Origin of the sequence: Janthinobacterium sp. UMAB-56 (assembly GCF_900095265.1) — a bacterium.
GTDB lineage: Bacteria > Pseudomonadota > Gammaproteobacteria > Burkholderiales > Burkholderiaceae_D > Janthinobacterium.
In genome coordinates, this window is the sequence record NZ_LT607653.1 from 483563 (window position 1) to 540242 (window position 56680).

The 56680-nt window shown below is 63.3% G+C and carries 57 protein-coding genes (1 of these 57 only partly in view); 26 read left to right on the forward strand and 31 right to left on the reverse strand.

From position 1 onward, the window contains the following. Positions 1-281, reverse strand: a 281-nt coding sequence (locus K0F85_RS08115; RefSeq protein ID WP_219115524.1) for a hypothetical protein, incomplete at its 3' end; no start/stop codon positions are given. 253 nt (positions 282-534) lie between these two features. Between K0F85_RS08115 and K0F85_RS08120 the strand changes: the two genes are divergently transcribed. Then, a complete protein-coding gene (locus K0F85_RS08120; protein WP_257572609.1) occupies positions 535-1068 on the forward strand; it encodes a YggT family protein in 534 nt (177 codons plus the stop codon). Between the two features lie 49 nt (positions 1069-1117). Here K0F85_RS08120 and K0F85_RS08125 read toward each other — a convergent pair whose 3' ends face one another. From K0F85_RS08125 to K0F85_RS08160, 8 genes are all read right to left on the reverse strand, one after another. Then, entirely contained in the window at positions 1118-2056 is a 939-nt protein-coding gene (locus tag K0F85_RS08125; RefSeq protein ID WP_219115525.1) for a carbohydrate kinase family protein, read from the reverse strand. Between the two features lie 11 nt (positions 2057-2067). Further along, on the reverse strand, positions 2068-3342 hold the full coding sequence (locus K0F85_RS08130; RefSeq protein WP_219115526.1) for a DUF3426 domain-containing protein: 1275 nt from the start codon (positions 3340-3342) through the stop codon (positions 2068-2070). 8 nt (positions 3343-3350) lie between these two features. Then, a complete protein-coding gene (gene prmA, locus K0F85_RS08135) occupies positions 3351-4295 on the reverse strand; it encodes a 50S ribosomal protein L11 methyltransferase (RefSeq protein WP_219115527.1) in 945 nt (314 codons plus the stop codon). Next, on the reverse strand, positions 4292-5707 hold the full coding sequence (gene accC / locus K0F85_RS08140) for an acetyl-CoA carboxylase biotin carboxylase subunit (protein WP_034746622.1): 1416 nt from the start codon (positions 5705-5707) through the stop codon (positions 4292-4294). Before accC ends, prmA begins: the two co-directional genes overlap by 4 nt. Before the next feature lie 101 nt (positions 5708-5808). Continuing rightward, positions 5809-6273 carry an acetyl-CoA carboxylase biotin carboxyl carrier protein gene (gene accB, locus K0F85_RS08145; RefSeq protein WP_046684231.1) on the reverse strand — a complete coding sequence of 155 codons (465 nt, stop codon included), beginning with the start codon at positions 6271-6273 and terminating at the stop codon, positions 5809-5811. A gap of 90 nt (positions 6274-6363) precedes the next feature. Then, positions 6364-6801, reverse strand: coding sequence for a type II 3-dehydroquinate dehydratase (gene aroQ, locus K0F85_RS08150; protein WP_219115528.1), 438 nt, complete (start codon positions 6799-6801; stop codon positions 6364-6366). Positions 6802-6883: 82 nt separating this feature from the next. After that, the gene (locus tag K0F85_RS08155; RefSeq protein WP_219115529.1) at positions 6884-7435 is read right to left on the reverse strand and encodes a TlpA disulfide reductase family protein; all 552 of its coding nucleotides are present in this window, start codon (positions 7433-7435) and stop codon (positions 6884-6886) included. 19 nt (positions 7436-7454) lie between these two features. Then, positions 7455-8093 carry a hypothetical protein gene (locus K0F85_RS08160; protein ID WP_219115530.1) on the reverse strand — a complete coding sequence of 213 codons (639 nt, stop codon included), beginning with the start codon at positions 8091-8093 and terminating at the stop codon, positions 7455-7457. Positions 8094-8208: 115 nt separating this feature from the next. Here K0F85_RS08160 and mpl point away from each other — a divergent pair, with 115 nt between their 5' ends. The 7 genes from mpl (at position 8209) to mtgA (ending at position 15430) form a co-directional block, all read left to right on the forward strand. Beyond that, a complete protein-coding gene (gene mpl / locus K0F85_RS08165) occupies positions 8209-9585 on the forward strand; it encodes a UDP-N-acetylmuramate:L-alanyl-gamma-D-glutamyl-meso-diaminopimelate ligase (protein ID WP_219115531.1) in 1377 nt (458 codons plus the stop codon). Then, a complete protein-coding gene (locus K0F85_RS08170) occupies positions 9582-10166 on the forward strand; it encodes a YqiA/YcfP family alpha/beta fold hydrolase (protein WP_219115532.1) in 585 nt (194 codons plus the stop codon). Before mpl ends, K0F85_RS08170 begins: the two co-directional genes overlap by 4 nt. Next, positions 10163-10777, forward strand: coding sequence for a chorismate lyase (locus K0F85_RS08175; RefSeq protein WP_219115533.1), 615 nt, complete (start codon positions 10163-10165; stop codon positions 10775-10777). Before K0F85_RS08170 ends, K0F85_RS08175 begins: the two co-directional genes overlap by 4 nt. A gap of 2 nt (positions 10778-10779) precedes the next feature. Further along, positions 10780-12867: a ribonuclease catalytic domain-containing protein gene (locus K0F85_RS08180; RefSeq protein ID WP_219115534.1), complete on the forward strand. Its 2088-nt coding sequence runs from the start codon at positions 10780-10782 to the stop codon at positions 12865-12867. A gap of 138 nt (positions 12868-13005) precedes the next feature. Then, on the forward strand, positions 13006-13863 hold the full coding sequence (locus K0F85_RS08185; protein ID WP_219115627.1) for an energy transducer TonB: 858 nt from the start codon (positions 13006-13008) through the stop codon (positions 13861-13863). 11 nt (positions 13864-13874) lie between these two features. Then, positions 13875-14702, forward strand: coding sequence for a shikimate dehydrogenase (gene aroE / locus K0F85_RS08190; protein WP_219115628.1), 828 nt, complete (start codon positions 13875-13877; stop codon positions 14700-14702). Continuing rightward, positions 14684-15430, forward strand: a complete 747-nt coding sequence (gene mtgA / locus K0F85_RS08195) for a monofunctional biosynthetic peptidoglycan transglycosylase (RefSeq protein WP_374198655.1) — start codon at positions 14684-14686, stop codon at positions 15428-15430. Before aroE ends, mtgA begins: the two co-directional genes overlap by 19 nt. A gap of 64 nt (positions 15431-15494) precedes the next feature. On the opposite strand, the gene K0F85_RS08200 is transcribed toward mtgA, so the two are convergent. Then, complete coding sequence (locus tag K0F85_RS08200; protein ID WP_219115536.1) at positions 15495-15653, reverse strand: hypothetical protein; 159 nt, start codon at positions 15651-15653, stop codon at positions 15495-15497. Between K0F85_RS08200 and corA the strand changes: the two genes are divergently transcribed. Then, on the forward strand, positions 15652-16617 hold the full coding sequence (corA, locus tag K0F85_RS08205) for a magnesium/cobalt transporter CorA (RefSeq protein ID WP_034746658.1): 966 nt from the start codon (positions 15652-15654) through the stop codon (positions 16615-16617). The two genes, K0F85_RS08200 and corA, sit on opposite strands and share 2 nt — an antisense overlap. Positions 16618-16645: 28 nt before the next feature. Here corA and K0F85_RS08210 read toward each other — a convergent pair whose 3' ends face one another. Continuing rightward, positions 16646-17128, reverse strand: a complete 483-nt coding sequence (locus K0F85_RS08210; RefSeq protein ID WP_219115537.1) for a nuclear transport factor 2 family protein — start codon at positions 17126-17128, stop codon at positions 16646-16648. Positions 17129-17331: 203 nt separating this feature from the next. On the opposite strand from K0F85_RS08210, the gene K0F85_RS08215 reads away from it, so the two are divergent. Further along, on the forward strand, positions 17332-18048 hold the full coding sequence (locus tag K0F85_RS08215; protein ID WP_219115538.1) for an HAD family phosphatase: 717 nt from the start codon (positions 17332-17334) through the stop codon (positions 18046-18048). Between the two features lie 139 nt (positions 18049-18187). Here K0F85_RS08215 and hemL read toward each other — a convergent pair whose 3' ends face one another. Both hemL and K0F85_RS08225 read right to left on the reverse strand, forming a co-directional pair. Beyond that, positions 18188-19477 (reverse strand): glutamate-1-semialdehyde 2,1-aminomutase, encoded by a 1290-nt coding sequence (gene hemL, locus K0F85_RS08220; protein WP_219115539.1) that lies wholly within the window; start codon positions 19475-19477, stop codon positions 18188-18190. Positions 19478-19527: 50 nt separating this feature from the next. Then, positions 19528-20385 carry a hydroxymethylpyrimidine/phosphomethylpyrimidine kinase gene (locus K0F85_RS08225; protein ID WP_219115540.1) on the reverse strand — a complete coding sequence of 286 codons (858 nt, stop codon included), beginning with the start codon at positions 20383-20385 and terminating at the stop codon, positions 19528-19530. Between the two features lie 96 nt (positions 20386-20481). On the opposite strand from K0F85_RS08225, the gene K0F85_RS08230 reads away from it, so the two are divergent. The 6 genes from K0F85_RS08230 to K0F85_RS08255 all read left to right on the forward strand — a co-directional run bounded on the left by K0F85_RS08230 (position 20482) and on the right by K0F85_RS08255 (position 29734). After that, a complete protein-coding gene (locus K0F85_RS08230) occupies positions 20482-20634 on the forward strand; it encodes a rubredoxin (RefSeq protein WP_010401308.1) in 153 nt (50 codons plus the stop codon). An 86-nt stretch (positions 20635-20720) separates the two neighbouring features. Further along, a complete protein-coding gene (locus K0F85_RS08235) occupies positions 20721-21143 on the forward strand; it encodes a response regulator (RefSeq protein ID WP_219115541.1) in 423 nt (140 codons plus the stop codon). Positions 21144-21179: 36 nt separating this feature from the next. After that, positions 21180-21545, forward strand: coding sequence for a PleD family two-component system response regulator (locus tag K0F85_RS08240; protein ID WP_077408483.1), 366 nt, complete (start codon positions 21180-21182; stop codon positions 21543-21545). A gap of 26 nt (positions 21546-21571) precedes the next feature. Continuing rightward, positions 21572-22171 carry a chemotaxis protein CheW gene (locus tag K0F85_RS08245; RefSeq protein ID WP_306983649.1) on the forward strand — a complete coding sequence of 200 codons (600 nt, stop codon included), beginning with the start codon at positions 21572-21574 and terminating at the stop codon, positions 22169-22171. Then, positions 22171-24408 carry a methyl-accepting chemotaxis protein gene (locus tag K0F85_RS08250; RefSeq protein ID WP_219115543.1) on the forward strand — a complete coding sequence of 746 codons (2238 nt, stop codon included), beginning with the start codon at positions 22171-22173 and terminating at the stop codon, positions 24406-24408. The genes K0F85_RS08245 and K0F85_RS08250 overlap by 1 nt, the downstream gene beginning before the upstream one ends. Before the next feature lie 40 nt (positions 24409-24448). After that, on the forward strand, positions 24449-29734 hold the full coding sequence (locus K0F85_RS08255) for an Hpt domain-containing protein (protein ID WP_219115544.1): 5286 nt from the start codon (positions 24449-24451) through the stop codon (positions 29732-29734). 15 nt (positions 29735-29749) lie between these two features. Here K0F85_RS08255 and K0F85_RS08260 read toward each other — a convergent pair whose 3' ends face one another. Beyond that, positions 29750-31213 carry a deoxyribodipyrimidine photo-lyase gene (locus tag K0F85_RS08260; protein WP_219115545.1) on the reverse strand — a complete coding sequence of 488 codons (1464 nt, stop codon included), beginning with the start codon at positions 31211-31213 and terminating at the stop codon, positions 29750-29752. 386 nt (positions 31214-31599) lie between these two features. On the opposite strand from K0F85_RS08260, the gene K0F85_RS08265 reads away from it, so the two are divergent. The 6 genes from K0F85_RS08265 (at position 31600) to K0F85_RS08290 (ending at position 36436) form a co-directional block, all read left to right on the forward strand. Then, positions 31600-32202, forward strand: a complete 603-nt coding sequence (locus tag K0F85_RS08265) for a YqgE/AlgH family protein (protein ID WP_101484723.1) — start codon at positions 31600-31602, stop codon at positions 32200-32202. Positions 32203-32367: 165 nt separating this feature from the next. After that, a complete protein-coding gene (ruvX, locus tag K0F85_RS08270) occupies positions 32368-32751 on the forward strand; it encodes a Holliday junction resolvase RuvX (RefSeq protein ID WP_070256114.1) in 384 nt (127 codons plus the stop codon). A 39-nt stretch (positions 32752-32790) separates the two neighbouring features. After that, positions 32791-33315 (forward strand): bifunctional pyr operon transcriptional regulator/uracil phosphoribosyltransferase PyrR, encoded by a 525-nt coding sequence (gene pyrR, locus K0F85_RS08275; protein ID WP_034780225.1) that lies wholly within the window; start codon positions 32791-32793, stop codon positions 33313-33315. Then, the gene (locus K0F85_RS08280) at positions 33308-34273 is read left to right on the forward strand and encodes an aspartate carbamoyltransferase catalytic subunit (protein ID WP_034746695.1); all 966 of its coding nucleotides are present in this window, start codon (positions 33308-33310) and stop codon (positions 34271-34273) included. Before pyrR ends, K0F85_RS08280 begins: the two co-directional genes overlap by 8 nt. 24 nt (positions 34274-34297) lie before the next feature. Further along, positions 34298-35599, forward strand: a complete 1302-nt coding sequence (locus K0F85_RS08285) for a dihydroorotase (protein ID WP_219115546.1) — start codon at positions 34298-34300, stop codon at positions 35597-35599. Between the two features lie 87 nt (positions 35600-35686). Continuing rightward, a complete protein-coding gene (locus K0F85_RS08290; RefSeq protein ID WP_219115547.1) occupies positions 35687-36436 on the forward strand; it encodes a 1-acyl-sn-glycerol-3-phosphate acyltransferase in 750 nt (249 codons plus the stop codon). Here the strand turns inward: K0F85_RS08290 and K0F85_RS08295 are convergent. From K0F85_RS08295 to K0F85_RS08325, 7 genes are all read right to left on the reverse strand, one after another. After that, a complete protein-coding gene (locus tag K0F85_RS08295; RefSeq protein ID WP_219115548.1) occupies positions 36426-37190 on the reverse strand; it encodes an ABC transporter permease in 765 nt (254 codons plus the stop codon). The genes K0F85_RS08290 and K0F85_RS08295 overlap by 11 nt on opposite strands. 2 nt (positions 37191-37192) lie before the next feature. Then, positions 37193-38437, reverse strand: coding sequence for an ABC transporter substrate-binding protein (locus K0F85_RS08300; protein WP_219115549.1), 1245 nt, complete (start codon positions 38435-38437; stop codon positions 37193-37195). Between the two features lie 17 nt (positions 38438-38454). Then, positions 38455-39261 (reverse strand): ABC transporter ATP-binding protein, encoded by an 807-nt coding sequence (locus K0F85_RS08305; RefSeq protein ID WP_219115550.1) that lies wholly within the window; start codon positions 39259-39261, stop codon positions 38455-38457. Continuing rightward, positions 39258-40337: an acyl-CoA dehydrogenase family protein gene (locus K0F85_RS08310; RefSeq protein WP_219115551.1), complete on the reverse strand. Its 1080-nt coding sequence runs from the start codon at positions 40335-40337 to the stop codon at positions 39258-39260. The genes K0F85_RS08305 and K0F85_RS08310 overlap by 4 nt, the downstream gene beginning before the upstream one ends. 1 nt (position 40338) lies before the next feature. Continuing rightward, on the reverse strand, positions 40339-40893 hold the full coding sequence (locus K0F85_RS08315; RefSeq protein ID WP_219115552.1) for a carboxymuconolactone decarboxylase family protein: 555 nt from the start codon (positions 40891-40893) through the stop codon (positions 40339-40341). 118 nt (positions 40894-41011) lie between these two features. Beyond that, positions 41012-41932 carry an AraC family transcriptional regulator gene (locus K0F85_RS08320; RefSeq protein ID WP_219115553.1) on the reverse strand — a complete coding sequence of 307 codons (921 nt, stop codon included), beginning with the start codon at positions 41930-41932 and terminating at the stop codon, positions 41012-41014. A gap of 93 nt (positions 41933-42025) precedes the next feature. Next, positions 42026-42865, reverse strand: coding sequence for a symmetrical bis(5'-nucleosyl)-tetraphosphatase (locus K0F85_RS08325; protein WP_219115554.1), 840 nt, complete (start codon positions 42863-42865; stop codon positions 42026-42028). A gap of 455 nt (positions 42866-43320) precedes the next feature. Here K0F85_RS08325 and K0F85_RS08330 point away from each other — a divergent pair, with 455 nt between their 5' ends. The 4 genes from K0F85_RS08330 (at position 43321) to waaA (ending at position 47428) form a co-directional block, all read left to right on the forward strand. Continuing rightward, positions 43321-43629: an H-NS family nucleoid-associated regulatory protein gene (locus K0F85_RS08330; protein ID WP_102293931.1), complete on the forward strand. Its 309-nt coding sequence runs from the start codon at positions 43321-43323 to the stop codon at positions 43627-43629. Between the two features lie 93 nt (positions 43630-43722). Beyond that, a complete protein-coding gene (locus K0F85_RS08335; protein WP_219115555.1) occupies positions 43723-45105 on the forward strand; it encodes a phosphomannomutase/phosphoglucomutase in 1383 nt (460 codons plus the stop codon). A 4-nt stretch (positions 45106-45109) separates the two neighbouring features. Then, entirely contained in the window at positions 45110-46132 is a 1023-nt protein-coding gene (gene waaC, locus K0F85_RS08340; protein ID WP_219115556.1) for a lipopolysaccharide heptosyltransferase I, read from the forward strand. Positions 46133-46150: 18 nt separating this feature from the next. Next, complete coding sequence (gene waaA, locus K0F85_RS08345) at positions 46151-47428, forward strand: lipid IV(A) 3-deoxy-D-manno-octulosonic acid transferase (RefSeq protein ID WP_219115557.1); 1278 nt, start codon at positions 46151-46153, stop codon at positions 47426-47428. Here waaA and K0F85_RS08350 read toward each other — a convergent pair. The 10 genes from K0F85_RS08350 to K0F85_RS08395 form a co-directional block, all read right to left on the reverse strand. Beyond that, on the reverse strand, positions 47425-48348 hold the full coding sequence (locus K0F85_RS08350) for a M48 family metallopeptidase (RefSeq protein WP_219115629.1): 924 nt from the start codon (positions 48346-48348) through the stop codon (positions 47425-47427). The genes waaA and K0F85_RS08350 overlap by 4 nt on opposite strands. A gap of 44 nt (positions 48349-48392) precedes the next feature. Further along, complete coding sequence (locus tag K0F85_RS08355) at positions 48393-49133, reverse strand: 1-acyl-sn-glycerol-3-phosphate acyltransferase (RefSeq protein ID WP_034746739.1); 741 nt, start codon at positions 49131-49133, stop codon at positions 48393-48395. 16 nt (positions 49134-49149) lie between these two features. Further along, complete coding sequence (gmhB, locus tag K0F85_RS08360; protein WP_219115558.1) at positions 49150-49728, reverse strand: D-glycero-beta-D-manno-heptose 1,7-bisphosphate 7-phosphatase; 579 nt, start codon at positions 49726-49728, stop codon at positions 49150-49152. After that, positions 49728-51830: a glycine--tRNA ligase subunit beta gene (gene glyS / locus K0F85_RS08365; RefSeq protein ID WP_219115559.1), complete on the reverse strand. Its 2103-nt coding sequence runs from the start codon at positions 51828-51830 to the stop codon at positions 49728-49730. The genes gmhB and glyS overlap by 1 nt, the downstream gene beginning before the upstream one ends. 53 nt (positions 51831-51883) lie before the next feature. Then, a complete protein-coding gene (glyQ, locus tag K0F85_RS08370) occupies positions 51884-52801 on the reverse strand; it encodes a glycine--tRNA ligase subunit alpha (RefSeq protein WP_219115560.1) in 918 nt (305 codons plus the stop codon). A 145-nt stretch (positions 52802-52946) separates the two neighbouring features. Continuing rightward, on the reverse strand, positions 52947-54464 hold the full coding sequence (lnt, locus tag K0F85_RS08375) for an apolipoprotein N-acyltransferase (protein WP_219115561.1): 1518 nt from the start codon (positions 54462-54464) through the stop codon (positions 52947-52949). Positions 54465-54543: 79 nt separating this feature from the next. After that, positions 54544-55422, reverse strand: a complete 879-nt coding sequence (locus tag K0F85_RS08380) for an HlyC/CorC family transporter (protein ID WP_219115562.1) — start codon at positions 55420-55422, stop codon at positions 54544-54546. 117 nt (positions 55423-55539) lie between these two features. After that, entirely contained in the window at positions 55540-55959 is a 420-nt protein-coding gene (locus K0F85_RS08385) for a DUF4259 domain-containing protein (protein ID WP_219115563.1), read from the reverse strand. A 4-nt stretch (positions 55960-55963) separates the two neighbouring features. After that, a complete protein-coding gene (gene ybeY / locus K0F85_RS08390; protein WP_219115564.1) occupies positions 55964-56428 on the reverse strand; it encodes an rRNA maturation RNase YbeY in 465 nt (154 codons plus the stop codon). Next, positions 56412-56680, reverse strand: the final stretch of a protein-coding gene (locus K0F85_RS08395; RefSeq protein WP_219115565.1) for a PhoH family protein. The gene runs 796 nt beyond the window's last position; the window shows 269 of its 1065 coding nt (coding positions 797-1065); the start codon falls outside the window, past its right edge; it ends in the stop codon at positions 56412-56414. Before K0F85_RS08395 ends, ybeY begins: the two co-directional genes overlap by 17 nt.

The following is a 56680-nucleotide window of genomic DNA, read 5'->3' on the forward strand; positions in this document are numbered from 1 at the left end:
GCCAGCAGCGAAAGTCGCAGCCAAGCCGGCAGCCAAAGCAATAGCGAAACCTGCAGCCAAGCCAGCGGCCAAGGTAGCGGCGAAGCCAGCAGCCAAAGCAGCAGCAAAACCTGCGGCCAAAGCAGCAGCGAAACCTGCAGCCAAGCCAGCGGCCAAGGTAGTCGCGAAGCCAGCAGCAAAAGCGGCAGCCAAGCCAGCAGCGAAAGCAGCAGCGAAACCCGCCGCCAAGCCAGCCGCAGCGCCAGTCGTGGCAGCCGCACCGGCAGCAGCCCCAGCGGCACCAGCCGCCGTGGCCGCCAAGCCAGCAGCCAAGAAGGCCGCGCCTAAAAAGGCCGCACCGAAGAAGGCAGCTCCTGTCGCCAAACCATCGGCACCTATCGCACCTGTAGCAAAAACCGTGTTGGCACCGGCTGCAGCCTGGCCATTCCCAACCAGCACCCGCCCATCGTAATTGCAACGATACGGGTGCCTGGATGAGGCAACACGCCGCTGTGTGACTCAATCACACAGCGGTTTTTTTTTGGAGAATTAGTCGTGCTGATCGTTATCCTTACATTGATCGTTGATACCATCGCCACCCTGCTGGGCGGCGTGTTGCTGCTGCGCTTCTGGATGCAGGCGGTGCGCGTGCGGCCGCCCTCGTCGGTGGCGCAATTCACGTTTCAATTGTCCGACTGGCTGGTGCGCCCCCTGCGCCGCGTGGTGCCGGGCGTGGGCGGGTATGACTGGGCCAGCCTGATCGGCGCCTTCCTGATCGTGCTGCTGGCCAGTTCGCTCCTGTTTATTTCCGGCGCTCCCGTCGAAGTAGTGCTGCTCAAGTCGCTGCAACGCTTCCTGCAATGGATACTCTACGGTTTCATGGCCTTGCTGATCATCGAAGCTATCTTCAGCTGGGTCAACCCGCATGCGCCGCTGGCGCCGTTTGTACGGGCCCTGAACGAGCCGCTGCTGCGTCCGATCCGCAAGGTCGTACCGCTGGTCGGCAGCCTGGACCTGTCGCTGCTGGTGGCGCTGATCCTGCTGCAGATCGCGCAGGTGCTGGTGGGGATGATTATTGTGCTGAGGTAAAGCGGGAAGGTCGGCCTGGCGCTGGCGCGCGAGCCGACCGGACTACCTGTTAATAGCGGTAGCCGAACGCCGCTTCGAACTGATCGGCGATGCTTTCTGGCGTAAACACATGGTTTTGCGCGCCCTGGGTGGCGATCTTGATGGCGCCCAGCAGGCTGGCCAGGCGGCCGCTGGTTTCCCAGCCCAGGTCGTTGGTGATGCCGAACAGCAAGCCTGCACGGTAGGCGTCGCCGCAGCCGGTCGGGTCCAGCACTTCCTTTGCGGCCACGACAGGAATGTCGATGCGCTTGCTGTCCGTATAAATTTCCGAGCCCTTTTCACCACGCGTGACGATCAGCGCTTCCAGGCGGCTGGCGATGTCAGGCAGGCTCAAGCCCGTGCGCTCCATTAACATTTCCATTTCATAGTCGTTGGCCGACACATACGTGGCTTTGTTGATGAAGTCGATCAACTGTTCGCCATTGAAACGTGGCAACTGTTGACCCGGGTCGAACATGAAGGGGATGCCCAGCTCGGCCAGGTCCGCAGCGTGCTTGAGCATGCCCTGGTCGCCATCCGGCGAGATGATGGCGACCCTGGCCGGGCCTGCATTGGCGATCGGGTTTTCATGCGCAAACGACATGGCGCCCGGGTGGAAGGCATTAATCTGGTTGTTGTCCGCATCGGCCGTGACGAAGCACTGCGCGTTGTAGCTGTCGGCCTTGATCAGAATGTTGGCGGTGGAAATGCCCAGCTTTTGCAGGCGCTCCAGGTAGGCGGCGCTATCTTGCCCCATGACGCCGACGATGCGCGGGTCGCCGCCCAGCATTTTCAGGCTGTAGGCGATGTTGCCCGAGCAACCGCCGAACTCGGTACGCATGGTGGGCACGAGGAAGGAGACATTCACCTTGTGCAACTGGTCGGCCAGCAGGGATTCGCCGAAGCGGCCGGGAAATTGCATGATGGTGTCGGTGGCAAGCGAGCCGCAGATCAGCGATGTTTTGGTCATGATAGTGTCGGTTAAGGGTAAAAGATGGCGATATGGTAGCCAGACGCCGTGAGCTGGTCTAATGCAAAATACAGTTTGATGGTTTGTTCCGAGCGCGGCGCAAACCCCTTGCTCACGTCGATAGTGACCGGCAGGTAGTCGCGCGGCGCGATTACGCGGCGCAACAGCGGCTTGTCGTTGGCGTCGTTGAGTATCAGTTCAATGCTGGGCCAGGCTTGCACGCTGCGGCTCTGGTTGCGCAGCAGCGAGACGTAGGAAAAGGTCTGTTCCTTGAGGGTTTGCAATTCCCCCTGTTCGATGGCCAGCGCCTCGATCTGCGCCGGCAAGTCGACCTGGCAGCCACTGACCTTGCACAGCGCGACCAGGGTCGGCTTCCACTGCGGAAACTGCGCCGCCAGCGGGTTGCGGAAGGTAGTCATCACTTGCAGCAATAATAAAAGCAGCAGCACCACCGAGCCGGCGGCCATGGCCGCGCGCAAGGCCTTGCCACTCTGTTCGCGGCGCCGGCCCTGGGTGACGAAGGCCGGCTCATCATCGGCTGGCGGCAGGACGGGGTTTTCCTGATCCTCGGCGGGATCCGGCGCAATGGGGGCGGCGGGCAGCGGCGTGAACGCATGCTCGGCCAGCGTGGGTTCGCGGCGCGCGGGCGCACGCTTGTCCAGGCTGACTTTTTCCATCGCAGGCAATGCCGGCGCTACCCCGGCTGCCACCGCTTCCAGGCTCGGTTCGCGGCGGCTATCGCGCAAATACGTGGCGAAGGCGGGCGCCTCTTCGACCTGGCGCCGCCTGAAGGGCGCCATCGGCTGGGGCAAGGGCGGTTCGGGCGATTCTACCGGTGTTTCTTCAGTTGGTTCAGTTGGTTCAGTTGGTTCAGTTGGTTCGGGCGCTGCGGCAGCAGGCGCGGCGGCCAGCGCCTCGTCGGGCAGGACCACGTCGAGGTCCAGCTCGATGTGCTCGCCATCGTCTTCGTCATCCTTGAGCTGCGCCGTTTCCGGCAAGATGCCGAACGGATCGAACGAGGTGTCGAAGTCGAGGGAATAGATGGGTTCGTCGTCCGTGGCGGACGGCAGGCTGTTGTCGGCCGGGTAACTGGTCGACTGGGGGGCGGCAGCGCCGGGGGCGGATGTTAAAAACGGCGATGCCGCAGCCGGATCGACCAGCGCGGCATTGCCGTCAAACACTTCCCTGCACGTGCCACAGCGCACGATGCCCCCACGTAACTTCAACTGGTCAGCAGCGACCCGAAATATCGTGTTGCAATGGGGGCATTTGGTGGCGAGGGCCATTGCTGTGCTTATGCACCTTCCGCGCGGGGCGCAGGCGCTTGCGTGCTGCCCAGGCGGCCATGCAGGGCCACCCAGCCATCTTGCTCGGCCCAGACACCCAGTTCGATGAACGGTGCGTAGGCAGCAGCGACTTCTTCCGCCTGGCGTGCCAGCACGCCGGACAGGATCAGGGCGCCGCCGTCGGCGACGCGACCCGACAACATCGGCGCCATCAGCTTCAATGGGCTCGACAGGATGTTGGCGACGACGATGTCAAATTTCGCCGTGGCGTGTGCCGAAGTGGCAAACGTGTCTGGCAAGAAATATTCGATGTCGCACTGGTTGCGTGCGGCATTGTCGCCAGCCGATTCGATGGCTTGCGGGTCGATATCGACGCCGGCGACTGTTTGCGCGCCGAGTTTCTTGGCCACCATGGCCAGGATGCCGGAGCCGCAACCGTAGTCGAGCACGGTCTTGCCGGGGGCGGGATTGGCTTCCAGCCATTCCATGCACAGGCGCGTGGTCGGATGGCTGCCCGTGCCGAAGGCCAGGCCCGGGTCCAGTTCCAGGATCAGGCCAGCAGGATCTGGTGCCTCGTGCCAGCTGGGCACGACCCAGATATTCTTGCCGATGTGAATCGGCGCGAATTGCGACTGGGTCAAACGCACCCAATCCTGTTCTTCCACGGGGCGCATGGTAAAGGCAGGAACTTCCGCCATGCCGACCGCTTGAGCAGCGGCGGCCACGATGGCGGCCTGGTCGGCGTCGACGTCGGTCAGCGCCACCACGCGGCTGCGTTCCCACGCCGCTTCCTTCGGTTCCATGCCGGGTTCGCCAAACAAGGGCTGCTCGGCATCCGTGCCTTCATCGGCGTCTTCCACCGAGACCGACAGGGCGCCCGCTTCCATCAACGCGTCGGACATGGCCTCGGCGTTGTCACGGGCGATTTCGATGACGATTTCCGTCCAGCTCATGCGCCCGCCTTGATTTCGGATTTCTTGGCGATGCTGGGGCTGCCGCCATTCAGGTTCTTGCCCAGGTCCGGCATGTCGGCCAGTTTCTGTTCCAGATAGTGAATGTTGGTGCCGCCTTCGATGAAGCGCGCGTCGATCATCAGTTCGCGGTGCAGGGCGATATTCGTGTTGATGCCTTCGACCACCATTTCGGACAGGGCGATCTGCATGCGGCGTATGGCTTGCTCGCGCGTAGCGCCGTAAGCGATCACTTTGCCGATCATCGAGTCATAGTGGGGCGGCACGTAATAGCCGGCGTAGGCGTGCGAGTCGACGCGGATGCCAGGGCCGCCCGGCGCATGCCAGGACACGATCTTGCCTGGCGATGGCGTGAACTTGAAAGGATCTTCGGCATTGATGCGGCACTCGATGGCGTGGCCCGACAGCAAGACGTCGCGCTGGCGGAAACGCAGTTTCTCGCCAGCGGCGATGCGGATCTGTTCTTGCACGATGTCGATGCCGGTGATCATCTCGGTAACCGGATGTTCCACTTGCACGCGGGTATTCATTTCAATGAAATAGAACTCGCCGTTTTCGTACAGGAATTCAAACGTGCCGGCGCCGCGGTAACCGATCTTGCGGCACGCTTCGGCGCAACGGTCGCCAATTTTCTCGATCAGTTTGCGCGGGATGCCGGGCGCTGGTGCTTCTTCGATGACTTTCTGGTGGCGGCGCTGCATGGAGCAGTCGCGCTCGCCCAGCCAGACGGCGTTCTTGTGTTCGTCGGCGAGGATCTGGATTTCCACGTGGCGCGGATTTTCCAGGTACTTCTCCATATACACTTCAGGGTTGCCGAAGGCCGTGCCGGCTTCCGTCTTGGTCATCGCCACGGCGTTGATCAGGGCCGCTTCCGTGTGCACCACGCGCATGCCGCGTCCGCCACCGCCACCGGCAGCCTTGATGATGACCGGATAGCCGATCTTGCGGGCAATTTGCACGATCGCTTTCGGATCGTCCGGCAATGCACCTTCCGAGCCGGGCACGCACGGTACGCCAGCCTTGATCATGGTTTGCTTGGCCGACACTTTGTCGCCCATCAAACGGATCGATTCGGAGCGGGGGCCGATGAAGACGAAGCCCGATTTTTCGACGCGTTCGGCAAAGTCGGCGTTTTCCGACAGGAAGCCATAGCCTGGGTGAATCGCTTGCGCGTCCGTCACTTCAGCGGCGCTAATGATGGCCGGCATGTTCAGGTAGCTCAGGGACGACTGGGCCGGGCCGATACAAACGGATTCGTCGGCCAGCTTGACGTATTTCGCGTCCTTGTCGGCTTCGGAGTGGACTACAACCGTTTTAATGCCCATTTCGCGGCAGGCGCGCTGAATACGGAGGGCAATTTCACCACGGTTGGCAATCAGGATTTTTTCAAACATGGTAGGTTCGCGTATGTCTGTGAGAGCCGGCGAGCCGGCGAAACAACAAGTGTGAGGGGCTAAAACTGCAAACGGCCGTTGCCGGCCGTGTGGACTGGGTTTTAGCCGATCACAAACAAGGGTTGACCGAATTCGACCGGTTGGCCGTTTTCGACCAGGATCTGGGTCACGACACCGGCTTTATCGGAGTCGATTTCATTGAGCAGCTTCATCGCTTCGATGATGCACAGGGTATCACCTTCCTTGACGGTAGAGCCCACTTCTACATAGGCGGCGCTGCCGGGAGCGGAGGAACGGTAGAAGGTGCCGACCATGGGCGACTTGACCACATAGCCCGTTGGCTCTGCGGCGACCACGACGGCAGCTGCCGCAGCGGGGGCGGCGGCTGGCGCGGCTGGCTGGTATTGGGCTTGCATGCCTTGCGGCTGCATCATGACCATCTGGTTTTGCGGCATGGCCGACGATTTGACGATGCGAACCTTGCTTTCGCCTTCGGTAACTTCCAGCTCTGCGATATCCGATTCGGCGACCAGGTCGATCAAGGTCTTGAGTTTTCGTAGATCCATGTAAAACCCCTAGGAATGTAGTTTGTTTTATGAGTGATGCGGTGATGTCCAGAACCTATCGCCGCGCTAAATGCGTGCAGATCGCGTAGATTAACGTTTTTTAAGCGCGAAGTCGATGGCAAACCGATATCCATCGAGTCCCAGGCCGCAGATCGTCCCCTGCGCGATCGCGCTGAGAAATGAGTGATGTCGAAACGTTTCGCGTTGATAAATATTCGAGATATGGACTTCCACGAACGGGATGGCGACCCCGGCCAGCGCATCGCGCAAGGCAACGCTGGTATGGGTCAGGCCGCCCGGATTGATGACGATGGCATCGATCCCTTCCGCTCGCGCGGCATGGATGCGGTCGATCAGCGCGCCTTCATGGTTGCTTTGAAAGCAGACCAGGTCGGCACCGGCCGCCATGGCTTGCGCCATTGCTGCCTGCTCGATATCGGCCAAGGTGCTGGCGCCGTAGACCTCAGGCTCGCGCGTTCCCAGCAAATTCAGGTTGGGACCGTTGAGCAGAAGGAGGTTTTTTGCCATGTATGGAAGACCGTTTTAGCGAAAGTTCCGCATTTTGCCGCCAAAGATACGCATTGGCAAGAGAAAAAAGCACGCTCCGAATTTACAATTTATCCAGGTCGGCGCGCAACTGATCAAATTTCAAGCGACCCAGATAGGTCTTTTTGACTTCGCCATCGGCACCGATCAGCACCGTGAAGGGCAAACCGCCCGTGGCATTGCCAAAATGGCGCGACAGGTCGGTGCCGCTCATGCCCGAGACATACACGGGATAGGCGATCTTGAACTTGCTGGCAAAAGTGGAAATATTGCTGGCCGAATCGATGCCGATGCCGATCACCTGCAGGTTTTTCGCCGCATACTGGCCTTGTACTTCGGATAACTCCGGCATTTCTTCCACGCAAGGCGGGCACCACGGCGCCCAGAAATTGACCAGCAAATTCTTGCCTTTCCATTGCGACAAAGCTTGCGTGGCACCCGCCGCGTCCGGCAGCGACAGTGCATATAGTTCGTTGACGGGACCCGTCGCGCCTGGCGCGATGGTGGTCGTCAGCGGCCCCGCTTTTTCCTTCTCTTTATGCATGCCCACGTAGGCGCCCATGCCGCCAAACATCAGGGCGACTACGGCACAGGCGATCCAATTCTTTTTTGTCATAACTTTATCTATATCAATGTTAGTCGGCAGCCGGTGCGCCATCGGCGAGGCTGGCGGCCAGCAGGCTGCGCAGCCCGGCGATGTCGGTGCGCAGCACTTTCCCGTCCGCCTTGGCTTTCAGCGCGCCGCGCCTGTCGTCGAGCTCATACATGGCCGCGTGCACGCCTTCGTTTTTCCACAAGAAACTGGCTGTCTCGACCGCATCATAACGCGCTCCCTTGAAATGCGGGCTTTCCGACATGTCGAGCACGACATTTTTATTCAGCAGGAAGATGTGGATCTCCTTGGCGCTCTCGGCAAACAACTGCAAATAGATTTCGTCGTGGGTGCCGGCCGTGCCATTGAGCACGGGCCCGCTGAGCAGGGGCTGAAATTGTTGCAACGCTTCCATGACCTGCAGCGCAATCGTGCGCAGCTGGAACAGCCGTGCCGGCTGGCTGTCTGCCAGGAACAGGGCATGGTATTGCCGCACCTGCTCTTCGATCATGTCGTTGTCAGGCAGTATGTTGGGCCGCTGCGGCGCGTCGCCCAGCACCTGCCGCGCCGCCTTGCGCTTGGCGCTGCCATAGTCGGCGCCATCCTGCGCCACCAGGCGCGCGGCAGTTACGGCGATTTCCAGGCGCCACTGCGCGCTATCGTCAAATGCATCGTTTGTCATGAGCGAGATGATACTCCGAAGCGGAAAAAGTCATGGCGTCAGGTAAAATCCTGCACTTGCTCTTTTTTATCTCACCGTCTTACTTACTTAAGCGTGCACCTTTCGCACTGATCACATGCATATTCATATTCTCGGCATTTGCGGTACCTTCATGGGCGGCCTGGCTGTCCTGGCCAAGGAAGCCGGCCATAAAGTCACCGGTTGCGATAGCAACGTCTATCCGCCGATGAGCACCCAGCTGGAATCGCAAGGCATCGAACTGATACAGGGGTTTGATCCTGAACAGACCAAGCTGAACCCGGATTTGTATGTGATTGGCAATGTGGTCTCGCGCGGCAACCCCCTGGTGGAAGAAATCCTCAATCGCAGCCTGCCGTATGTCTCCGGCCCGCAGTGGATCGGTGAACATATCTTGCGCAATCGGTGGGTACTGGCCGTGGCCGGCACGCATGGCAAAACGACCACGTCGGCCATGCTGGCCTGGATACTCGAAGACGCAGGCTATGCGCCGGGCTTCCTGATCGGCGGCGTGCCGATGAACTTTGGTATTTCCGCGCGCCTGTCCGGCATGATCGATGGCAAGAGCGTCGATTCGGACTTCTTCATCATCGAAGCCGACGAATACGACACGGCCTTCTTCGACAAGCGCAGCAAGTTCGTGCACTACCACGCGAAGACGGCCATCATGAATAACCTGGAATACGATCACGCCGACATCTTCCCCGATCTGCATGCGATCGAGACGCAATTCCACCATCTGGTGCGTACCGTGCCCGGCATTGGTCGCCTGGTGTTCAATGGCGATGAAGCGTCGCTGCAGCGCGTGCTGGCGCGCGGTTGCTGGAGTGAAAAGGAAAGTTTTGGCCAGGATGCCGACTGGCAACTCCAAGAGCAGGTCGATGGCAACTTCGACGTGTTCTTCAATGGAAAGCAGGAAGGCCATGTGGCGTGGGCGCTCACGGGCAAGCACAACCGCAGCAATGCGCTGGCGGCCATCGCCGCCGCGCGCCACGTGGGCGTGCCCATTGCCCAGGCCTGCGCCGCGCTGGCCACGTTCGAGAGCGTCAAGCGCCGCATGGAAGTGCGCGGCGTGGTCAACAACATTACCGTGTACGACGATTTCGCGCATCACCCGACGGCCATTGCCACCACGGTGGGCGGGCTGCGTCAAAAAATCGGCAGCAGCGCCCGCATCCTGGCCGTGCTGGAACCGCGTTCGAACACCATGAAGCTGGGCGCCATGAAAGATGCGCTGCCGGGCAGCCTCAAGGATGCCGACCTGGTCTTCGGTTTCGGCAGCCATGCCGCGCTGGGCTGGAGCCTGGGTGACGCGCTGGCGCCGCTGGGCAAGATGGCCAGCGCCTATGAAGACATCGATGCCTTGGTAGCGGCCGTGGCAGCAAGCGCCCGTCCCGGCGACCAGATCGTGGTCATGAGCAACGGCGGCTTTGGCGGCGTGCACCAGAAATTGCTGGAGGCGCTGGGCCGATGATTCTGTACCTGCACGGATTCCGCTCGTCGCCGCTGTCGATGAAGTCGCGCCTGCTGGCCGCGCAGATGCAGGCGCTGGGCCGCGAAGCACAGTGGCTGTGCCCGCAATTGCCGGCCTCGCCCAAGCTGGCCATCGCGCTGGCCCTGTCGCTGGTCAAGGACGTGGCGCCCGCCGAACTGACGATTATCGGCTCGTCCTTGGGCGGCTATTACGCCACCTGGCTGGCCGAGCAGCTCGGTTGCCGCGCCGTGCTGCTCAATCCCGCCATCGTGCCCCTGATCGACCTGGAACAGCATGTGGGCGTGACGACCGCGTTCCATTCGGACCAGCCATTCGAGTTCAAGCGCGAATACATAGCCGAGCTGGGAACCTTTGCTGTAGAGAAAATTACTGAACCGCAACGTTACTTCCTGATCGCCGCCACCGGCGACGAAGTGCTCGACTACCGCGACATGGTGGCGCATTATCAGGGGGCGCAACAGTGCGTCATCGATGGCAGCGACCATGGCATCAGCGAATTTGCCGCCTACCTGGCGCCCGTGCTGGCCTTTTGCGGCATCCCTGCGGACGCCGCACGGTGAGGCCGGGTTCGCTGCGCCAGGCGCAATGGCATGCGCACGTGAATGCCGTCAATGCGCCGCCGGCCTTGCGCCACTGGCTCACGGGCGGCGGTTCGCTGACGGCCAAGCTGAAAGCGCATAGCCAGGCATTTCGCGTGCAATGTTTGCACCAGGAAACGGCACGCTGTTTGAGCGACGAGGCCGCCATCATTGGTTTGCACCGTGCAGGCCGGGTGTGGGAACGCGAAGTGTTGTTGCGTTGTGATGACAGGCCGGCCGTATTTGGCCATACCGTCGTGCCCATGCAGGCGACGGCCACGGACTGGCCCCTGTTTTCCGCGCTGGGCGAGCGTTCGCTGGGCACGACCCTGTTTGGCGACCGCATGGTACGCCGCGGTACACTGGAATTCGCCCGCTTGCGCGCCGGCCACCCGCTGGTGCAGCGGGCGCAGGCGGCGCTGGCACTGGAAGGGCAGCGCGTCGATGACAAGTCGCCATTTTTCGCCCGCCGCTGCCTGTACCAGCGTCATCAGGGATTGCTGCTGGTAACAGAAGTATTTTTGCCGGCGGTGCTAGAGTTGACGTCCGTCACTCGCACCGTTGCAACCGACACCTTAATAAATAAAGCATAACAATGAATCTATTTTTTGAAGAATCCGGCGATTTCAAGGTCGGCACGGTCCTGTCGCAAGCGGGGGAAGCGTACCAGGTCGAAATGGCCAGCGGCAAGCGCACCAAGGTCAAGGTCAAGGATGTGCTGCTGCAGTATGAAAAGCCGGCCCCGGCCGAGCTGCTCGAGCAAGCCAAGGCTGTTGCGGCCGAGATCGACCTCGATTTCCTGTGGGAAGTGGCGGGCGAAGACGAGTTCGGCTTTGCCGAGCTGGGCGCCGAATATTTCGGCCACGCAGCGTTGCCGCCGGAAGCGGCCGGCCTGATACTGGCCCTGCATTCGGCGCCCGTGTATTTCTACAAGAAAGGCCGTGGCCGCTACAAGGCGGCGCCGGAAGCGTCGCTGAAGGCTGCCCTGGCCGGCATCGAAAAGAAAAAACAGCAGGCGCTGGTGCAGGCAAGTTATGTGGAAGAACTGAAGCAGAACCGCTTGCCTGCCTCGATGCAGCCCATGGTGCTGCAACTGCTGTTCAAGCCCGACAAGAACACCATCGAATACAAGGCGCTGGAAGCGGCTTGCACGGAATTGCACACGACGCCGCCGCGCCTGATGCTGGCTGCCGGTGGCATTGCTTCGCCGAAAGACTTGCACCTGTCGAAGTTCCTCTTTGAAAATTTCCCCAAGGGAGCCGGCTTCCCGAGCGTGCCCGTGCCTTCCGTGACAGCCAAGCTGCCGCTGGCCGACGTGGCCGCCTTCTCGATCGACGACGTGACCACGACCGAGATCGACGATGCCTTCTCCGTGCAGCCGTTGTCCGATGGCACCGTGAAAGTGGGTATTCACATCGCCGCACCGGGCCTGGGCATCCGCCCGGAAGACGTGATCGACAAGATGGCGCGCCAGCGCATGTCGACCGTCTACATGCCGGGCGACAAGATCACCATGCTGCCCGATGAAATCGTGAATGCTTTCACACTCGCGGAAGGCACGACATGCCCGGCCCTGTCGCTGTATGCCACCCTGGACCCGAAAGCGGACTGGGCCGTGGTCAGCACGCAGACGCGCGCCGAACTGGTGCCGATCGCCAGCAACTTGCGCCATAACCAGCTGGACGACCTGGTCAACGAGGAAACCCTGGCCAGCGGCGAAGGCGAGTATCCGCACAAGGCCGACTTCGCCGTGTTGTGGCAATGGGCGCAGCAGCTGGAGCAGGGCCGCATGAAGAAGCGTGAAGCGTTTGGCCTGAAGCCGGAACAGAATAACCGCGTCGATTTCAATTTCTATGTGGAAAATGACATCGTCACCGTGGCGCGCCGCAAGCGTGGCGCACCGCTGGACAAGATCGTCGCTGAACTGATGATCTTTGCCAACAGTACCTGGGGCAAGATGCTGCACGACCATGGCGTGCCGGGCATCTACCGCAGCCAGGGTGGCGGCAGCGGCAATAGCTGGGCGGCAAAGATGCAGGTGCGTATGGTCACCCATGCGGCGCCGCACCAGGGCCTGGGCGTGGATCAGTACGCGTGGAGCACCTCGCCCTTGCGCCGCTACACGGACCTCGTGAACCAGTGGCAAATCATCGCCTGCGCCGAGCATGGCGTGACGGCGCCGCTGGTGGCGCCATTCAAGCCACGCGACGCCAACCTGTTCGCCATCGTTTCGGCGTTTGACGCCGCGTATGCCGCGTATGGCGATTTCCAGTCGAACATGGAACGCTACTGGTGCTTGCGCTGGCTGCACCAGGAAAATGCACGCCAGGTCGATGCCGTGGTCTTGAAAGATGAAATCCTGCGCCTGGTCGACATTCCGCTGGTCATCAAGCTGCCGGGCATGCCATCGGTGGCGCGTGGCGCCCAGGTGAAACTGGACTTGCTGCGCTGGGATGAAGTCGACCTGAGCATCGAAGCGCGCCTGCTGGAAATCGCTGCCGCGCCGGATGTGGCGGCCGACGCCGAGCTCGGCTACGAAGAAGATGCTGGCGACGAAGGCGACGACGAGGGCGACGTGACGCCGGAAGCATCGCCGGAGGCAGCGAACCAGCTCAGCGACGCCGATGCGGAAGTGGCGGAACTGGCCAGCGAAGACGTGGTCAGCGAACCCGAGGTCAAGTAAGGCGCCCGTCAGGCCATACAGGCGGTGCTGAAAACTGTTGCCGGCACCGCCCTTTGACGTAGAATTCAGCCATCTTGTATCTTGTGCCTGTTGCGAACTGGGTTGCGCGTGAAGTCTTTCCGAGAGTATCGTTTCCTGATAATTGCCGTGGCGGTATCGTTGCTGGCGCATGGCGCCTTGCTGGCGATGCATTTTGTCGCCCCGGCCCCGCAGCGTGCCATCGCTACCGATCCCGGCCTGGAAGTGATCCTGGTCAACGCCAAGCATGCGAATAAACCGCTGAAGGCCGATGCCCTGGCGCAAGCCAACCTCGATGGCGGCGGGCAGGCAGACAAGGGTCGCGCCAAGTCGCCGCTGCCCGACATGCGCAAGGTGGAAGAGGGCGACAGCGTCAAGGCCAGCGCCCGGCGCATCGCCGAACTGGAGCAGAAACAGCAGGAATTGCTGACGCAGGCGGCCAGGGTAACGCCCTACAGCGCCGCGCCCGTCACGGAAAAGGACAAGCCCAACCCCCTGGCCAGCGGCTCGGACTTGATGGAAAGCAGCAAGGCCATCGCACGCATGGCGGCCGAGATCAGCCAGACCGTGGAAGACCAGAACAAGCGTCCCCGCAAGACCTTCATTACACCCAGCACGCAGGAGGTCGGCTATGCCATGTATTACAAGACCCTGCAAAAGCGCATCGAGGAAATCGGCACCCTGAATTTCCCGCAAAAGAATGGCCGCAAGATGTATGGCGAACTGGTGGTCTACATCCCCATCTTCCAGGACGGCACGATTTACCAGAAAGAGGGCGGTGCGCGCGTCGAGAAAAGCTCGGGCAATCCGGCGCTGGATGCGGCTGCCCTGGCCATCGTGCGCCGCGCGGCGCCGTTCGGCCGTTTTCCACCGAATATGTTGTCGAGTGACAAGGACGACCTGTGGGTGGTGATCACCCGCTTCAAATTTACGCGTGAAGAAAAAATGGAAGCTAACCTGACTGGCGGCAGCAATTGAACAAGCAAGAAATGAATCCCGATCAATATTGTGTCTTCGGCAATCCCATCGCCCACAGCAAGTCCCCCCTGATCCACGCCGCGTTTGCCCTGCAGACGGGCCAGCACATCGTCTACGAACGCCGGCTGGCGCCGCTCGATGGCTTTGCCCTGGCGGCCCGTACCTTTGCCGCCGAGGGCGGCAAGGGCGCGAACGTGACAGTGCCCTTTAAACTCGATGCGTGTGCGCTGGCCACCGTCCTGACGCCGCGCGCGCAGGCGGCTGGCGCCGTCAATACCCTGCGTTTCGATGGCGACATCATTCTTGGCGACAATACCGATGGCGCGGGCCTGGTGGCGGACATCGTGCGCAACGCGGGCGTGGCCATCGCCGGCAAGCGCATCCTGCTGCTGGGTGCGGGCGGTGCCGCGCGCGGCGTCGTGCTGCCCTTGCTGGAACAGGGGCCGCAGGAAATTTTCATTGCCAACCGCACCGTGGCCACGGCCGAGGCCCTGGTGGCGCAGTTTGCCGATGCGGCCAGTCATCCCGCTCAGCTGCGCGCCGGCGGCTACACGCAGGCTGATGGCGTCTTCGATATTGTCATCAATGCCACCTCGGCCAGCCTGGCGGGCGACTTGCCGCCCGTACCGTCCGCTATTTTCGGCAGCCACACCCTGGCGCTGGACATGATGTATGGTGCCGGGCCCACCGTCTTCATGGACTTTGCCGCCCAGCATGGCGCGCAGGTGCGCGACGGCCTGGGCATGCTGGTGGAGCAGGCAGCCGAAGCTTTTTACGTGTGGCGCGGCGTGCGGCCGCAGACGCAGGACTTGCTGGCGCAATTGCGGGGCAGCCTGTGAGCGCCGGCAAGAAGGGCGCGCGCAAAGGTGGTAGCGGCAAGCGCTACGGCTGGATCAAGTGGCTGTTCATCGTGCCCGTGCTGGCGTTTATCGTCGTGCAACTGTATTTCTTCCTGCAAATCTGGTGGTGGGTCGACCACAACCCGTCCAGCACAGCCTTCATGCGTGAACAGTTGTCTGTCTTGCAGGGAAAAAATCCCGACGCCACCATCCAGCAGACGTGGGTGCCGTACAACCGCATCTCGAACAACTTGAAACGGGCCATCATCGCCTCGGAAGATGCGAATTTTTCCGAACACGAAGGGGTGGACTGGGAAGCCTTGCAAAAGGCGTATGAGAAAAATAGCAAGAAGCAAAAGGTCGTGGCGGGCGGATCCACCATCACGCAGCAGTTGGCGAAGAATCTGTTCCTGTCCGGTTCGCGCAGCTATGTGCGCAAGGGCCAGGAACTGATCATCACGTATATGCTGGAAAGCCTGATGGAGAAGCAGCGCATTTTCGAGATTTATTTGAACGTGGTGGAATTTGGCACGGGCATCTTTGGCGCCGAAGCGGCCGCCCGTCACTATTACCATGTCAGCGCGGCAGGCCTGAGCGCGGCGCAGGCGGCGAAACTGGCCGTGATGCTGCCGAACCCCCGCTTTTACGACCGCCACCGCGACACCGGCTACCTGAACCGGCGTACGGGCGTCATCCTGCGCCGCATGGGGGCGGCGGAACTGCCTTGATGGCAGCGGGATTTGTTTTCATAAAACCAATGCTGCCTTATTGGCACTATTGCGGAGCAGCATCTTAATCGGCGCCGTTGGTGCAGCGCCGCACTTTTTCAGTGAAAAAGCGCTGGCGGGGGTGGTCGTGAAAAGGCCTTTGCGGGTACACTTGCGCTGTTTTCATTTTTGGCGCCAGCGCCAGCACATTACGATAACCCAACATCCGGCTGAGAGCGCGCATGATCAATGTCTTTGTATTACAGAATGGCCGGCTCAACCAGGTGCCGATCGACAGCCGCGCAGACCTCGAAAATGCCGAACCGGTGTGGGTCGACCTGACCGACCCTACCGATGATGAGCGGGCCTGGGTCAAGGCCATCTACAACGTCACCCTGCCGGGCGAAGACGAAGTCAAGGATATTGAGGCGTCGGCCCGCTATTACGAAGCGGAAAACGGTGACTTGCACCTGCGCACGGACTTTTTGCGCGAAGAAGACGATGGCCCGTCGCGCGTCATCACCGTGGCCTTCATTCTGGCCCGCAAGATCCTTTTTTCCATGCATACGGACGACTTGCCCGTGTTCCGCCTGGTGCGCATGCGCGCCCGCTCGCGGCCAGGTTCGATTGCCGACTACATGGATGTGCTGCTCGACCTGTACGCCACCGATGCCGAATATTCGGCCGACGTGCTCGAAGGCATCTACCAGAACCTGGAAGAAGTCAGCACGCGCGTGCTGCAAAAGGAATTTACCGATGCACACGCGGCCGAAGCGCTGAATGCCATTGCCCACGAGGAAGATCTGAACGGCCGTATCCGCCGCAACATGATGGATACGCGCCGCGCCGTGAGCTTCTTGATGCGCGGGCGCTTATTGAATTCCGAGCAGTTCGAGGAAGCGCGGCAGATTTTGCGCGACATCGAATCGCTCGATGGCCATACGTCTTTCCTGTTCGACAAGATCAACTTCCTGATGGATGCCACCGTCGGCTTCATCAACATCAACCAGAACAAGATCATCAAGATCTTCTCGGTGGCCAGCGTGGCCTTCCTGCCGCCCACCCTGATTGCCAGCGTGTACGGCATGAACTTCAAGCTGATGCCGGAACTGGAATGGTCGTTCGGCTATCCGTGGGCCTGGGGCTTGATGATCACCAGCGCCATCGCGCCCTTCCTGTACTTCCGCCACCGCGGCTGGCTGAAATAAGCAAACGGGCCGGCAGGCCCGTTTTTTTTCAAGGCGCCGGTTTTTTCGGCGCGATGCCCGTGTATTGCGCGGACAGTAGTTTCCACGCTGCGCCCTCCTTTTTCGCCACATAGCTGGCCCGCAGGGCCATGGCGCGCTGTTGCCCGCCCGTCTGTACCGTCACCGCCAGCCTGGCGATCAGCACGGCGGTATCGCCCGCGACGCGCACGAACGGTTCTTCCACCGTGATGACGGGGGCGGCCGATTTTTTCTCGGGCGCATAAAACGCCAGCATCTTCTCGCGCGTGTCGACGTCGCCCAGCGGCGAGACTTCGGCGTAATTGTCGGCCGTCAAAGCCGCCAGGGCCGGCACGTCAAAACTGGCTTGCGCCGCCACGTGCTGGCGCACGAGGCTGAGGACGGCAGCATCGTCGTCCGCCGCCCGTGCGGGCTGCGCGGCCGCCATGAAGGCAAACGCGGCAATTGTGGAAATCAGGGATAATTGGCCTTGCAGAAAGTTCTTGCGTGTCATGGTAGCTATCCTGGTGAGCCTGATTCAAGCGATCAGGGCAAGGAGAGCATGCCATTGAAGTTATCTAAAAGAAATTACTTCATGCCGCCGCTGCCTGGCACGCACCGCAAAGTATCGGGATGTGGCCGACCAGGCGTTGCCTGCCACTCCCCCCTGTTTTATGCTGGTGGTGCGCTGCGCGCGCCACCCTTACTGGAGAATACATGCCTGACACCGTTCCTTCCCTCCCGCGCTACACCCACCTGATCAGCGACTGCGATGGCGTGCTGATCGACAGCGAAGCCGTGGCCTTGCAAGCGCTGCTGGAATTGCTGGCGCCGCGCCTGCCGAACCTGCCACAGGGCGTTACCTTGCAAGGCTTGATTGAACCGCGTCTGGGGCAGCGACTGTTACCGATTTTGCATAACATCTATCTCGAACTGGGGCTGACGCCGCTGCCGCCCGATGAGGCGATGGCCATCGCCAATGCCGTCGACCTCGCCTGCGATCAGCAATTGAGCGCCGTGCCCGGCGTGGCGCAGGCGCTGGCCGCCATTCCCCTGCCCAAGGCCGTGGCCTCGAACAGTGTCAGCGCACGCGTGCTGTCGGCGCTGGAGCGCACGGGCATGGCGCCGCTGTTCGATCAACGTGTGTTTACGCCAGACCTGGTGGGGCACGCCAAGCCGCATCCGGGCCTGTACCTGGCGGCAGCGGCCGCGTTCGGCGTGCAGCCCAGTCAGTGCCTGGTGCTGGAAGACAGTGTCACAGGCGTGACGGCCGCCGTGGCGGCGGGCATGACGGTGCTGGGCTTCATCGGCGGCGGGCATATCGCCGCCGGCCAGGAAGCGCGCCTGAAGGCGGCCGGCGCGCATGTCGTGTTCAGCGACATGGCCAAGCTGCCGGCGCTGGTGGCGGCGGTGCTACAAAGCGCTACAGTGTAACGACACCTGACAAAAACCGTAGCGAGCGGCAGTGATTTGTGGCCGAGAAGCGCAACCGTACTCAGTACGGGGGCGCCGAGCCGGTGAGCATCGCCGGCCGCAAAGCGCGACGCGCAGTAGGTTTTGTCAGGTGTGTACCTTACGCCAGTTTGGCAAATACCTTGCGCGCCGCCGCGATGGTGGCGTCGATGACGGCATCATCGTGCTGCGCCGAGACGAAACCTGCCTCGAAGGCGGCGGGCGCAAAGTACACGCCTTCGTCCAGCATGGCGTGGAAGAAGGCGTTGAACTTGCTGCGGTCGCCCGCCATCATTTCTGCGTAGCTGGTCGGTGGGGTGGCGCTGAAATAAATGCCGAACATGCCGCCGATGTAGTCGGCGCAGAAAACCACGCCCGCCTCTTGCGCGGCGGCCGTCAAGCCTTCGGCCAGGCGCTTGGCCGTGGCGCCCAGCTGCTCGTAGAAGCCCGGCTGCTGGATCAGTTTCAAGGTGGCCATGCCGGCCGCCACGGCGACCGGGTTGCCCGACAGGGTGCCGGCCTGGTAGACGGCGCCCAGTGGCGCCATATGGTGCATCAGCGCCGCGCTGCCGCCGAAGGCCGCCACCGGCATGCCGCCGCCGATCACTTTGCCCAGCGCGGTGAGATCGGGCTGGATGCCGTACAGCGCTTGCGCGCCGCCCAGGGCCACGCGCAAGCCGCACATGACTTCATCGAAAATGAGCAGGGCGCCGTGCTGCGTGCACAGTTCACGCATCGCCTGCAGGAATGCCGGCGTGGCTTTCACCAGGTTCATATTGCCGGCCACCGGTTCGACGATGACGCAGGCAATCTCCGCGCCGAAGCTGTCGAAGGCGTCCTTCAGTTGTTCCACGTTGTTATAGTCGAGCACCAGTGTGTGTTTCACGAAGTCTTCCGGCACGCCGGCCGAGGTCGGGTTACCGAAGGTGAGCAGGCCGCTGCCCGCCTTGACCAGCAGCGAATCGGCGTGGCCGTGGTAACAGCCTTCGAACTTGACGATCTTGTCGCGTCCCGTGGCACCACGCGCCAGTCGCAGCGCGCTCATGGTCGCTTCCGTGCCCGACGAGACCAGGCGCACCTGCTCGATCGACGGCACCAGGCGCGTGATTTCCTCAGCCATCAGCACTTCGCCTTCGGTCGGCGCGCCGAACGAGAGGCCCAGCGCGGCCGCATCCTGCACCGCCTTGACTACCTCGGGGTGGGCGTGGCCGACGATGGCCGGGCCCCAGGAACCGATGTAGTCGATATAGCGCTTGCCGTCCGCGTCCCAGAAGTACGGGCCTTCGGCGCGCGTGATGAAGCGCGGCGTGCCACCCACGGAGCGGAAGGCGCGCACAGGCGAATTGACGCCGCCTGGCGTGGTTTTTTGTGCGCGGGCAAACAGGATGTCGTTCTGTGAAGTCGTCGTCATGATAATCGTGCCTTGAAAGTGGATCGTTGTCTGTGTCGTCAAGTCTGTGCTTATTGGGCGCCGCGCTGGCGCTGCTGCAGGAACAGCCGGTTCGGCACCAGCTTGCCCATGCCGTGGCGCTGCGCGTGGGTCAGCGCGCCGGCGGTAAATTCCTGCGCCGCCACGACCACTTGCGGCACATCGTCCTCGTTTTCAGCCTGGGCCAGCAGGGCGGTGGCCGCTGCCGACAGGGTGCTGCCGGCGCCGTTGAAGATGCCGGGCAAATGCTGCCATACATCGTGACGCACCACGCCGTCTTCGCCGAACAGGGTATTGGCGCGCAACTTGCCTTCGGCCGTGCCGGATTTGCTGGCGTCGGCCGGCATGCCGGTGACGAGCACGTATTCGCAGCCCAGCGCCACCAGGTAATCGACATCGTTTTGCAGGGTGTCGTCGGGATCGGCGTCGCGCCAGGTTTCGGCCAGGCGCTCCAGCTCCACCGGCGAAAGCACCAGCAGGGTCGTTTGCGGGATCAGCAACTGGCGCACGGCCGTGAGGATATCGTCGTCGTCCATGCCCTGTTCCGGCAGCGCCGAAATGAAGGGATCGAGGATCAGCGGCACGTTCGGATAGTCGGAGACGATTTCGGCGATGGCGGTGACGTTTTCCACGCTGCCCAGCGCGCCGATCTTGATGGCGGCGACGGACATGTCTTCGAGCAGCACGCGCGCCTGGTCGGAAACCCAGTCCGGGTCGACCGCCTGCACGTCTTCCACGCGCGCCGTATCGCTGATCAACAGGCCGGTGGTGACGGACAGGCCATGGCAGCCGAAGGCTGAAAACGTGGCCAGGTCGGCCTGGATACCGATCGCGCCGACCGGATCGGACACGCCGAAGCTTAATATGAGGGGAGAAGTTTGGTTTTGCACGGCGGGTAGATTAAGATACCTAATTCAGCATTTTACTTGATTGAAGGGTGGCAGAACGTGAGTAGCAACGAAACAACGCAGCAATTCCAAACGTGGATGTGTCTTATTTGCGGCTGGGTTTATGATGAAGCGGCCGGTCTGCCCGACGAAGACATCGCTCCCGGCACGCGTTGGGCCGACGTTCCGATGAACTGGACCTGTCCTGAATGCGGTGCGCGCAAGGATGATTTCGAGATGGTGGCGCTGTAATTTAAACGAGATCCATGGGATGTCGCCGCCGCACGCGGTGATCGCGGCAGCCTGTGCTATGGTATGAAAGATTGTCGAATAATCACATGACGCCTCCCTTTTTGCCTGCGGCAGCGTCCGGCGCCTTGTGTGCCAGCGCCACGATACTCGTCATCGACGACAGCGCGACGATACGCAGCGCGGCCGCGAAGATACTGGGCGAGGCAGGCTATCGCGTGGTGTTGGCGGAAAATGGCTTCGAGGCCCTGGCCAAGATCGCCGACTGCCAGCCTGCGCTGATCGTGTGCGACATCGTGATGCCGCGCCTGGACGGCTACCGCACGTGTGCGCTGATCAAGGCCAGCGCGGCGTATCACGCCACGCCGGTGCTGATGCTGTCGTCGAAGGAGGGTCTGTTCGACCGCGCGCGCGGCGCCATGGCAGGCGCCAGCGCCTGCCTGGCCAAGCCGCTGGCGCGCGCGGCGCTGCTGGAGGCCGTGCGGTTGCACCTGGACGGGCATTTTGAGTAAGTGGTTTTATTGATAGACAACGCAGCAAGGAAGCAGATGGCCATACACACAATTCTGATCGTCGATGACTCGCCGACAGAACGCTATTACCTGAGCGAGATCCTGGTGCGTGCCGGTTATGCCGTCCTCACGGCGCAGGACGGCGCCGACGCGCTGGCGCAACTCAAGCAGGCCAGGCCCGACCTGATCCTGATGGACGTGGTGATGCCCGGTGCGAATGGCTTCCAGATCACGCGCGCCATCGCGCGCGATCCCGAACTGCAGGACGTGCCGGTGATTATCTGCTCCAGCAAGAGCCAGGAAACGGACCGCATATGGGGCTTGCGCCAGGGCGCGCGCGATTACCTGGTCAAACCGGTGGTGGAGGCCGAGCTGCTGGCCAAGATCGCTGCGATTTCCTGAGAATGCAAACGATGCCAGGTCACGGCGTGTTCACCGCGGCTTTCCCGTCCGCCGCCATGCCATCCTTCGATACGGGCCCGCGGCAGGGGCGCTTGCGCCAGTATCAGCTGCAATTGATCGAGCGGATACAGGCCGCGCGCAGCGGCGCGCTGGCTGCGCGCAAGGAACTGGGCGTGATGCTCGGTGGCAGGCCGTGCCTGCTCGACCTGACGCAGCTTGGTGAAATCGTCATTGCCGCCGGCGTGCAGATCCAGGGCGTGCCGCTGGCGCAGGACTGGTATCTGGGTCTGGCGGCCGTGCGCGGACGCCTGACCGGGGTCGTCGACCTGGCCCGCTACATGGGCGAGCCGGCTTGCGTGCCTGGTCATCACTGCCGCATCATCACCTTTTCTCCCCGCCTGGGGCTCAATTGCGCCCTGCTGGTCGAACGCGTACTGGGCTTGCGCCAGTTGCGCTCGATGCAAGCCGTGCCCTTGCCGGATGCGCCACGCGCCTGGGCGGCGCAGGCGCTGCGTGACAGCGAAGGGCAGCAGTGGCTGCGCCTGGATCTGGCGCAGCTGGCGCAAGCGGAACGTTTCCTCGACGCCGGCTTTGGCGGCTTCACCGACCACAAGGATATTTGCTGATGGGCGCCCATTCCCCCATTCTGGCAGCCGGCCTGCCCGAAGCGGCGCAGGCTGCGGACGCAGCGGCCTCGGTGGCCGACCTGCCGCTGCGCCTGCGCGACGCGCTGGGCCGGCGCAAGTCGCTGGCCAGCGCGCCGGCCGCAGACTGGAAGCTGCCGCTGATCGGCCATTTTCCACTGCAAAAGCAGCTCAGCATCCTGTCGACGGTGATGGCCCTGAGTCTGGCCGCCAGCCTGCTGTTCGTGGGACTCAATACGCGCAGCGGCAATATCGCCTCAGCGCAAACGCAGCTGGCCAGCGATGCGCTGATGCATTCGCAGCGCATCGGCAAGGCTGCGCCGAACGCCGTGCAAGGCAATCCGGAAGCCTTCCGCCAGCTCGAGGAAAGCCGCAATGAACTGAACCAGGATTTCCGCCTGATGCTGCGCGGCGGGACGTATCACGGGCGCGATATCGGCGAGTCGCGCTCCGCCCTGCTGGCGGCGGTGGCCGACGCGCGCAAAAAATGGGCCAGTAGCGACCGCGCGGCCAGCACCATCTTGCGCCTGAAACCGGAGCTGGGTGAATTCGACAAGACCTTGCGGCAATTGAATGCGCTGTCGCCGGCGTTGCTGGCGCAGACGGAGGAAATCGCGGCCCTGAAGGTGCAGCGCGGCGGCAATGCGCGCGACCTGGCCGTCATCGGTCGTTTGATGATGCTGAGCCAGCGCATGAGCCGCAGCGCCAGCGAATTCCTGTCATCCGGCAGCATCAGCTCGGAAACGGCGTTTTCGTTGGGACGCGATACGACGTATTTCCGCACCGCCGTCGAAGGACTGCTCAATGGCAGCGTGTCGCTGCAATTGGCGCCCACGCGCGACGCCGAACTGCGCGACCGGCTGGTGGCGCTGAAAGCCAGTTTCGACACTTACCAGAAGCTGGTCTCGTCGATACTCGACCGCCTGGATAAATTCAGTGCGGCGAAAAGCGCCGAACAGCTGATCTTCAACGAGAACGAAGACCTGCGCCAGCGTCTGACCCTGTTGCAGCAGATGTACCACGTGAACCAGGAAACCCTGGGCTTGGCGTTCTGGATGATGGTCGGTGGCGTGTTGCTGACCCTGATCGCGGCGGCCGGCATCGGCCGTGTGCTGCTGCAGGATTCCGTCAACCGCACGCGTGATGCCGAGCGGCGGCGCCAGGAGGCAGAAATCCTGCGCCTGCTGTCGCAGGAAAAGGAAGCGCAGGCCAAGGCCAAGAATGAGCAGAACCAGGCGGCCATCCTGCGCCTGATGAACGAATTGCAGAAGGTCGCCGATGGCGACCTGACGGTACAGGCCACCGTGTCGGAAGACATTACGGGCGCCATCGCCGATTCCGTCAACTACACGGTCGAGGAATTGCGCGGCCTGGTGGGGAGGGTGACGGCGACGGCCGAGCAGGTCAACCGCGCCTCGACGCAGGCGCAAAGCATTTCCAGCAAGCTGTTGATCGCGTCGCAGCAGCAGTCGCGCGAAATCCAGGGCGTCAGCGCCACCGTGGTCAAGATGGCCAATGCGATCACCGACGTGTCGAAGTCGGCCAGTGTCTCGGCTGACGTGGCGCGCCAGTCGGTGGCGGCAGCGCAGCAAGGGTCGACGGCGGTGGAAAACGCCATCAAGGGCATGCATGAAATCCGCGAGCAGATCCAGGATACGTCCAAGCGCATCAAGCGCCTGGGCGAATCGTCGCAGGAGATCGGCGAAATCACCGAGCTCATTTCCGACATCACCGAGCAGACCAACGTGCTGGCGCTGAACGCCGCCATCCAGGCTGCCTCGGCCGGCGAGGCGGGGCGCGGTTTCTCGGTCGTCGCCGAGGAAGTGCAGCGCCTGGCCGAACGCTCTGCCGCCGCCGCCAAGCAGATCGGCGCGCTGGTGCGCACCATCCAGGCCGATACCCAGGATGCGACGCGGGCGATGGAAACCTCCACGCAGGGCGTGGTCGAGGGTGCACGCCTGTCCGATGCGGCCGGAGCGGCCTTGAACGACATCAGCCAGGTGTCGAAACACCTGGCTGAACTGATCCAGGGCATCTCGTTCGCCACCGGCACGCAGGCCGGATCGGCCAGCGGCGTGGCCTTGAATATCCAGCACATCCTGAGCGTGACGGAGCAAACCCAGGATGGCACGCAGCAAACGGCGCAATCGATCCATAAACTGTCGATGCTGGCGCAGGAACTGAAAAATTCGGTGTCGCGCTTCCGCGTCGCCGCCTGAACGGCGCGCCAGTCCAGGCGATTTCCTTACCGAGGCATGCATGAGCACACCTGATAATCCACAGCAGTCCAAGCCGTTCGACAGCGAACCTTTGTCGTGGGTGATGGTGGAAATCCGCGAAGCGCTGGGCCGCTCGAAAACCGCCCTGTTCGAGGCGGGTGGCCGCGAGCGCGAGGAACGCGCCACGGCCCTGCAGCATGCGCGCTCGCATCTGCACCAGGCGCATGGCGCACTGCTGATGGTGGACGTGGCCGGCGCCAGCCTGCTGACGGACGGCGCGGAACAGGCACTGGCGCGCTTTCGCGACGGCAGCCTGGAATACACGCTGGACCATGCGCAAGTCGTCGCCGACCTGTATCAGGCACTGAGCGAATACCTGGAAGACCTGGTGGCCGGCACGCCGCCACAGCCGATGCGCTTGTTCCCCTACTACCGCGACCTGCAAACCATGTTGGGCGCCGAGCGCATCCACCCGGCCGACCTGTTCTTTCCTCCAGCGTCGATGCTCGAAGGACAGACCATCGCGCTGGCGCAGGCACCGCCGGCGGCCGATTATCCGGCCTGGCGCGGACGCTTTGAAAAATCCCTGCTGCCCTTCCTGAAGGCGCAGGATGACGCGGCGTGGCGCCAGCATGCGGGCGACCTGCACGCCACCTTGACCCTGGTGGCCGACGCGCAGCAGGAGGCGCCGGCGCGCACCTTCTGGTTCGCCATGCAGGCGTTTGCGGGACTGGCGGCCAGTGGCGAGGGCATGGGTACGCGCAACGTCAAACAGTTGTTCGGCCTGATCAACCTGCAATTGCGCCGACTGGCGCAGGGCACGGCCAGCCTGCCTGAATCGATGTTGCGCGACGCCCTGTTCTTCATCGCCGCCGCCACCGCGCCGACACCGGAGGCATGCCAGCTGCGTGCCGCCTTTGCCTTGGAGGGGCAGGTGCCCGCTGACCTGGAAACGCGGCGCTATGGCCAGGTCGACCAGGATGCCTTGCAAGGCGCACGCATGGCCCTGGCGCAGGCGCGGGCCAGCTGGAGCCGCCTGGCGCAAGCCGACCTCGATCCTGCCCTGGGCACGGATTTTGACGCCTCGCTGCAAGAGGTGGCGGCACATGTGGACACCCTGAAGCAGCCGGCCCTGGCCAGCCTGCTGCGCGAATGTGCGGTCGTGGCGCGGCAAGCCGTGGCCAGCGGACGCAGTGCGGCGCTGGAGAATGAAATCGGCATGGCGTTGCTGTTTGCCGACACGGGCCTGGAGCAGCTGCGCCGCCTGCCCGACGATTTCGCCGGGAATGCGGAAACCATCGCCGCGCGCTTGCAGGCGCTGCTGGCCGGCGCAGCGCCGCCGCCCGTCACGGCGGGCGAGCTGTCGCGCCAGATCGAGCAGGGTCAGACCGTCGCCGCGCTGGCCGAGGACATGAAGACGGGCCTGCGCCAGGTGGAAAAGGTGCTCAATGCATATGACGCGGATGCCTCCCGCGAAGCTTCCCTCGATGGCGTCGCGCCCGTGCTGGGGCAGTTGCAGCAGCAGCTGGCAGGTCTGGGACAGGAAGATGCGTGCGCCGCCGTGCAGCAGGTCGATGCGGCCGTGCGGCAGCTGGCCGGTGGTGACGCCAATGCGGATGCCAATGCGGACGCGCAGGCCGCGGCGCTCGACGAGATCGCGCAAAATGTCAGCGCGCTGGGCTTTTTTATCGATATGCTGGGCCGCAACGCGCAGGCGGCCAGCGGGCGTTTCCATTTCGATGCCGCCGCCGGCACCTTCCGCGCCCTGCCCTTTGAAAAAGTCGCCGCCGCCGGTGCGGTGCCCGTGCCCTTGCTGGACCAGGCTTTGGCGCCCGCAGCGCCTGCCGGTGGGGATGTCGCGCCGGCAGTGAGCGATGTCGATGCCGAGATGCTCGATATTTTCATCACCGAAGCGCGCGAAGTGCTGGCCTTTATCGACACCACGCTGGCCCTGCCGCGCGAACAAGCCGCCAGCGGCGACCACCTGGCGATGCTGCGCCGCTCGTTCCACACACTGAAAGGCAGCAGTCGCATGATCGGCCTGGCGCAGTTTGCCGAAGCGGCTGGCGCCATCGAGCGTGTCATGAATACCTGGCTGGCTGAGGCGCGCCCTGCCAGCGATGACTTGTTCACCCTGCTCAATTACGGCTGGTACCAGCTCAGCGAATGGTTGGCCGAACTGGAAGGCGGTGCCGGGCGCGAGCGCGAAGCCGGCATGCTGCTGGCGGCAGCCGAGCGCGTGCGCGAAGGCGGTCCCTTCGAATTGCGCAAGCCGCGCCCGGCCGCGCCTGTGGCCAGCAACGGCAATGTGATCGGTTTTCCTTCCGCCACGGCGCCCACGCTCCACGAAGCGCCTGACGATAACCTCAAGCACGTGGGCGAACTGCGCATCAGCCTTCCCTTGTACAACATCTACCTGGCCGAGACGGATGAATTGCTGCGCGTGCTGACGCGCGACTTCGGCGAATGGCGCCATGAACAGCGCGCCGTCAGCGCGGAGGCGCTGCAAGCCGTGCATACCCTGGCGGGAAGCTCGGGCACGGTCGGCTTCCATTCCCTGCGCGACCTGGCGCACGCGCTCGAGACGGTGATAGAGACGGTGGTGCCGCCGCTGGCCGGCTTGCGCGCCGCGCAGCACGACGTGCTGGAGCAGGCCACGCAGCGCATCGGGCAAATGCTGCAGGCGTTCGCGCTGGGCGACCTGGCGCCAACGCAGCCGGACATGATCGAAGCGCTCAATAGTCTGTGGCGCGCCCTGACGGCGCCGCCCGGCGAGAGCCAGGAAGACCGGCTCGACGCCCTGTTTGCGGCCGCTTACGCCAGCATCGTCGGCGCGCCGGCGCAGCCCGCCGCCCCGGCGGCTGATGCGTTGACCGATGCGTTGGTCGAGATTCCTGCGTCGCAGCTCGAGACCCTGTTCGAGGCGACGTATGCGAGCATCGTCGCTGACGCGCTGCAGCCGGCTGCAGCCGAAGTGCCGGCAGCCGATATCGGCGCCAGCGACGACCTGTTCGACGCCGGCTTCGAACACGCACCGCCGTTGGAGCACGCGGCGCCGGAAGCGCCGGCGCACGCCATCATGCCGGCCGATGCGGCCGCGCTACTGGCGGCCAGCGCCGGTATCAGCGATGAACTCGACCTCGATTTGCTTTCCGTCTTCCTGGAAGAGGGCGCCGACCTGCTGCCGCAGATCGGCGAGGCGTTGCGCAGCTGGCAGCAGCAGCCGGACGACAGCAGCCAGGCGCAGATGTTGCTGCGCACCCTGCATACGGTCAAGGGCAGCGCGCGCATGGCCGGCGCCATGCGCCTTGGCCAGCATGCGCATGAAATCGAGACGCATATCGAAAACATGCTGCATGCGGGGACCGCCACGCCGCAGGCCTTCGAGGAATTGCTGGCCCATTACGACCATGCGCTGCACCTGTTCGAGCAGTTGCAGCAGCCCTTGCTGCCCTTGCCGGGCATGGAAGACGCGCCGGCCGCCGAACCGAAGGCGGCCCTGGTGCGCGTGCGCGCCGATATCCTCGACCGCCTGGTGAACCAGGCCGGTGAAGTGTCGATCACACGCTCTAAAATGGAAAATGAAGTCGGCGTGCTGGGCGCTTCGCTAGCCGAGTTTTCCGACAACCTGGCGCGTCTGCGGCGCCAGTTGCGCGAAGTGGAGATGCAGGCAGAATCGCAGATCGCCTCGCGCATGGCCGTCGGCAGCGAGCGCGAATTCGACCCGCTCGAATTCGACCGCTTTACGCGCTTGCAGGAACTCACGCGCATGATGGCCGAAAGCGTCAACGACGTGGCTTCGTTCCATGAAAACATCAGCCACAGCGTCGATGCGGTGACGGATGACCTGGTGCTGCAGGCGCGGCTGACGCGCGAGTTGCAGCGCGATCTGATGCAGATCCGCATGGTGCCGTTTGCCAGCATCGCCGAACGCCTGTTCCGCGTGGCGCGGCAAAGCGCCAAGGAAGTCGACAAGCGGGTCAACCTCGACATCCGTGGCGGTGACGTGGAAATCGACCGCAGCGTGCTCGAACGCATGGCTGCGCCATTCGAACACCTGCTGCGCAATGCCATCGTGCACGGCGTCGAAGCGCGCGCTGCGCGCCTGGCAGGGGGCAAGAGCGAGACGGGCGAGCTGCTGGTGCAGGTCAGCCAGCAGGGCAATGAAGTGGCGATCGCTTTTTCTGACGATGGCGCGGGGCTGGACCTGGAACGCATCCGCGCCAAGGCGCACGGCGCTGGCCTGGTGGCGACGGATGCGCCTTTGACCGACGCGCAGGCGACCGAGCTGATTTTTACGCCCGGTTTTTCCACGGCCGACAGCCTGACGGAGCTGGCCGGACGCGGTTTTGGCATGGATATCGTACGCTCTGAAGCGCTGGCCCTGGGCGGCCGCGTGGAAACGCTGACGCAAGCGGGTCTGGGCATGCGCTTCACCATCCACCTGCCGCTGACCCTGGCCGTGACGCAGGTGGTGCTGCTGGTGGCGCACGGCAAGACGTATGCCTTGCCATCGGTGCTGGTGGAGCAGGTGCTGCACCTGAAGGGCGCGCAGCTGGAGCAGGTGCGGGCGGCCGGGCGCATCGAGTCGCACGGGCAGTCGCTGGCGCTGCAGCACTTGTCGATCATGCTGGGCGAGACGCCGGCGGCGCAGGCCACGCAGCGTTATGCGCCTGTGCTCCTGCTGCGCAATGGCAATGACAGGTTGGCCTTGCAGGTCGATGACGTGGTAGGCAATCGCGAGGTCGTGGTCAAGCATGTGGGCCCGCAGCTGGCGCGCATGCCCGGCATCGCCGGCGCCACGGTGCTGGGCACGGGCGACATCGTGCTGATCCTGAACCCGGTGGCGCTGGCGCAGCACCTCGAGCACCATCCGGAACTGCTGTCGCAGTATGCGCTGGCCAGCAGCTTGCAGCATGCCGCTGCCAGCGCACTGGCCGTGCCAACCGTGCGCGTGATGGTGGTCGACGATTCGCTGACGGTACGCCGCGTGATGCAGCGCCTGTTCGAGCGCGAAGGCTACCAGGTGCTGCTGGCCAAGGATGGCGTCGATGCGCTGGAACAGTTGCATGCGCTGGAAGCGGCTGCCATGCCGGCCCTGCTGCTGGTCGACGTGGAAATGCCGCGCATGGATGGTTTTGATTTGACGCGCAATGTGCGCAGCGATGACAAGACGCGCGCCATCCCCGTCATCATGATCACCTCGCGCAGCGCCGACAAGCACCGCGCGCACGCTGTTGAGCTGGGCGTGAATGCGTATTTTGGCAAGCCGTTCCAGGAAGAGGAATTGCTGGCGGAGGTGCAGCGTTTGCTGGCGGGTACTTGATCTACGCCAGCACTGCTACGCCACCACCTTCACCACGGCATAGCGCGCCAAGGTCTCCTTGCGCGCCTCGTCGTGCTGCACCAGCGGTTCCGGATAGTCGCGTCCCAGCACGAGGTTTTTTTGCTCCAGCAGCATGCGCGGCACCAGCCAGGGCGCATGGATTTCCTTGTCGCCCAGCGCCTTCAACTGCGGCAGGTAGCGGCGGATGAAACGCCCGCTGGCGTCGAATTTTTCCGACTGCGTGATGGGATTGAAGATGCGGAAGTAGGGCTGCGCGTCGCAGCCCGACGACGACGCCCATTGCCAGCCGCCGTTGTTCGACGCCAGGTCGAAGTCATTCAGGTGCAGCGCGAAATACGCTTCGCCGCGGCGCCAGTCGATGCCCAGATCCTTGATCAGAAAGCAGGCCGTGACCATGCGCAGGCGGTTGTGCATATAGCCCGTCTGGTTCAGCTGCGCCATGGCGGCGTCCACCAGCGGATAGCCGGTACGGCCCTCGCACCAGGCCGCAAAGGCGGCATCGGCCTCTGGCCCCGTTTCCCAGGCGATGGCGTCGTAGGCCGGTTTGAAGGCGCCGCCTTCCACGTGCGGGTTCTGGTACAAAATCATGGCGTAGAAATCGCGCCAGATCAGTTCGGCCAGCCACACGGGCGCGCCATTGCCGCCGCCGCCCCGGTCCATCAGGTCGACGATGGTGCGCACCAGGTAGCGCAGCGACACGGTGCCGAAGCGCAGATGCATGGACAAATATGACGGCCCCTTCAGGGCGGGGAAATCGCGCGCCACGTCGTAGCGGGCCACGCGCGCCAGGAAATCCTCGAACAGTGTGCTGGCGCCCGACATGCCGGTGGGAATGGCCAGTTCGGCCAGGTTGCTGGCTTCGAAACCCAGCTCGATCAGGGTGGGCAGGGGCGCCGGCGTGCCGGTGCGCGGCGGCGCCAGGCTGGCCGCGTGCGGTTCGATAGCGAACGGCGCCAGGCAGCCAGGTTCGGCGCGCATTTTCTTCAGCCAGGCATTCTTGTACGGCGTGTAGACGGTGTACGGCTTGGCCGAGAGCGTCAACACCTCGTCCTTTTCAAAGATGACCTGGTCCTTGAAGCTGAACCACAGGCGCGCGTCGCGCGCGAGCGCGGCAGCCACGCTGGCGTCGCGCGCGATCGCTTGCGGTTCGTAATCGTGGTTGGCGAAGACGGCGTCGGCGTTCAACTCGGCGGCCAGGCGCGGGATGGCCTCGGCGGCGTCGGCATGCAGCACGATCAGGTCGCCGCCCATCTGGCGCAACTCGGCGGCCAGCTCGGCCACGCTGGCATGGATGAAGTCGACGCGCCGGTCGCGGCGCGGCAGCGCTGCCAGGATGGCGGTGTCGTACACGAAGACGCAATGCACGGCCTGGCTCTGGCACAGGGCGTGGTGCAGTGCAGCATGGTCGAATGCGCGCAGGTCGCGCCGGAACCACAGCAGGGTAGTCTTGATTGTCATTATTTCGCGTGTTCAGTGTCAAAGATAGGCTATTTTTTGTCGCCAACAGGGCTTTATGGCCGCTCGCGTCGTGCCTTTGGCGTCGCTGCGGCGGCAATTCAGTGTAAACTACCGGGTATGTCCGTGGTGCTTTATGTGCGACAGCGATTTTGCAATCAATTTTACAATTGGCATTGAAATGCGCCTGCGGGCAAAGCGAATTGATTATTAATTTATAACATAACAAGAATAGCGCCTGGCAGCACGGTGCGCGCCGCCCAAGATTTGCGGCCGCTTGCGCCAGGCGTACGATAGTGGGGTAAGCGAGACTTGCCAGCAAGCCCACAGAGAGAGCATCGCGTATGAAAAAGAGTAAAATCGACCATTCTCTACCAGGACATCGTTTGATGCAGGGTGTGGGAGAACCGGCCGCGACTGGTTCCTCCACCCTGAATCTGGCCAACCATTTCCTGATTGCGATGCCGGCCATGCAAGATCCGATCTTTGGCGGCACGGTCGTGTACGTGTGTGAACATAACGAGAACGGCGTGCTGGGCGTCGTCATCAACAAGCCCACCGACATGACCATGGAAGTGCTGTTCGACCGCATCGACCTGAAACTGGCGGCCGGCAGCGACACGCCCATCATCAACGAACCGATCATGTTCGGCGGCCCTGTGCAGGACGACCGCGGCTTCGTGCTGCATACGCCAGGCGCGCACTATTCCTCGTCGCTGACGGTCACCGATGAAATCGCATTTACTACCTCGATCGACGTGCTCGAAGCCGTCGCCAAGGGCGATGGTCCCGAGCGCATGCTGGTCTCGATCGGCTATTCGGGCTGGAGTCCGGGCCAGCTGGAAGACGAGATCGGCCGCAATGGCTGGTTGACGGTGGGCGCCTCGGCCGACATCCTGTTCGATTTCCCCATCGAGCAGCGCTACGTGGCGGCCATCAAGCTGCTCGGCATCGACCCGCTCATGCTCGCCAGCGAGGCCGGACACGCATGAGGTGGATGCCATCAACCTACTGCGCAGCCCACTTTCGGGCATCCCTTGCTCGCTGCACCTTCGTACAGCTGCGCTACTCAAGCCGACATTGAGCTTGCTCGCTACGGCTTCTGGCACCACTTATGTTGATCTTTATTATGGAAAAATGCTGTGACGAGTGACGCCATCGACACTATCCTCGCCTTCGATTTCGGCTTGAAGCGCATCGGCGTGGCCATCGGCAATACCATGATTTGCCAGGCCAAGCCGCTCAGCGTGATCACGGCCACGGCGAACGAGCCGAAGTTCGCCGCCATCGATAGCCTGATCAGGGAGTGGGGTGCGAGCCGCATCGTGGTGGGCTTGCCCAGCCATCCCGATGGCACGGAACACGAGATGAGCGCGCGCTGCCGCCGTTTCGCCAACCAGGTGCACGGCCGCTTCAACCTGCCGGTGGAACTGGTCGACGAGCGCTATTCCTCGGCCGTCATCGCCGCCAAACGCGGCGAAGTGATCGACGACCGCGCCGCCGCCATCATCCTGCAACAGTATTTCGACGCGAATTATTAATCTGACCTTAGACTCCCTCCCTGAATGATTAAGAACTCTATGCCGCATCCTACGAATCCTTCCCAACTCGACGCCGAGGCCCTGTACGCGGTCTTGCTGCAGCAAGTGCAGAGCGGCCTGGCGGGCATCCCCAACGTGGCCATCGTCGGCATCCATTCGGGCGGCGCCTGGCTGGCCGAACGCCTGGCGCGCGATCTCAATCTCTTGGACCGCCTGGGCGTGCTCGACGTGTCGTTCTACCGCGACGATTTCGCCCAGAAGGGCCTGCATGCCGACGTCAAGCCGACGCAGATCAGTTTTGACGTGGCCGGCGCCACCATCCTGCTGGTCGACGATGTGCTGTACACGGGCCGCACCACGCGCGCGGCCATCAACGAATTGTTCGACTATGGCCGTCCGGCCAAGATCATGCTGGCCGCCCTGGTCGACCGCGGCGAACGCCAGTTGCCGGTGGCCGCCGATTTCGTGGCCGCCTTCACTGCCGTGCCGCCGGGCCAGGCCCTGGTCCTGAAGCAAGCCGACGATGGAAAATTCACGCTCACCATAGATACCCACCATGCTTAATCCGCAACTGAATAAACACGGCGAACTGCAACATCTGCTGACGATTGAAGGCTTGCCGAAGTCTATCGTCAACCACATACTCGATACCGCGTCCTCCTTCGTCGGCATTTCCGACCGGGATGTGAAAAAGGTGCCGCTGATGCGCGGCAAGAGCGTTTTCAACCTGTTCTTTGAAAACTCCACGCGCACCCGTACGACTTTCGAGATCGCGTCAAAAAGGCTGTCGGCGGACGTCATCAACCTGAACATCCAGGCGTCGTCTGCCAGCAAGGGCGAGTCCCTGCTCGACACCATCGATAACCTGTCGGCCATGCATGCCGACATGTTCGTCGTGCGCCACGCGCAGTCGGGCGCGCCCTACCTGATCGCCAAGCACCTGATCGACACCAAGCAGCCACACGTCCACGTCGTCAACGCGGGCGATGGACGCCACGCGCACCCGACCCAGGGCTTGCTCGACATGTACACGATCCGCCACTACAAGAAGGATTTCACCAACCTGACGGTGGCCATCGTGGGCGACATCCTGCATAGCCGCGTGGCCCGTTCAGACATCCACGCATTGACCACCCTGGGTGTGCCTGAAGTGCGCGCCATCGGCCCGCACACCTTGCTGCCGGGCGGCCTGGAACAGATGGGCGTGCGCACCTTCACCAACATGGATGAAGGCCTCAAGGGCGTGGACGTGATCATCATGCTGCGCCTGCAGAATGAACGCATGAGCGGCGCGCTGCTGCCGTCGGCGCAGGAATACTTCAAGAGCTACGGCTTGACGCCCGAGCGCCTGGCGCTGGCGAAACCGGACGCCATCGTCATGCATCCGGGCCCGATGAACCGCGGCGTGGAGATCGATTCGGCCGTGGCCGACGGTCCGCAGGCGGTGATCCTGCCGCAGGTGACGTTCGGTATCGCCGTGCGCATGGCGGTGATGAGTATTTTGGCTGGTAATCAGGGCTGATAGCCCAAGGACGAGTAAGCGAGCATGACGACACTACATATCAAGAACGGCCACCTGATCGACCCTGCCAACGGCATCGATGGCTTGCAAGACCTGTTTATCGCCGACGGCAAGGTGCTGGCCGTGGGCTGCGCCCCGGCCGGTTTCAAGGCTGACACCACGTTTGACGCGGCCGGCCTGGTGGTTTCCCCCGGCCTGGTCGACCTGTCGGCGCGCCTGCGCGAGCCAGGCTACGAATACAAGGCGACCCTGGAATCGGAATTGCAGGCAGCCCTGCACGGCGGTGTCACGAGCCTGGTGTGCCCGCCCGACACCGATCCGGTGTTAGATGAGCCGGGCCTGGTGGAGATGCTGAAATACCGCGCCAAGACGCAGAACAAGGTTCACGTGCACCCACTGGGCGCACTGACCATGGGCTTGAAGGGCAAGTCGCTGACGGAAATGGCAGAACTGACGGAAGCCGGTTGCATCGGCTTCGCGCAGGCGGAAGAGCCGATCGAAGACACCACCGTGCTGCTGCGCGCCATGCAGTACGCGAACACCTTCGGCTACACGGTCTGGTTGCGCCCGCAAGACCCGCATATCGGCCGTGGCGGCATCGCCCACAGCGGCCCGCTGGCGTCGCGCCTGGGCCTGTCCGGCGTGCCCGTGATGTCGGAAACCATCGCGCTGCACACGATCTTTGAATTGATGCGCGCCAGCCGCGCGCGCGTGCACCTGTGCCGCATCTCGTCGGCTGCGGGCCTGGAACTGATCCGCGCTGCCAAGGCCGAAGGCTTGCCCGTCACCTGTGACGTGGGCGTGCACCATGTGCACCTGACGGACGCCGATATCGGTTTCTTCGACCCGAACGCGCGCGTTACGCCGCCGTTCCGCAGCCAGCGCGACCGCGATGCGATCCGCGCCGCCCTGCTCGACGGTACGGTCGACGCCATGTGCTCGGACCACACGCCGGTCGACGACGATGAAAAACTGCTGCCCTTCGGCGAAGCATCGCCCGGCGCCACGGGCCTGGAACTGTTGCTGTCGCTGGCCCTGAAATGGGCCGATGACTATGCGCTGGAGCAGCCGCAGGCCGGTGCGCGTCCGCTGGCGCGCGCCGTCGCCAAGGTCACCTCCGATGCGGCCCGTGTCGCCGGCATCCCTGCCGGCAGCCTGGCAGTGGGCGAAGCGGCCGACATCTGCGTCTTCGATCCCGCCGCGCGCTGGACCGTGTCGTCGGCATCGCTGGCCAGCCAGGGCAAGCACACGCCTTTCCTCGGCTATGAACTGAGCGGCATCGTCAAGGCGACTATCGTCGCCGGTCAGGTGGCGTTTCAGCGTTAAAAAATCAGATCCATGGACCGGGGCGCGTTGCCCCGGCATCCCTTGTCTGCTCCCGGATTTCGGTTCTGGTTTATTTGTTGGTGTGATTTGAAACTTCTGCTTACCTACCGCCTCGCGCGCATCGCCATTCACCTGGGCTGCGGCATGGCCAAGAGCGCCGTGCTCTTTCCCTGGCTGGACCTGGAGGGCCGTAACCGGCGCATCCGCCGCTGGTCGACGCAGCTGCTCGACATCTGTGGCGTGCACGTGGCGCTGCCGGCGGCCAGCGTGCCGGCACTCGATCATGCGATGGTGGTGGCGAACCACGTTTCGTGGCTCGACATCTTCGTCATCAATGCCGTCCACCCCTGCCGTTTTGTCGCCAAGGCGGAAATCCGCGCCTGGCCGATCCTGGGCTGGCTGGCGGGACGCGCCGGCACCATCTTCATTTCGCGCGGCAGCAAGCGTGACTTGCGCCTGATTTTCCAGGGCCTGGTGGATAAATTGACGGCGGGCGAGCGCATTGCGTTCTTCCCCGAAGGCACGACCGCCGCGCAAGGACAGATCCTGCCGTTTCACGCGAATCTGTTCGAGGCGGCCATCGACGCGCAAGTGCCGGTGCAGCCGTTCGCGCTCGTGTATGTGGATGACAAGGGGGCTTTGCATCACGCCGTCGACTTTATCGGCGAGATGAGCTTTGCGCAAAGTATGGTGGCGATCTTGAGCGGTCCGCCGATCACGGCGCGGCTGACCTGTTTGGCGCCAGTGGCGACGCTGGACGCGCACCGGCGTGATCTGGCAGCGGCAACACAGGCGGCGGTGGCCGCTGTGCTGCCGCTGGAGCAGGCTAGTTCTTGACGTGCAGCCAGCGCGCGTGGGCGGCGCGGGCCAGATAGTCGAGGATGAAACCGAGTATGCCGATCAGCACGATGGCGGCCATCAGCTCTGAATACGCGAGGCGGTCGCGCGTGTCGAGGATGAAGTAGCCGAGGCCGGCCGACACGCCCAGCATTTCCGCCGGCACCAGCACGATCCAGATGATGCCGATGGCCAGGCGCACGCCCGTCAGGATATCAGCCGTGATGCCCGGCAAAATCACCTTGAAGACGATCTCGCTGCGCGTGGCCGACAGGCTGCGCGCCAGCAGCAGCCAGTTCGGGTCGAGGCGCGCCACGCCGGCCGCCGTATTGAGCAGGATCGGCCAGACGGCCGCAAACGCCAGCAGGAAATACACGGGCGCGTCACCCACACCCAGCACCATCACGGCAATCGGCATCCACGACAGCGGCGAAATCATGCGCAGCAGCTGGAACAGCGGCATGGCCGCGCCGGAAAAGCTTTTCGACATGGCCACCAGCACACCCAGCGGCACGCCGATGATGATGGCCAGCCCCAGTCCCACGGCCACCCTTTGCAGGCTCAATACCACGTGTAGCCAGATGTCAGGCCCGCCCAGCATTTCCTTGAAGGCCAGCGCCGTGGGCAGTGGCGCAAAGGCGGTGGCGATGGGCGTGGATTTCTCCAGCGCCGTCACGCCCATGGACCACAGCAGCAAGGCACAGGCCAGCCCCACCAGGGGCAGGCCGAACTTCGTCAACAACTTGCTTGCCATCGTCAGACCGCCACGGTTTCGCTGCGCAGCAGGTTGGCCGGCAAGCCGAAGGCGGCCGGGCCTCCAACGGCCGTGATGGCCTTGCGCACGAAGCGGTCATCGACCAGGTCGCGCGCGGCGAACTTCGGATCGAGCTTGGCCAGGAAGCGCGTATCGCCTTCGACCTTGGTGCGGCCGATGGCGCGCACCAGCTCTTCCGTGTACGAGGCAAACGGATAGGGCTGGAAGTCGATGCGGCGCTGCTGCCAGTTCTTGTGCACGATCAAGCCCTGCTTTTCGTAGCCGGCGTAATCGCTGGTGGCCAGCACCTTGGTCAGCACTTGCAGCGGATGCGGCGTGTAGCGGTGCTCGCCCACGTTCGACAGCAGCTTGGCCGTGTCGACCTGGTTCGAGCGCGTCCATAGCTGCGCCTTGACGATGGCGTTGGTGACTTTCTGCGCCCATTCGGGACGCGTATTGATGTCGCGCTCGGACAGGAAGGTGACGCAGCACGCATGGTTTTTCCACACGTCGCCGGAGAAACGCAGGATCTTGCCGATGCCGGCGTTTTCCGCCGCCGCATTGAACGGTTCGGCCACGATGTAGCCGGCGATGGACTTGCTGGCCAGGGCCGAGACCATTTCGGCCGGTGCCAGCACGATCAGGTTGACTTCATTCGGTTTGATGGCTGCATTGCGCGCGCGCGTGACCGGGGTCAGGCCATTCGAGGTCAGGATTTGCTGCAGCAGGATGTTGTGGATCGAGTACCAGAATGGAATCGCGACCGTGCGTCCACCCAGTTCGGAGACCTTGTTGATCTCGTTGGCCACCGTCAGCGCGGAACCGTTGACATGGTTCCAGGCGACGACTTTCGCGGGGAACTTGGCGCCGTAGCGCACCCACAGCGTGGCCGGCGACAGCAGATGGATGACGTTGACCTGGCCGGCTACGAAGGCTTCGATGATCTGCGCCCAGCTGCGGAACAGGCGCGGCGTTTCCGCCTGCAAGCCTTCCGCTTCAAACAGCTTGCGGGCGTGGGCGACGAGCAGCGGGGTGGCGTCGGTAATCGGCAGGTAGCCGATTTTTACGGGCTGGTCATCGCCTTTCGGGCCCTGCTGTGCCATGGCGTCGCCGGCGAACAGCAGGGGCGAGGCGACGCTGGCCGTGGCCAGCGCCGACATGCGCAGGAAGTCGCGCCGCGTCAGGCCGCAGTCGCAATCGGACGAGGCGCAGATGTGCAGGGGTTTGTTTTGATCTTCGAATGTCATGGGAAAGTTCCGGTCGATTAATTGGGAGCAAAGGCGGGCGTTTGATCTTGCTTTTGCAGCGCCTGCAGGGCGTCGAGGATGTCCATCTTGAGGGCGATCACCTCGGCGCTGTGGCCAATGCGCGGCTGGGCGATGGCGACGGGCCATTCGCGCACGATGTTGCCGGGCCTGCCTCCCATCAGCAAGATGCGGTCGGCCACCAGGATGGCTTCATCGATATCGTGGGTGACGAGCAGCACGGCCGTGTGCCAGCGGTGCACCACGTCGACCAGCAGCGATTGCATCTCGGCGCGGGTGATGGCGTCGAGGGCGGAAAATGGTTCATCGGCGAACAGTAGTTCCGGTTCGCGCGCCAGCGCACGGGCCAGCGCCACGCGCTGCGCCATGCCGCCCGAGAGCGCGGACGGATACAGTTTTTCGCGCCCCTTCAGGCCCACCGCGTCGATGGCTTGCGCCACGCGCGCCTGGTGCGCCTCACGCGTGAGCTGCGGCTGGTGCTTGAAGTCGAGGCCGAAGCCGGCGTTGCCCGTGACGTTCAGCCAGGGGAGCAAACTGGCTTGCTGGAAGACGAGGGCGCTGCGCGGGTCCGGTTCGCGCATGGGTGCGTCGAGAAACTGGATATCGCCCGTCGATGGCGGCTGCAAGCCGGCCAGCACGCGCAGCAGGCTCGATTTGCCGCAGCCGCTGCCGCCCAGCAGGCAGACGATTTCGCGCTTGCGCACGCCCAGCGAGACGTGCTGGAACACAGGCGCCGTGCCCGGATAGGCGTAACTGAGATCGCGCGCCTGCAGTGCCCAGTCTTGCGCTTCCACCGCTGCGGTCATGCCGGGGCTCCCGCTGCCGCCTGCTGGCTGTCGAACAGCTGCAAGGCCGATTGCAACTGCGTCAGGCTGGGGGTAACGATGGGGATGAACGACGATTCGCGCCAGCGGCGGGCAAAGCCCTGCTGTTCGGCGTTCAGGTAGGCGCGCCCGCCCATGGCTTGCAGTTCCAGCATCAGTGCCTGCTGCAGCACGTCGGCCAGCTGTATGCGCAGGCGGAACATGGCCGGCGCCTGTGTCTTGAAGCGGCCATCGTGCACGCCGGCCAGCAGGGTGGCAACAGCCGCCTCCAGCGTAGCTTGCAGCGCTTCGATGCGCGGCGTGAGCTGGTTGCGCGAGCCGGCGGAAATTTGCGCCGCCTGCGTCAGGCTGGCGCGCGCCAGGCCGATTGACAGGCCGCACTGCATGCCGAGGAATGATGGGCGCACCTGCGGCAGCCAGGCCGGCGCGTTGTCGCTGATGATGTCGGCGGCGGGGATGTGTACCTGCGCCAGCTTGACGGAGGCCGTATTGCTGCCGCGCAGGGCGATCAGGTCCAGGTCGTCGCTGCGCTTGACGCCTGCCGTGCTGCTGTCAAAGGCGACGATGACGGGGGGCGCGCCGTCGTCCGGCGCCACGGCGGCGGCGGCGACAAAGCCCGCCTTGCGCAAGTTCGTCACCCAGGCCAGGCCGCCATCGATCAGCAAGCCGTCTTCCTGGCGCGCGCCCGTGATTTGCAGTTGCTCGATACCGGACAAGAATTTCATGGCGTTCGACAAACCGCTGGCGCCTGCCTGCGTGCCTGCCAGCAGGCCTGGCAGGCGGCGCTCGGCCAGCGCACGGTTCTCGCTTTGCAGCAGGAATTCGATGAAGCAGCGCTGGCCCCAGAATACAAAAGCTGCCGTCACCGATTGCCCGGCCACGTTGGCGATGGCGTCGATGGCGTCGCGCACGTCGCCGCCCGCGCCACCGTGTTCCTGCGGCACGCCGATGGCCAGCAGCTGGTCGCCAGCGAGGGCCGGCAAAACGGCTTCAGCCAGTGCTGACGATTGGTCGAGCTGGTCGGCGTGCATCTGCAGCCAGTGATTGAGGTGGCCCATGTCAGACGGCGCCAGGCAAGTAGGGCGTCAATTGCGCATTGACGGGCGTGCCTGCCAGGCTGTTGGAGAAATTGCACAGGGTGGCCAGGCTGATGCCCAGCACCACTTCCAGCGCCTGCTGCTCGTTGTAACCGGCCGCCAGGAAGGCTTGATAGGCGGCGTCGCTGACGGCGCCGCGCGTGGCGATGACGGCCGTGGCGAAGGCGGCGACGGCATCGAGTTTGACGTCACCGGTCGCCTGGCCATGCTGCAGGGCGCGCACAATATCGGGCGTCTGGCCGGCTTTTTTCAGCGAAATGGCGCTATGGCCGGCGATGCAGAAATCGCAGCCGTGGATGCGCGCGGCGGTGATTTGCACCACTTCGCGCTCCATCAGGCTCAAGCTGGCACGTGCATTGATGCCGGAAACGGTCAGATAGGTTTCCAGGGCCAGTGGCGCGTTGGCCAGTACGCCGATCAGGTTGGGCAGGTAGCCATTGTTGGCGATAGCCTTTTCCACGAAGGGGCGGCTATCGGCCGGGGCGGTATCAAGAGTGTGCAGCGTCAGACGGGACATGGGGTACCTTGCTAAGTTAGAAAGTCACCCGGCCATTATATCGGCCATGCCGTGCAGGCAACAGACGTCAGCGTCGTCCTTTTTTGCTCGTTCGTCTTTGATTGCGCTAACCTTGACCTCAGTTTGCCAGCTGGCGCTGGCGCTGGTCGCGCCGGTAGGCGCCTGGCTGTTCGCCCGTGACCCGCTTGAAGGCGCGCGTAAAGGCGGCGTGCGAGCGGTAGCCCACCAGTTCTGCAACGCGTTCGACGGAGATGCCATCGTGCAGGCGCCGCGCCGCGATCTTCATGCGCAGCAGGAGCAGGAACTGGGCCGGCGAATGGCCGCTGGCGCTGGCGAAATGCTTGCAGAAGCTGGCGCGCGACATGCAGGCGGCCTTGGCCATGTTCTCGATCGACCAGTCGTCGGCGGGGGCGTCGAGCATGCGTTCGAGCAGCGGCGAAAATGCGGGCTGGTGCAGCAGCGACAGCAGGCCGGCTGCCACTTGCTCACCCTGCGCCACATGGCGGATCAGGTAAAAGAACAGCAGTTCGACCAGGCGCGCGATGAGCGGCGACGGTTGCTCGGGATCGCCGCCCGCCTCGGCCAGAATCAGGTCGAACAGCGCGGCGGCGGCGCTGAAGGCGGGCGCGTCGCCGCGTATCAGCAGATAAGGCGGGAAGGAGTCAACGATCAGCGCCGAGAGGGCGCCGCGAAATTGAAAGAAGCCGCAGGCCAGCGCCGTCGCCGACGGCTCCACGGGCGATTGCAGCGGCAGCATGGCTTGCGCGCTGACCGCCTGCAGCGGGTCGCGGTGGGGACTGAGGAAGTGCGGCAGGTCGCGCAGCAGGAAAACGCCGTCGCGCGGGCCGAGCGCAATCGGCGCCGCCCCGTCGAGGTGCAAATAGCATTGGCCATCGAGCACCAGGTGAAAGCTGCCCAGTTCCCGGCCCGCCGTGGAAGCGCGCCAGCGGCCGCAGTACTGGCCCACATGCAGGACGGCGGTGTCGAGTTCCAGGCTGCCGAGCAGCCAGCGCGCCAGTCTGTCGGTATCAGGATGCATGGGATCGCAAAGGCAAAAGCTGCATCATACGGGCCTTGCGCGGCAAGGCAAACGACCGATTTCGACTAAGCATATGCGCGCCTTGCTTGCCACTTAGCGCTTGCCACCGTGCTGCAGGAAGGCGGGACAATCGACTTGCAGCAGCGAGCGGTCTTCCAGGCATACAGCCGACAGTTTTCCGCCCCACACGCAGCCGCTATCGAGGCCGATCAGGTTGGGACGCAACTGCAGTCCCAGCGCCGACCAGTGGCCGAAGACGATGGTGTCGCCCGCGCTGCGCCTGCCTGGCACGTCGAACCAGGGCAGCAGCCCGGAGCCCGGCGGCGCACTGCCGCTCTCCTTCATCTTGAAGTCCATCACGCCGTCCGGCGTGCAAAAGCGCAGCCGCGTCATGGCGTTGACGATGCAGCGCAGCCGGTCGGCGCCCTGCAGGTCGTCGCGCCAGGCGGCCGGCTCGTTGCCGTACATGTTGCGCAGGAACGCCACCCAGCCGTCGCTGCTCAGCATGGCGGACACTTCCCCGCTCAGTGACAGGGCCTGGGCCGTGCTCCATTGCGGCAGCAAGCCCGCATGCACGAGCACATGGCCGTCGTGTTCCAGTGCCAGTGGCCGCTGGCGCAGCCAGGTGATCAACTCCTCGCGGTCGGGCGCGTCGAGGATCTCGGCCAGCGTATCGGACGCATGCTCGGGCCGGATGCCGTTGGCCACGGCCAGCAGGTGCAAGTCATGGTTGCCCAGGACGCTGTCGGCCAGGCCCTGCTGCGCCAGCGCACGCACGTGGCGCAGGGTGGCCAGCGAGGCCGGGCCGCGGTTGACCAAGTCGCCCGCGAACAGCAGGCGGTATGGACCATCCGCTGCCGCCTGGATGCGTTCGATCAGTTCGATGGTTTGTGCATGGCAGCCTTGCAGATCGCCGATAAAGTAAGTTTTCATATGTGCCGGGTTAAAGTGAACTACGCGCAGGCATTATAAGCATGCCAGTCGTTTGAGGTTGGGCACATTGCCGGCCCGTGCCCGCTTGCATGCACAGGCAGCATGCGGGGAAATATCGGCTGCCGATTATGCCGCAGCGGGATTTAATCGGGCTGCATTTCCCGTCGACGTATATGGATCATAATCGGCCAGCGTGTTTATCGGAATCGATAACCGCACCATGTCAGCTTTGCAAGCGGCGTGCGCGCGCATGCTGGAATGCCACTCACCCACGCGCATTCATTTTCCACGCGCGCTTTCGACATATTCCTCATTTAATCTTAATGTTGCGCAGATAAATATATCGATGGCGGTGATTCAAACGGCGATGGATTATGCAACGGTGCGCGGATGTTTATACAATGTAGTATATTTCACGCTTATTTTAATATTTCCCAATGTAAAGGATGTACCGGATGGATCTGTCAACGATGACGATGCTGGAATTGCGCAAGCTGGAAGATAATGTCAAGCAGGAATTGAACAGCCGCGAGCGCGAAGACTTGAACAAGGCGCGCGAACAGATCATGGCCATCGCACAGCAAGCGGGCATTCCGCTGAAACAGCTGATACTCGATGGCTTGCATCCGCGCACGGGCAAAGTCGCGGTGCGTTACCGCCATCCTGATAATGCGACCGAGCAATGGACAGGTCGTGGCCGCCAGCCGCTGTGGGTCAAACAATGGGTGGAATCGGGCAAGTCGATCGATCTGCTGCGCGTATAATTCGGTATACTCTTGGCGCAGTAGCAAGCTGTCAGTTGCGCGTTGCAACTCGCCAGGCACCTTATTGATACCCTTACTTATAGCGTCTACATTATGCTTCCATTGTCCAGAACGATCTTCAAGGCCTACGATATTCGCGGCATCATCGCTAAAACCCTCGATGCCAGCGTGGCGCACAAGATCGGTCAGGCATTTGGCCAGGCCGCCCTGGCCAAGGGCGAGCAGCGGGTCGTGATCGGCCGCGATGGCCGTCTTTCGGGGCCTGAATTGACGGCGGCGCTGGCGCAGGGCTTGCAGGCGGCAGGCGTCGACGTGATCGACCTGGGCGTGGTAGCCACGCCGATGGTCTACTTCGGCACGAATGTGCTCGACACGCGTTCCGGCATCATGGTCACGGGCAGCCATAATCCACCCGACTACAACGGTTTCAAGATGGTACTGGCCGGCGAAGCGATTCACGGCGAAGCGATTCAGGCGCTGTACCACAGCATCGAGGCCCACGACGGCAGCACCAGCGCTAAGCCGGGAGCATATGCCACGCACGATATTCGTGCCGCCTACCTGGAGCGCATCCTGGGCGACGTCAAGCTGGCGCGCCCGATCAAGATCGCCGTCGACTGCGGCAATGGCGTGGCCGGCGCGTTCGCGGGCGACCTGTTCCGCGGCATGGGCTGCGAAGTCATCGAACTGTTCTGCGACGTCGATGGCAATTTCCCCAATCACCACCCGGACCCGGCGCATCCGGAGAACCTGCAAGACCTGATCCGCTGCCTGGCCGAGACGGATGCCGAAATCGGCATCGCCTTCGACGGCGACGGCGACCGCCTGGGTGTGGTCACCAAGGATGGCCAGATCATCTACCCTGACCGCCAGATGATGTTGTTTGCGGCTGACGTGCTGACCCGCCATCCGGGTGCGCAAATCCTGTACGACGTGAAATGCACGCGCCATCTGGCGCCGTGGATCAGCAAGCATGGCGGCGTGCCGCTGATGTACAAGACGGGCCACTCGCTGGTGAAGGCCAAGCTGCGCGAGACGGGGGCGCCGCTGGGCGGCGAAATGAGCGGCCATATCTTCTTCAAGGACCGCTGGTACGGTTTTGACGACGGCCTGTATTCGGCCGCGCGCCTGCTGGAAATCCTCACGCGCGAAGCCGATCCGTCAAGCCTGTTGAATTCCCTGCCGCAGTCCGACAGCACGCCGGAACTGCATCTGGAGCTGAAGGAGGGCGAGAATGTCGCGCTGATGGACATGCTGCGCCGCGATGCCGTCTTCCCTGGCAATGAACAGATCATCACCATCGACGGCTTGCGCGTGGAATACGCGGACGGCTTCGGCCTGGCCCGTTCGTCGAACACCACGCCGGTAATCGTCATGCGCTTCGAAGCGGAAACGCCGCAAGCCCTGGCGCGCATCCAGGGACAGTTCAAGAGCGTGATACTGGCCGCCAAGCCTGACGCCGTTCTGCCGTTCTGACAGCATGGCCGGTCAACCTGGCGCACGGGCGCCCTTGAAAATCCTGCTGGTGCGGGTATCTTCTCTGGGCGACGTGCTGCATAACCTGCCGATGGTGGCAGACATCGCCCTTCATTGTCCTGATGCGACCATTGACTGGGTGGTCGAGGAAGCCTACACCAGCCTGGTTCGCCTGAACCCTCGAGTCAATACCATTTTTCCGTTTGCACTGCGGCGCTGGCGCAAGAGCCTGGGCAAGAAAGAAACGCGCGCAGAAATCGCCGCCTTCTTCCGCAGCCTGCGCCAGACGCATTACGATTATGTGTTCGATACCCAGGGCTTGCTCAAGACGGGCGTCATCATGGGCGCCGCGCGCCTGGCGCCGGGCGGACAGAAGGTCGGCCTGGCGAATGGCAGCGAAGGCTCCGGCTACGAAGGCATCTCGCGCCTGTTTCATACCAAAAGCATTGCACTCGACCCGCGCACGCATGCGGTAGCGCGCGGCCGCCTGGTGGCCGGAGCGGCACTCGGCTACACAGTCGACACGCCGGCCGATTTCGGCTTGCCGGAGGTGTCAGGCAGCGAACCGCGCCCGGACTGGATGGGCGAGGCGCCATACTGCGTGTATTTCCACGGCACGGCGCGCGACGCCAAGAAATGGGCAGCGCAGAACTGGATCGCCCTCGGCCATGCGCTCGCGCCCATGCCCATTCTGCTGCCCTGGGGTTCGCCCAAGGAAAAGGCGGAAGCCGAACAACTGGCGACCTGCCTGCCCAACGTGCGCGTGCTGCCGAAGCTGTCGATGGGCGACGCCACCCTGCTGGCGCGCCATGCGGCGCTGGTGATCGGCGTCGATACGGGCCTGACGCATATCGCCGCCGCCTTTGTGCGTCCGACGGTGGAAATCTATGCCGATTCGCCGCTATGGAAAACGGAAGGCAACTGGTCGCCGAAAATCATCAACCTGGGCGACAAAGGCGCGCCGCCCGGCGTGCCGGACGTGCTGAACGCGGCACAGCGCCTGCTGGCCGACTATCCTCCCGCCTGACTTCAACGTTAAACAATCATGCGACTTCTTTATACCCTTGCCTGGTGGCTGGCCTTGCCCCTGGTATTGGCGCGGCTGTGGCTGCGCGGACGCCAGGAACCCGGCTACCGCCAGCACTGGGGCGAGCGCCTGGGATTTTACGGGCGCCAGCCGACGCCCGCTGCGGACACCATCTGGCTGCACGCCGTCTCCGTTGGCGAGACGCGTGCGGCCGAACCGCTGGTCGAAGCGCTGCTGGCCGCATGGCCCGCGTGCCGCATCATCCTCACGCACATGACGCCCACGGGGCGCGCCACGGGCAAGGCGCTGTTCGCAAAACACGGCGCGCGTCTGGTGCAAAGCTATCTGCCGTATGACACTGGCGCCATGCCGGCCAGTTTCATTCGTCACTTTGCACCGCGCATCTGCATCCTGATGGAGACGGAAGTGTGGCCGAATCTGATCCATCAATGCAATCGCCACGGCGTGCCCGTGGTGCTGGCCAACGCGCGCCTCTCGCAGCGCTCGCTGGGCAAGGCGCAGCGCCTGGGTAAGCTCATCGCCGATGCGGCGCGCGGCATCAACCTGGTGGCGGCGCAAACGCAGGACGACGCCGAGCGGGTGCGCCAGCTGGGCGTACAAGACGTGGTGGTCACGGGCAGCATCAAGTTCGACGTCGTCGTGCCCGAGGCGGCGCTGGCGACGGGCGCCTGGCTGCGCAGCGCCATCGGCGCACGTCCCGTGCTGCTGTGCGCCAGCACGCGCGAAGGGGAAGAACAGCTGATCCTCGATGCCTATACCCGCGCCAGCCTGGCCGCGAATGCGCTGCTGCTGATCGTGCCGCGTCATCCACAGCGCTTCGACGAGGTGGAAAAAATGCTCGTGGCGCAGGGCCTGGTCGTACAGCGCAGATCCGCCCTGGGGCAGGACGACGTCGTTGCGGCGGGTACGCAAGTGCTGCTGGGCGACTCGATGGGCGAGATGTTTGCGTATTATGCGGCCTGCGATTGCGCTTTCGTGGGCGGCAGCCTGCTGCCGCTGGGCGGGCAAAACCTGATCGAACCGGCGGCCCTGGGCAAGCCCGTATTGATCGGCCCCCACACCTTCAACTTTGCGCTGGTGACCGAGCAGGCGATTGCCGCCGGCGGCGCCGCGCTGGTAGCGGACGCCGACGCGCTGATGGCGCAGGCGTCGGCACTGCTGCAGGACCCGGCACGTGTAGCGTCGATGGGTCAAAAGGCGCTGGCGTTTGCCAGCCAGCACCGGGGTGCCACGCCGCGCACGATCGCTGCGATCAAACCTTTGCTGCCGGCTTAATTGAACAGGACAGGAAGCTCTTGCGAGCGTTTTCTCAGCGCCTGCTTGGCGCCATCGTAATCGGGATAAATCGATTCCACGGTGGCCCAGAAGCGGGGGCTGTGGTTCATTTCCAGCAGGTGCGACAGTTCGTGCGCCACCACGTAGTCGATGAGCGGCAGGGCGAAGTGGATCAGGCGCCAGTTCAGGCGGATCTTGCGTTCGATGGTGCAGCTGCCCCAGCGCGTGCCGGCCGAGGATAGCGATAATGATTCGTAGCGCACGCCCAGCTTGTCCGCATACAGGTCCAGGCGCGCTTCGAACAGCTGGCGTGCCTCGTGCTGGAACCAGCCCTTCACTTTTTCCTTCAATTGTTGTTCGCTGCCCGTGGGCGTGACCCATACGTGCAATTCATTCGTCTCGCGCTGGAAGCTGGCGCGGTGGCGCGGCGCCTGGTGCAATCGCAACGTGATCTCGCCACCGAGGTAGGGTAGTACGGCGCCATCGATCCATGCCACGGGTGGGCGCTGCTGGCGCTGCACCTTGCGCTCGCCCCGTTCCAGCAGCTTCGAGACGATCCATCCCTGCTTGGCGCGGATGGCGTTGTCGATTTCGGCCAGGGTGACGCGCTTTGGTGCGGTCACGCGCAGGCCGTTATCGTCGATCATGAAACCGATGGAACGGCGCGTGGAGCGGCGCAGCGCAAATTCGACGAGGTGGCTGCCCAGCTGCAGCTGGCGCAGCGGTGGGCCATCGGCGGTGCGCGGCGGGGAAGGCAGGGGAGGCGGGGCAGGGTGAACGATGGGTGGCTCGGGCGCCACCACAGGTGGCGCCACGGGCGGCGCTGGCGGTGCCGTGGGGCGCACCGCCGGGGGCGTGCTGGTCGAGACGTCATGCGCGAACAAATCCAGTTGCTGGTCGCCGACCTTGATGGTCTTCATCTGCTGGCGCAGTGTCGGCTCCTGGATGACCGCGCTGATGCCGTCTAGCCAGCGTTGTAGGCGTGAGGCGAAATGACGCGCATTTCTGATTCTATCCAATTTTCCACCTGTTGCATCATGCTGTCCGGGGTTTGCCCTTCCGGCGAAATCGGTTTGCCTATCGAGACGGTGATCAGTCCCGGGCGTTTGAGGAATGACTGCTTGGGCCAGCACTCGCCTGAATTATGCGCAATCGGCACCACCACGGCGCCGGTAGCGATGGCCAAACGCGTGCCGCCGCTCTTGTACTTGCCCGCCTGGCCCACGGGGATGCGGGTGCCTTCCGGGAACATGATAATCCATTGGCCATCGGCCAGGCGCCGCTTGCCATGCGCGACCACGCTCTTGAACGCATGCTTGCCCTGCTTGCGATCGATGGGAATCATGCGCAGCAGCGCCATGGCCCAGCCGAAGAAGGGGATGTAGAGGATCTCCTTCTTGAATACATACACCAGCGGACGGGGCAGGCTGGGCAGCAAGAAGATGGTTTCCCATGCCGACTGGTGCTTCGACAGCACGATGGCCGGCGCATCGGGGAAGTTCTCGGCGCCCTTGACTTCATAGCGGATGCCGCAAATGACCTTGGCACACCACAGGATAAACACGTTCCAGCGCGAGGTGACCCAATAGCGCTTGTTGTAGCTCAATGGCGCGGCAAAAAAGCACACGCAGGCCCAGACGATGGTGGCCACGATCATGATGATCATGAACAGCAGGGATCGCAGGAACAGGGAAATATTACGCAATGCGGTTCTCCGAAGATTAGATACTCAATGCCGCTGTGGGCGCCGGTGCCGTGAGCAGGTGGCTGACGACGGCGGCCAGGTCGGGGAAGACCTGGGTGCCGGGCGGCAGGCCACCCGTCTCGTTGGTCTTTTCGCCCTTGCCCGTCAAGACCAGGTAGGGCACGCAGCCGCTGATGAACCCGGCCTGCAGGTCGCGCAGCGAATCGCCAATGGTAGGCACGCCTTTCAGGCTGGTGTTGTAGCGCTGCGAAATTTCATGGAACATGCCCGGTTTCGGCTTGCGGCAGTCGCAATTGTCCGCGCCCGCATGCGGGCAAAAGAAGATGGCGTCGATGTCGGCGCCCACCTGCTGCGCCAGGGTGTGCATCTTCTGGTGGATCGCGTTCAACACCGTCATGTCGAAGTATTCGCGCGCGATGCCCGACTGGTTCGAGGCAATCACCACGCGATAGCCAGCCTGGTTCAGGCGGGCGATCGCTTCGAGCGAACCGGGGATAGGCAGCCATTCGGCAGGCGACTTGATGAAATCCGGCGAGTCATGATTAATGACACCGTCGCGGTCGAGAATAATCAGTTTCAGCGCCGGAATGCCCATTATGCCGCCAGCTTCGAAATGTCGGCCACGCGGTTCATCATGCCGTGCAGTGACGACAGCAGGGCCAGGCGGTTGTTGCGCAGGGCGACATCCTCGGCCATCACCATCACGTCATTGAAGAAGCCATCGACGTCGTCGCGCAGTTGTGCCAGGGTTTGCAGGGTGCCGGTGAAATCGCCCTTGGCAAAGGCCGCGTCGACTTCCGGCTGCACGCGCGAGACGGCGGCGGCGAGTTTTTTCTCCGCTTCGTCCTGCAGCAGGGCCACGTTGACACCGCCGGCGGCGACCTGGCTGACTGCTTCCTCGTTCTTTTTCAGGATGTTCGTGATGCGCTTGTTGGCGCCAGCGAGCGAGGCGCTTTCCGGCAGGGCGGCAAACGCCTGCACGGCTTCCAGGCGCTGCACGATGTCGTCCAGGCGGTCAGGATTCTGCGCCACGACGGCTTCGATTTCATTCGGCGAGAAACCGCGCTCGCGCAGGATGCCGCGCAGGCGCTCCAGCATGAAGGTGGTGACATCGACGACCGGGTCCTTGAAGCCGGGAATGGCTGCAAATTGCGCGGCCGCGTCGCCCAGCAAGCCCTGGATCGACAGTGGCAGGCGTTTTTCCAGCAGCATGCGCAGCACGCCCAGGGCGTGGCGGCGCAGCGCGAACGGGTCCTTGTCGCCCGTGGGCGCCAGACCGATGGACCAGATGCCGACCAGGGTTTCGAGCTTGTCGGCGAGGGCCACGGCGGTGCCGGTGGCGGTCGATGGCAGGCTGTCGCCGGCAAAGCGTGGCTGATAGTGCTCGGAAGCGGCCAGCGCCACTTCTTCCGGCTCGCCGTCATGGCGCGCGTAGTAGGTGCCCATGATGCCTTGCAGTTCAGGGAATTCGCCGACCATGTCGGTCAGCAGATCGGCCTTGGCCAGCAGGGCGCCACGTTCGGCCAGGGCCACGTCGCCACCAAGCTTGGCGGCGATGGAGCCGGCCAGCGACTTGACGCGCTCTGTGCGTGCCGCTTGTGTGCCCAGCTTGTTGTGGTAGACGACATTGGCCAGCAGCGGCAAACGCGATGCCAGGGACTTCTTCTTGTCTTGCTCGAAGAAGAACTTGGCGTCGGACAGGCGCGGGCGTACGACGCGCTCGTTGCCGCCGATGATGTGCTCGGGCGTGTCAGTCTCGATATTCGAGACGATCAAGAAGCGCGAGCGCAGCTTGCCTTCGCTGTCGGTCAGGGCGAAATACTTCTGGTTCGTCTGCATGGTGAGGATCAGGCATTCCTGCGGCACGGCCAGGAATTCTTCCTCGAAGTGGCATTCATACACGACCGGCCATTCGACCAGCGCGGTGACTTCGTCGAGCAGCGCTTCAGGCATCAGCACCTGGTCGGCACCGGCCTTGTCCAGCAACTGGGCGCGGATGCGTTCCTTGCGTTCCTCGTTGCTGGCGATGACGCTGGCGTTGAGGATCAGCGACGGCGCATAGTTTTCCGCGTGCGCGATGGTGATCGGCTCACCGTCCGTGAGGAAGCGGTGGCCCAGCGTGGTGCGGCCAGCGGTGAGTCCCAGCAGAGTCAGTGGCAGGATATTGATGCCATGCAGGGCGATCAGGCTGTGGGCCGGGCGCACGAATTGCACGGTTGTGCCGTCCGGGCGCTGATAGCTCATCAGCTTTGGAATCGGCAGCTTGGCGGCCGACTCCATCAAGGCAGCTTGCGCGCCAGTTTCCAGCTTGCTGCCCGGCGCCGTGTAGGTGTAGAAAAAGCTCTCGGCCTTGCCGTCGGCGGCGCGTTCCAGCTCGGCCACGGTAAGCTCGGGGAAGCCCAGCGCGGCCAGTTTCTTGGCCAGCGGCGGCGTGCCGTTGCCGTTCGCGTCCAGCGCCACGGAGACGGGCAAGACTTTTTCGCGGATGGATTTGTCGGGCGAGACTTCGCGCACATTGGTGATGGAAACGGCCAGGCGGCGCGGCGAGGCATAGCTGGTGGCGACGCTGTCGGCTTCCAGGAAGTCGCGCGCTTTCAGGCCGTTGACGATGCCGGCCGTGAAGGCTGCGCCCAGTTTGGCCAGCGCTTTCGGCGGCAGTTCTTCGGTCAGCAGTTCGATGAGCAGTGTTTGGTTCATGGTGTTCTTGTCTGGTACGGCGGTGTAGAGGCTCAAATGATGGAGGCTCGAAGTTAAGCGGCGGCGGCTTGCTCTGCGGCGGGCAGCATCGGGAAACCGAGGCGCTCGCGCGAGTCGTAATACGCTTGCGCCACCAGGCGCGACAGGGTGCGTACGCGGCCGATGTAGGCGGCACGTTCCGTCACCGAGATGGCGCCACGCGCATCGAGCATATTGAAGCTGTGTGACGCCTTCATGATCTTTTCGTAGGCAGGCAGGGTCAGTTGCAGCTCGATCAGGCGCTTCGCTTCCGCTTCATAGTTGCCGAACTGTTCGAACAGCAGGTCCGTGTTCGCGTGTTCAAAGTTGTAGGTCGATTGTTCCACCTCGTTCTGGTGGAAGACGTCGCCGTAGGTCAGCTTCTTGGTGACACCATTTTCTTCCCACTCCGTCCACACCAGGTCATACACGTTTTCCACGCCCTGCAGATACATGGCCAGGCGTTCGATGCCGTAGGTGATTTCGCCCAGCACGGGCTTGCAATCGAGGCCGCCCACTTGCTGGAAGTAGGTAAATTGGGTCACTTCCATGCCGTTCAGCCAGACTTCCCAGCCCAGGCCCCAGGCACCCAGGGTAGGGCTTTCCCAGTCGTCTTCGACGAAGCGCACGTCATTCTGCTTCAAGTCCAGGCCCAGCGCGGCCAGCGAACCCAGATACAGGTCGAGGATGTTTTCCGGCGCCGGCTTCAAGACCACCTGGTACTGGTAGTAGTGCTGCATGCGGTTCGGGTTTTCGCCATAGCGGCCATCTTTCGGGCGGCGCGATGGCTGCACATACGCGGCGCGCCAGGGTTCCGGGCCGATCGCGCGCAGGAAGGTGCCGGTGTGGAAGGTGCCGGCGCCGACTTCCATGTCGTAAGGCTGGAGCAGGGCGCAACCTTGCTTGTCCCAATAGGTTTGCAAGGTCAGGATAATTTGTTGAAATGTGAGCATCGTATGAGTTCGCCGCGCGGGAGGCTGCGCTTTGTTAAGGTTTGCTTGAAGCCCGGACGCTGTTGGGCTAGCATCCGGGCCGGGGTTTTGCTAATTTTAGCGGGTTTTACCGGCCCCCTGTGACTCTTCGGGCAATATCGGCCGCTTATTGCTGCGCGGCGCGGCCACGGCGGGTTGCGCGCGACAGCAGGAAGGCCGCCAGCAGGGCCAGTGCGGCCAGGGCCAGCACCAGTTTATTGCCATACAGAATGTATGGCGTCATGCCGCCCATGCCCTGCACCTTGGCCGCCAGGGTGGCTTGCTGTTCCGGCGGCAGCAGGCTTTGCACCACGCCCTTGCCGTCGATGACGGCGGTGGCGCCCGTGTTGGTCGAGCGCAGCATGGGGCGGCCCGTTTCCAGGCTGCGCATCTGCGAAATCTGCAGATGCTGGGGAATGGCGATCGAGTCGCCAAACCAGGCCAGGTTCGAGATATTGAGCAGCACGGACGCCGACTGCTTGCCATGGCGGTGGGCGCTGGCCAGCTGGCCGGCGATTTCCTCGCCAAACAAGTCTTCGTAGCAGATATTCGGCAACACCAGTTGGTCGCGCACCTGGAGCGGCGCCTGCACCTCGGCGCCGCGGCCCATGTCGCCCAGCGGGATGGCCATCATGGCGACAAACCAGTGCAGGCCGGGCGGCACGAATTCGCCGAACGGCACCAAATGGTGCTTGCGGTACTGGTAGTACGGTCCCGGCGTGCTGCTGGGCGTGATGCCCAGGGCCGCATTGTAGAAGCGCTGCTGTTCGTCGAGCACGGGCATGCCGAGCAAAATCGTGCTGCCCGTCTGCTGGGCGTACGTGCCCAGGCTATCGAGGTAACCGGGCGGCAGCTGGTGCGGCAGCACGGTGACGGCCGTTTCCGGCGTGGCGATCAGGTCGGCCGGCGCGCTGGTGATGGCGCTCTGGTACATCTGCAGCGCGCCCAGCACGAAGCCGGGGTCGAATTTCTGCTGCTGCGGCACATTGCCCTGCAACAGGCGCACCGTGATTGGACGCCCGACCGGATGCGTCCAGTTCACGTACTGTAAGCCGATGCCGGCCGTGTACAGCGCGATGACGCCGCCCAGCGCGGTCCAGCGCGTGCGGTGGGTCAGCAACAGCAGGGCGCCGGCGGACAGGGCAGCCAGCCAGCCCAGGCCATATGCGCCGACGATGGGGGCAAAGCCGCCCAGCGGGCTCGTATTGTGGGCGTAGCCTGTGGCCAGCCATGGGAAACCCGTGAACAGCCAGCCGCGCGTCCATTCGAACAGGGTCCACGTGGCCGGTAGCACCAGCAGGGTCATGGCGGGCAGGGACAGTACCCAGCGCTGGCGCAGCCAGGCGGCCGCGCCCATGGCCAGGGCCACATAGATGGCCATCAAGAGGGCCAGCAGGGCCACCGCGATGGCCGCGATAGGCGCGGCCATGTCGCCATAGCGGTGCATGGAAATGTAGAGCCAGTGCGTGCCGGCCGCGCACCAGCCAAAGCCGTAGGCCCAGCCGATCAGCGCGCCTGCCTTGACGTTCGCCGCGCGCAGCACCTGGTAGAACAGCACGCCCAGGCTGAGGATTTGCAGCGGCCAGTAGCCGAAAGGGGCGAACGCCAGCACGGCGACGGCGCCGGCAACGGCAGCAGTCAGCATGCGCGCCCAGGTGCTGCGGGGCGGTTTGGCGGGGGCGTTGGGATCTAAGCGTCTGAAACGCATTTACAGCACGCGCATGTCAGAGTTCCAGTTCCGGCACGTTGGGCAAGCGCTCGACGAGCAGCACGTGCACCTGGCGCGCATCGGCGCGCAGCACCTCGAAGCGCAGATTGCCGAGGTCGAAAATATCGCCCTTGTGCGCCATGCGGCCCAGGTACTTGGAAACCAGGCCGCCGATGGTGTCGACGTCGTCGTCCACCAGGTGGCTGCCTACTTCTTCGTTGAACTGTGCGATCTCGGTCAGTGCCTTGACGCGCCAGCGGGGGCCGAACTGGCCTTCCTTGAGCGAAAGGATATTATCCTCGGCTTCGTCGAAATCGTATTCGTCCTCGATATCGCCGACGATCTGTTCCAGCACGTCTTCGATGGTGATCAGGCCGGCGACGCCGCTGTATTCATCGACGACGATGGCCATGTGATTGTGGTTGGCGCGGAAATCGCGCAGCAGCACATTCAGGCGTTTCGATTCGGGGATGAAGATGGCGGGGCGCAGCATGTCGCGCACGTCGAAAGTTTCTTCGGCGTAATAACGCAGCAAGTCTTTCGCCAGCAGGATGCCGATGACCTTGTCTCGCTCGCCTTCGATCGCGGGAAAACGCGAGTGGGCCGTGGACAGGACTTCCGGCATCCATTCCTCGATCGGCTTGCTGATGTCGATGACATCCATTTGCGAACGGGGAATCATGATGTCGCGCGCGCAGAGATCCGATACCTGGAACACACCTTCGATCATCGACAGGGCGTCGGCGTCGATCAGCTTGCGTTCATGCGCATCGTGTAGAACATCGAGCAATTCTGCACGGTTCTCTGGCTCGGGGGAAATGAGTGCGGTCAGGCGTTCAAACAGTGACCGGTGGGGCTTGACGTCAGTTCTGACGCCACTAGGATGCTCGGGCATAGGAGGCGTGAGCCGTTGTTGCGAAGGGATATAGGATACACCAAAAGTGGGCCAATACCGGATTTCCCCACTTTTGATGCAAATTTAATACGTTGAAGTGCGCCGTTGCCCGACGTTTCAGGCGTCCTGGCCCAGCACGCGGCCGCGCAGGTGCGCCACGTCCTTCTGCCAGTCGGCGAAATGCTCGCTGTCCTGCCACAGCTGGCGCAGTTCCGACGCTTCCGCCATGATGCGGTCGAAGGCCAGGCGCGCCTTTTCCAGCAGCGGCGGCGTGACCTTCTTCTTGCAGGCGGCGACCCATGCGTCCACTTCTGCGGTGGCCGGGTCGTCCTCGCCCGGTTTGCCCAGCAGGCGCGCGATCACTTCCAGCGCGGCTAGCGCTTCGGCGGCGAACGGCGCTTCCAGCACCGCTTCGCTGCTGTCGATGACGTTGTCGAGCGTTGTCTCGACCAGTTCCAGCGTTTTATATTCGTGCAAATCCTGCGCCCAATCCATGGCGTAGTCGTTGCCGAAGGCATCAAGGGCCCAGGTTCCCATGTGCTTACTCCTTGTACGGGTCGGTAATGCCGAGTTTCGCGAGGATTTCCGTTTCCAGGCCTTCCATCTCGGTCGCTTCCTCGTCATCCATGTGGTCGTAGCCCTGCGCATGCAGCACGCCGTGCACGATCAAATGGGCCGTGTGCTCTTCCACGCTTTTCTTTTGCTCTTGCGCTTCCTTTTCCAGCACGTCCGTGCACAGGATGATGTCGGCGCGCGTCGGCTCGTCGTCGGCGAGTTCTTCGCCTTCGTTGTAGGCGAACGTCAGCACGTTGGTGGCGTAGTCCTTTTCGCGGTAGTCGCGGTTCAGGATGCGACCTTCTTCCGCGTCGACGAAGCGGATGGTCAATTCGGCCGGGGCGAACAGCGCCGCCTTGACCCAGCGGCGCAGTTTCGGGCGCGTGATCAGGGTTTCCAGGCGGGTATCCGGGTATTGCACGGACAGCGAAAGTTTATTTTTTTCGGACATTTTTGGCACTGGCTGATTTCAACAAGGGGAGTAACTGGGCCGCGTCGGCATTCGCCGCCTGTGCCGTTTCATAGGCGTCGACGATGCGTGCGACGAGCGGATGGCGCACCACGTCGGTGCTGTTAAATTGCGTGAAACCGATGCCGCGCACGTCCTTGAGCACGTGCACGGCGTCGATCAGGCCACTCGTCTGGCTCTTGTGCAAGTCGACTTGCGTCACGTCGCCCGTCACCACGGCCTTGCTGCCAAAGC

Excerpts from the sequence above, each read along its gene's own strand:
- K0F85_RS08125 (WP_219115525.1), bottom strand. The coding sequence starts at position 2,056 with ATGACCAAAACATCGCTGATCTGCGGCTCGCTTGCCACCGACACCATC.
- K0F85_RS08130 (WP_219115526.1), bottom strand. The coding sequence starts at position 3,342 with ATGGCCCTCGCCACCAAATGCCCCCATTGCAACACGATATTTCGGGTC.
- prmA (WP_219115527.1), bottom strand. The coding sequence starts at position 4,295 with ATGAGCTGGACGGAAATCGTCATCGAAATCGCCCGTGACAACGCCGAG.
- accC (WP_034746622.1), bottom strand. The coding sequence starts at position 5,707 with ATGTTTGAAAAAATCCTGATTGCCAACCGTGGTGAAATTGCCCTCCGT.
- accB (WP_046684231.1), bottom strand. The coding sequence starts at position 6,273 with ATGGATCTACGAAAACTCAAGACCTTGATCGACCTGGTCGCCGAATCG.
- aroQ (WP_219115528.1), bottom strand. The coding sequence starts at position 6,801 with ATGGCAAAAAACCTCCTTCTGCTCAACGGTCCCAACCTGAATTTGCTG.
- K0F85_RS08155 (WP_219115529.1), bottom strand. The coding sequence starts at position 7,435 with ATGACAAAAAAGAATTGGATCGCCTGTGCCGTAGTCGCCCTGATGTTT.
- K0F85_RS08160 (WP_219115530.1), bottom strand. The coding sequence starts at position 8,093 with ATGACAAACGATGCATTTGACGATAGCGCGCAGTGGCGCCTGGAAATC.
- mpl (WP_219115531.1), top strand. The coding sequence starts at position 8,209 with ATGCATATTCATATTCTCGGCATTTGCGGTACCTTCATGGGCGGCCTG.
- K0F85_RS08170 (WP_219115532.1), top strand. The coding sequence starts at position 9,582 with ATGATTCTGTACCTGCACGGATTCCGCTCGTCGCCGCTGTCGATGAAG.
- K0F85_RS08180 (WP_219115534.1), top strand. The coding sequence starts at position 10,780 with ATGAATCTATTTTTTGAAGAATCCGGCGATTTCAAGGTCGGCACGGTC.
- aroE (WP_219115628.1), top strand. The coding sequence starts at position 13,875 with ATGAATCCCGATCAATATTGTGTCTTCGGCAATCCCATCGCCCACAGC.
- corA (WP_034746658.1), top strand. The coding sequence starts at position 15,652 with ATGATCAATGTCTTTGTATTACAGAATGGCCGGCTCAACCAGGTGCCG.
- K0F85_RS08200 (WP_219115536.1), bottom strand. The coding sequence starts at position 15,653 with ATGCGCGCTCTCAGCCGGATGTTGGGTTATCGTAATGTGCTGGCGCTG.
- K0F85_RS08210 (WP_219115537.1), bottom strand. The coding sequence starts at position 17,128 with ATGACACGCAAGAACTTTCTGCAAGGCCAATTATCCCTGATTTCCACA.
- K0F85_RS08215 (WP_219115538.1), top strand. The coding sequence starts at position 17,332 with ATGCCTGACACCGTTCCTTCCCTCCCGCGCTACACCCACCTGATCAGC.
- hemL (WP_219115539.1), bottom strand. The coding sequence starts at position 19,477 with ATGACGACGACTTCACAGAACGACATCCTGTTTGCCCGCGCACAAAAA.
- K0F85_RS08230 (WP_010401308.1), top strand. The coding sequence starts at position 20,482 with ATGTGTCTTATTTGCGGCTGGGTTTATGATGAAGCGGCCGGTCTGCCC.
- K0F85_RS08235 (WP_219115541.1), top strand. The coding sequence starts at position 20,721 with ATGACGCCTCCCTTTTTGCCTGCGGCAGCGTCCGGCGCCTTGTGTGCC.
- K0F85_RS08240 (WP_077408483.1), top strand. The coding sequence starts at position 21,180 with ATGGCCATACACACAATTCTGATCGTCGATGACTCGCCGACAGAACGC.
- K0F85_RS08250 (WP_219115543.1), top strand. The coding sequence starts at position 22,171 with ATGGGCGCCCATTCCCCCATTCTGGCAGCCGGCCTGCCCGAAGCGGCG.
- K0F85_RS08255 (WP_219115544.1), top strand. The coding sequence starts at position 24,449 with ATGAGCACACCTGATAATCCACAGCAGTCCAAGCCGTTCGACAGCGAA.
- K0F85_RS08260 (WP_219115545.1), bottom strand. The coding sequence starts at position 31,213 with ATGACAATCAAGACTACCCTGCTGTGGTTCCGGCGCGACCTGCGCGCA.
- K0F85_RS08265 (WP_101484723.1), top strand. The coding sequence starts at position 31,600 with ATGCAGGGTGTGGGAGAACCGGCCGCGACTGGTTCCTCCACCCTGAAT.
- pyrR (WP_034780225.1), top strand. The coding sequence starts at position 32,791 with ATGCCGCATCCTACGAATCCTTCCCAACTCGACGCCGAGGCCCTGTAC.
- K0F85_RS08280 (WP_034746695.1), top strand. The coding sequence starts at position 33,308 with ATGCTTAATCCGCAACTGAATAAACACGGCGAACTGCAACATCTGCTG.
- K0F85_RS08285 (WP_219115546.1), top strand. The coding sequence starts at position 34,298 with ATGACGACACTACATATCAAGAACGGCCACCTGATCGACCCTGCCAAC.
- K0F85_RS08295 (WP_219115548.1), bottom strand. The coding sequence starts at position 37,190 with ATGGCAAGCAAGTTGTTGACGAAGTTCGGCCTGCCCCTGGTGGGGCTG.
- K0F85_RS08300 (WP_219115549.1), bottom strand. The coding sequence starts at position 38,437 with ATGACATTCGAAGATCAAAACAAACCCCTGCACATCTGCGCCTCGTCC.
- K0F85_RS08305 (WP_219115550.1), bottom strand. The coding sequence starts at position 39,261 with ATGACCGCAGCGGTGGAAGCGCAAGACTGGGCACTGCAGGCGCGCGAT.
- K0F85_RS08310 (WP_219115551.1), bottom strand. The coding sequence starts at position 40,337 with ATGGGCCACCTCAATCACTGGCTGCAGATGCACGCCGACCAGCTCGAC.
- K0F85_RS08315 (WP_219115552.1), bottom strand. The coding sequence starts at position 40,893 with ATGTCCCGTCTGACGCTGCACACTCTTGATACCGCCCCGGCCGATAGC.
- K0F85_RS08320 (WP_219115553.1), bottom strand. The coding sequence starts at position 41,932 with ATGCATCCTGATACCGACAGACTGGCGCGCTGGCTGCTCGGCAGCCTG.
- K0F85_RS08325 (WP_219115554.1), bottom strand. The coding sequence starts at position 42,865 with ATGAAAACTTACTTTATCGGCGATCTGCAAGGCTGCCATGCACAAACC.
- K0F85_RS08330 (WP_102293931.1), top strand. The coding sequence starts at position 43,321 with ATGGATCTGTCAACGATGACGATGCTGGAATTGCGCAAGCTGGAAGAT.
- K0F85_RS08335 (WP_219115555.1), top strand. The coding sequence starts at position 43,723 with ATGCTTCCATTGTCCAGAACGATCTTCAAGGCCTACGATATTCGCGGC.
- waaC (WP_219115556.1), top strand. The coding sequence starts at position 45,110 with ATGGCCGGTCAACCTGGCGCACGGGCGCCCTTGAAAATCCTGCTGGTG.
- waaA (WP_219115557.1), top strand. The coding sequence starts at position 46,151 with ATGCGACTTCTTTATACCCTTGCCTGGTGGCTGGCCTTGCCCCTGGTA.
- K0F85_RS08350 (WP_219115629.1), bottom strand. The coding sequence starts at position 48,348 with ATGAAGACCATCAAGGTCGGCGACCAGCAACTGGATTTGTTCGCGCAT.
- gmhB (WP_219115558.1), bottom strand. The coding sequence starts at position 49,728 with ATGGGCATTCCGGCGCTGAAACTGATTATTCTCGACCGCGACGGTGTC.
- glyS (WP_219115559.1), bottom strand. The coding sequence starts at position 51,830 with ATGAACCAAACACTGCTCATCGAACTGCTGACCGAAGAACTGCCGCCG.
- glyQ (WP_219115560.1), bottom strand. The coding sequence starts at position 52,801 with ATGCTCACATTTCAACAAATTATCCTGACCTTGCAAACCTATTGGGAC.
- lnt (WP_219115561.1), bottom strand. The coding sequence starts at position 54,464 with ATGCTGACTGCTGCCGTTGCCGGCGCCGTCGCCGTGCTGGCGTTCGCC.
- K0F85_RS08380 (WP_219115562.1), bottom strand. The coding sequence starts at position 55,422 with ATGCCCGAGCATCCTAGTGGCGTCAGAACTGACGTCAAGCCCCACCGG.
- K0F85_RS08385 (WP_219115563.1), bottom strand. The coding sequence starts at position 55,959 with ATGGGAACCTGGGCCCTTGATGCCTTCGGCAACGACTACGCCATGGAT.
- ybeY (WP_219115564.1), bottom strand. The coding sequence starts at position 56,428 with ATGTCCGAAAAAAATAAACTTTCGCTGTCCGTGCAATACCCGGATACC.